The sequence below is a fragment of the Maricaulis sp. genome (assembly GCF_048270265.1).
Taxonomy (GTDB): Bacteria; Pseudomonadota; Alphaproteobacteria; order Caulobacterales; family Maricaulaceae; genus Maricaulis.
Genome location: NZ_JBLWTD010000002.1, coordinates 97539 through 155209 on the forward strand (window position 1 = coordinate 97539; position 57671 = coordinate 155209).

Below are 57671 nucleotides of genomic sequence, written 5' to 3' on the forward strand. Positions count from 1 at the left end.
GAAGCCCAGGTCGGACAGGCGGTTGAGATATTTCAGTGCCGCCGGATTGATGCGGGCACCGCCCGCGACCAGGGCCGAAACCTTGCGCTCGGCGCGGCGGCAGACGGTGCGCGACAGGTGCAGCCGCGCAGCCGCCTCGCTGCCGCCGGGCAGGATGAAGGAATTGAGCCGGGACAGCCGGGCATTGAGCGCGTCAATCTCCTGCTCGAGCCGCGTCACCTGGCCTTCGGTGATGCGCAGCGGCTCGAAGCCGAGCGGTTCATCGCTTTCGGGCACACACAGATCGGCGCCCAGATCGAACATGTCGTTCTGGATACGCTTCAGCACCGCATCGAGCTCATGGCCGCCGCCGAGGGCGGCGCGGGCCAGGCCGAGGGAGGAATTGGCCTCGTCAACATCCCCATAGGCATCGACACGGGGATCGTGTTTGACTGTGATCGACATGTCACCGAGGCGCGTTTGACCGCCATCGCCGGTGCGGGTGTAGATTTTGTTGAGCTTGACCATGGCCCGACACTAGCGCCTCAGCGGCAGCGGCGCGAGCCTCGCATCAGGGCATGACGACACAGATCCGGGAGACGAGATGATGATCCGACATTTTGCCATCGCACTGGCTGTCCTGACAGCGCCCGCCGCGCTGGCCCAGCCGACGGCCAATGATGCCGAACTCGCAGCCCTGGCGCAGCAGGCGCGCGAGGCGAGTGGATCGCCGGCCGTCGCCGTGATGCTCTGGCAGGACGGCGCGGCGCGCATCGGTGTGAGCGGTGTGCGCGCCGAGGGCAGTGATGTGACGGTCATGCCGGATGATCTCTGGCATATCGGCTCCGACACCAAGGCGATGACGGCCACGCTGGCCGCGCGTCTGGTCGAGCGGGGTGTGATCAGCTGGGATGATACCATCGGCGAACGCCTGGGCGATGTGGTCGGGGAAATGAATCCGGCCTACACCGATCTCACCTTCCGCCACCTGTTCAGCCATCGCGCCGGCCTGCCCGCCAATATCGGCATGGTCGACATGATCCGCTTCCAGATGGAAGGCACCGGCGGGCGCCCGATGCCGGAGCAGCGTCTCGATTACGCCACCCGCATCCTGCGCACCGCGCCGGCAGCCGAAGCCGGGACGGAATTCCTCTACTCCAATGCCGGCTATGTCGTCGCCGGGGCGATGATTGAACAGGCCACCGGCGAAAGCTGGGAGGCCCTGATGACCCGCGAGGTGTTCGAGCCGCTGGGGATGGAAACGGGCGGCTTCGGGCCTCCGGGCCGCAGCGATGTTCTCGACCAGCCGCGCGGCCACCGCTCAGGCATGCTCGGCGGGCTGACGGCCGTGCCGCCCGGGCCGCGCGCCGACAATCCGCCCGTGCTCGGCCCGGCGGGAACGGTGCATGTCTCACTGGGTGATCTCGGGCTCTATCTGGCTGCCCACATGGCCGGGGATCGCGGCGAGGGCGGTGACTATCTGACAGCCGAAAGCTGGCAGATCCTGCACACACCGCCCTTCGGCGGCGATTACGCCCTCGGCTGGGGGATACAGGATGGCCGTTTGCGGCATGCCGGATCGAACACGATGTGGTTCGTGCAGATCGTCATGGACCCCCAAGCTGATCGCGCCGTCGTCATCGCCTTCAATGATGGCCGTGTGGACCAGGTCGCACCGACGATGGCGCCGGTCTTCCAGGCTCTGCTGGCGGCGCCGGACTAGGCGCCAGGCTCAGCCGCCCCAGTGCTGTTTGGCGAAATAGATCAGCACGATCAGCACGATTGCGGAGAACTGCAGCACGATGCGCAGGCGCATCAGCTTGTTCGAGCGCGAGCGTGCCTCATCGCCGGAGCGGTAGAGGGTGAAAATGCCGAAGCCGAGCACGATCACCACGGCGAGCATGGCGACGTAAAGCAGTCCGGTAAGCAGATCGACAGCCATCAGCTTCTCCATCTCAGGGTGGCGGGTTTGACAGGATTGACGAAGGGCTCGCCGGTTTCGCGATGCTTCGTCCAGGCGCGTTTCAGCGCGAAATACCATTTCGCCTGCACGTCGGCATCGTGGATCAGCATCAGGTCGGGATCATAGGCGAGGCCGATCTGCTGCGCATTCACCGCCTCGCGGTCCTGGCCGACGAAGATCTCGATCCCCTTGCGGATCAGGAAATTCGGCGTGATGTGCAGGAGCGGGTGATCCCAGTAGACGACGATGGTGATGGCGGTCGAATTCTCATTGGTCGGCGTCACGGCGGTGAAGCCGGTGAAATGCTTGCCGCCGGCCTTGACGTATTCGGTGCGCAGGCCCGGGATCTCGAAACGGATTTCCGTCTGCGGCTCGCCGAGCAGGGCGTAGAGATAGGAATTCTTCGACGGCACATGCGGCAGCATGGAAAAACCGCGCCCGACCGGGCCGAACTGTTTCGCCTTGTCGTGCACGGAACTGCCCGAACGCCACCACCACTGCCGGTGGATGAAGGGGATGTGCGCCGGGTCCATCAGGCCGATCACGGCATGGTCGACATGGCAGTTGAAGACGTCATGGATCACCATGCGCGGCTTCTCGCCCTCGGGCAGATCCAGTTTCGGCGGCGCGATCGTCGGTTCGGGATTCTCGTCGGACCCGTAATAGATCCAGACCAGACCCTGGTCCTCGTGCAGCGGGAAGGTGCGGGTGCGGATCCTGGACAGATCCATCGCCTCGGCCTGGTCGGCCGTCAGTGAGGGAATCGCGGCGCAGGAGCCGTCGGTGCGGAACCGCCAGCCATGATAGGGGCATTCCACCTGGCTCTCGCCCTCATGGCACTGCATCTTGCCGCCGGAGAGGAGAATGCCGCGGTGCGGGCAGACATCCTTCATCGCAAAGGCGCGGCCCTCATGGTCGCGGCCAAACAATATCGCCTCGCCCAGCAGCTCGCGATGGAGATGCTGGCCCGGTTTGAGCTCGCTCGAAAGCGCTCCGAAATACCAAAGATCACGCAAGAACATGGGAGGCGTGATAGCGGCTCAGACGGCGCTTGCCTAGTTCGAGGGGCCTCAGCGAGCTGCGGCATGATGACGGGGCATGCCCTGGTGCCGGTTTTCAGCGCCGGAAGATCGAGCGCAGCCCCTCCGAGGTCGCGCCACTTTCCCGCATCGCCTGCAGGGTGGCCGCCTGGTCGCGCTTGGCGAAGCGTTTGCCGGTCTCATCCAGTAAAAGGCGGTGATGGCGATAGATCGGGGTGGGCAGGCCGAGCAGGGTCTGCAGCAAGACGTGCAGCGGCGTCAGCTCGAACAGGTCCTCGCCGCGGATGACATGGCTGATGCCCTGCAGCGCATCATCATGCACCACGGCGATATGATAGCTGGTGCCGACATCCTTGCGCGCCAGCACGACATCGCCGAGCGGTGAAGGGTCGGCCACCACTTCGCGCGCGCCCTGGTCTTTGACGGTGCTGACGCCCTCCTCGACAAAGCGCATGGCGCCAAAGCGCTCCCCGAGATGATCGCGGCAGCGATCCAGCGACAGCCGCCAGGCATAGGCCTCGCCCGCCGCCAGACGCGCCGCCTCTTCATCGGCAGACAGGGGCGTTACGGGCCCGCGATAGACCTCGCCGACACCGTGCGGTGCGCGGGCGATATCCTCCAGGATTTCGCTGCGCGTCTTGAAACAGCGATAGACGAGGCCCATCGCCTTGAGCCGGTCCAGCACGGCGGCGTAGTCATCGAAATGCTCGCTCTGGCGCCGCACCGGCTCTTCCCAGTCGAGCCCGAGCCAGATCAGATCGTCAAACAGCGGCGCCTCGAATTCGCGTTTGCACCGCGTGGTGTCGATATCCTCAAGGCGCAGCAGGAAACGCCCGTCATGGTCACAGGCCGCACGCCAGGCGGTCCAGGCCGAGAAGGCATGGCCGAGGTGCAGATAACCCGAAGGCGAGGGGGCGAAGCGTGTGACGAAATTCATGGCTTAGTTTCAGACAGCTGGAGGGCGAGGCAAGCCCCGATCCGCTGCAAAGTCAAAACCTTCTAGCGCAAAGGCATGGCCAAAGGCCCTGGTTCGCATTGTCCCATGCCGACGATCTCGTCCTGACTGGCGACGATGAAGCCGACGCTTGTGCGAACGCCGATCAACCCGTCACTCATCGGCGCGGCCCAATGCGGCACGCTCGGTAGGCTGGAAATCTCGGTCACATCCCAGCCCGTTCCCCCGGAGCTCACCCGATAGAGGGTGCCCTCATCGATACTGAGGTGCGCGAGCCCGGTCACGGCGATAAATGTCCGGTCGCCCAGCGGAATCAGGGCCTTGATGTTGTCCGGTATGAGGCGTTGATCGACGCCGCCTTCGCGCCAAACCAGTTCGCCACCGAACTCACCTTCGTCCGTATAGAGAAACTCACCGTTCAAGACTTCAAGCGAGGCTGGTTCCCCATAGGCCGGGCGCGTGGCCGCCGCCTGGCGTGAGATGACCCTGTCGCGAAACCGGAACGCCTCCGACGGGCAGACATCCCATCTCGGTGTCGGAAGGCGGTAAAATCCCAGCTCTGGAAGACGCCGCGCCAACCTCTCGTCCTGGGACGGGTTGTCGAGAGGAACGGAGCCTCGCTCGGAATCCGGGCTGGGATTGTATCGAAACCGGCTGGCGGCGGCCCACGCGCGAGCGCGAACTCCCGGCAGCCAGTGGCTCGCGGCGAGTTCTGACAGACGGGCAACGTCCTCAGCGCCTCCCAGCAGAGCGATGGCATCAATCGCTGCCAGAGTTTCAAACCAGTCGCCTGAATCGAGATGCTCGCGCACTTCGGGCAAGCTTTCTGTGTCGCCGAAATGACCCAAGACCCGAAGTGCTGCAGTTCGCGCGAGTAGATCCGGGTGATCAAGGAGCGGCCGGATCGCCGCAGCCGCGGCCTCACCGTCCCACCCCAGTGCGGCGAGGTCATTCATGCAGTCCTGGAAGCTGTATGAAGCCACTAGCGCCTCCGGCTCGGGTTCACTCGCGACCAGGCTGGGCAATGGTTCCGCAAAATCGCTTAGATCGTCCACATGCTTCACGCATTCCTCCGCCCAGTGCAGCAGGGCCGGCGCATCGGCGTTTGCGAGCTGCAAGTATGCGGCGGCGATCAGGCTCAGCATGTTCAGATCCTTCAGGTGAATGCGGCTTTGAAACGACTTAAGCGCGAGATAGCGCTGGTATCAAGCACGGCGTGGCCTTGGCGAGGATGCTGGAACCGGCTATCTCCGACCCGACACCCCCGCAGGAGACATGCATGACCCCGATTGATGGCCCCCGCCTTGCCCCGCGTGACGGACAGCCGCCGCGCAAGCTGGTGATTTTCCTGCATGGCTATGGCTCCAATGGCGATGACCTGATCGGGCTGGGCCAGCACTGGGCGCCCGCCCTGCCGCATGTGCAATGGGTCTCCCCGAATGCGCCTGAAGCCGTGCCGGGCGCGCCGAATGGCTATCAATGGTTCCCGATCTCCAATCTCGACCCCGAGCGCATCGAGGCCGGCGCCGCGATGGCCGGGCCGGTCATCGACCGTTTCATCGACCAGGAACTGGCGCGCTACCGTCTGACCGAAGCCGATCTGGTGCTGTGCGGCTTCTCCCAGGGCACGATGCTGTCCCTGCAGGCCGGGCTGCGCCGCGAGCGGCCGCTGGCGGGTATCCTCGGCTTTTCCGGCGCCCTGCCGGGCGGGCCGAAGTTGAAGGAAGAGATGCGCTCCAAACCACCTGTCATGCTGATCCATGGCGACCAGGACCCGGTCCTGCCGCTCGGTTTCATGTTCGATGCGCTGGAAAATCTCGCCCAGGCCGGACACGGCGCGCAATGGCATATCTCCCAGGGCCTGCCGCACTCGATCGGCCAGGACGGGCTGCAGCTCGGCGAGCATTTTCTCAAGGCCGCGTTGTCGGGTCGCTATCGCTGAGGGCCACGCGCCGCTACGCCGTGACGCACCCGCTGTGGCCTTGATGTCATAGGCGTGTCACCGAAACAGGCGTAAACTTTTCTCCAAGGACACATGTTCCGATTCGCCTTCGGGCGGACGGCCAGTCCAAGGAGGTGCGTTTTCAGGACGATCGTCCGGGATACATCCTCCCCCCGCGGCCCCCGGGCCGTGACACAAAGGGGAGGCGGCCATGCAGGTGCTTGCTAAAGCCCCGCAGGGATGGCCCTGTCTGGTGCTGAATGCGGATTTCCAGCCGCTCAGCTATTGGCCGCTCTCGACCTGGCCCTGGCAGGAAGCGGTCAAGAATGTCTTCCTCGAACGCGTCGCCATCGTCTCCAATTACGAGGACGTGGTGCACTCCCCGACTTTCGAGATGCACGTCCCCTCGGTCGTGGCCCTGCGCGATTACGTCGCCCTCGACCGCACCCCCGCCTTCACCCGCTATAATGTCTGGCTGCGCGACGGTTTCAGATGCGCCTATTGCGGCGCCGGCGGCCATGGCGGCAGCGAACCGGGCACCGAACGCCTCACCTTCGACCATGTCATCCCGCGCCGCGCCGGCGGCAAGACGAGCTGGGAAAACATCGTCGCCGCCTGCAGCCCCTGCAATCTGAAAAAGGGCGGCCGCACCCCGCGTGAAGCCCACATGCCCCTCAAACGTCCGCCCCAACGCCCGACCATGTACGAGCTCCAGGCCCAGGGCCGCCGCTTCCCGCCCAAGTTTCTGCACGAGAGCTGGCTGGATTATCTGTATTGGGATGTGGAGCTGGAGCGGTAGGGGGGCAAATCTCCGCCCTCTCCAACCCTGGCCCCGTCATCCCGACGAAAGTCGGGACCTCGATTTCACGGGCTCCGCACTTATCGCGTCGAGGTCCTGACTTTCGTCAGGATGACGACGTTGAAGGTTATTTGAGCGTCTACTCGCGCTACCCCCGCCGCAAAATCCGCAATACCCGGTCATAGACCACCTCCGTCGCCGTCCATGTATTCCCGCCGCTCGTATTGACGAACTGCACCACCACGGCGTCGATATCGGGGTGGTAGCGGGCGATGCTGGAATAGCCGGCGACGAGGCCCGTATGGCCGTATTCATAGACGGAGGAATAGATCGCCTGTTCCTCGTCGGTGAGGAGCGAGCCGTCATTGAGGGCGCGCAGGAAGATGCCGGTGTCTTCAGCGCTGGCGACCATAGTGCCGCCGGGGGCATGGTGGACGCGTGAGCGGAAATTCTCCTCCGGCCAGCCCGGATCATAGCCGCCGGGGATGCGCTCGATATCGACATCATCCACCGAGGCGAAAGTGTTGGTCAGACCGAGCGGGTCGAGGATCTCGCTGCGGATGAATTGCTGGTGCGGATAGCCCAGGGTCTGGTCGAGGATATTGCCGATCAGCAGGTAATTCGTGTTGGAGTATTGATAGCGCGTGCCGGGCTCGAACTCGGCCGGATCATCAAACACCAGCGCCAGATAGTCATTCACCTCGCCCGAGGTGATCGCCCAGCGATCGGGATCCTCAACCCAGTTGGGGATGCCGCTGCGGTGCTGCAGCAGCAAGCGCAGCGTGATCCGGTCGGCATTGGCGAGCCGGCCCGCCAGATCGGGGAAGTAGTCGGCGACGGTGTCGTCGAGATCCAGCCGGCCGTCAGCGACCAGCATCACGGTCGCCGTCGCCATATAGAGTTTGGAAATGCTGGCGATCTTGAATAGGGCGTGCGGATCGGCGGGGATGCGCGCCTCGCGGTCAAACCATCCCGCGGCATGGAATTCCGGCTCGTGACCGGCGCGGTCGACATAGACGATGATGCCGTCGAGTCCGTAATCGGGGGCGGCATCGACCTGGTCCTGGACGGTGGCCGGCAGGGGCATGAGATAGCCGATGGCGGCGCGCCAGGGGGCGAAAAGATAGAGGCTGCCGACCGTCACCAGCGCGGCGCACAGTCTGAGAAGCCAGATGATGACGGGTTTTTTCATGGCTGCAATGTCCGTATTTCCGCCGCGCCTGCTTCAGCGGGCGGGTGCCCTCAATCGTCCATATGGCGGGTGATGAGTTCGATGAGGATCACCGTCACGGCATGGGCCGTCAATGCGACCGTCCACCAGACCAGGGGCCATTTCATCACGAAACTGCCCGCGGCCAGGCAGATGGCGGTGAACAGGACCAGCCCGAGACCATAGGCAGCGCAATGGATCCACAGGATCAGGCGCGCGCCGGCTCTGACTTTGACATTCCGCCGTTGGACGATGCCCGTCGCCTCGATCTCCGGGTCGATCATCAGCGCCATCGCCTCGACATTGAAGGCCGCGGCAAGCGCGGTCAGCGAGTCCCGCGAGGCTTGTTCGCCATTCTCGATCCGCTGCACGGTGCGAAGGCCGATCCCGGCCAGTTCGGCCAGGTGTTCCTGCGACCAGTGCCGTTCCTCGCGCCAACGTCTGATCTTATCTGCGTCTGTCTTGTAAGCCATATTTTACTCCTGCCTGGCTGGGGGTTCCAATGGCTTCCCAAGACCACAGGAACCGGCCCCCGATCCACGCCATCGGCGCGCCATGGCCACGTCAGTCGCACGCCAAAGCCCCGCCACGCGCCTGCCAGAGCGCCTGTCCGGCCCCGATTAGACGGTGCACGGCGCGGCGTTTCAAATAAAAAAGGAGAGGCCGCGACGGGGCAGGCTCTCGGTCCGGTCCGGTTTTCCATGGCGCCGTGAGCTCCCGCGATTTCCGGGTTTTTGCGCGTTGCCACGCGCTTATCCCCGCCCTCTGCCAATTATCCCACGTCATCCCGGCGAAGGCCGGGACCTCGACGTGACAAGCGCGGAGCCCGGTCTATCGAGGTCCCGGCCTTCGTCGGGATGACGATATTTTGGCGATGTTATCCCCACCCCGCAAACGTGCGCGCATAATCCAGCCGTTCCGGTCGCACGGGAGGCGTGAGCTCAGTCACTTGCGGCGATCGGGAGCGTGGAGCCCATCCGCACGGAGGCGTGACAGCCCGAGTTCCGGTGGGGCCATGATCGGGGAAGTGAGGCATTAGGGCTCGACCAATCTTCCACGGTCATTTCGAGGCAGGGCCCGCGAGGGACCTGAGTAAATCTCCACGTGCGGGACGTCTCGAATGTCTCAACTATTGATTGCGCTAACCGGCATTCGCCGGCGTCCCGCACACCTCCCAACAAGGGGAGGCCACCTCAAACCTCCAGCGGCGAGCCGCGTGGAGATTTTGGTGCTTCCATCAGGGTTGCCGGGCGACACCCTCGCGGCGCGGATCGGCGCCGCCGATCAGCGTGCCATCCTCGAGCCGCCGCACGATATGGATGCCGGAGATCTCGCCGCGATTGGCGTCCAGCGTGAAACCGAGGCCCTGCAGCCCGGCGAGGATGGCCGGGTCCATGCCGTTCTCGACCCGCACCACATCGCCATTGGCGACGACATTGGGCAATTCGATCGCATCCTGCGGGGTGAGGCCCCAGTCGAGCATGCCGACCAGGGTCTTGGCGGTGTAGTCGATGATCGAGGAGCCCCCCGGCGAGCCGGTGGCCAGCACGAATTCACCCTCGGCATCGAACACGATGGTCGGCGACATCGAGGAGCGCGGCCGCTTGCCGGCGTCCGGCGCATTGGGGATCATCCGTCCTTGCGCATCGACGGGGACGCGCGAGAAATCGGTCAGCTGATTATTGAGGAAGAAACCCCCGGCCATGCGATGGCTGCCAAAGACACTTTCCACCGTGGTCGTCATCGAGACGACATCGCCATCATTGTCGACGATCACGAAATGGCTGGTGCCGGGCGAGTCCGGCGTCGCGTCGAAACCGGGCACATGGACACCCTCGGGGATGCCGGCCACGACATGGGGTGTGGCGGTGGTGCCTCTGACCAGGCTGGCGCGCTGGGTGATGTAGTCATCGGCCAGCAGACCCTCGACAGGGACGGTAACGAAATCGGGATCGGCGATATAGGCGTCGCGGTCGGCATAGGCCAGGCGCGAGGCCTCGATGAAGCGGCGCCAGCCTTCGACTGTCTCCGGTCCGGTGGCCGCCATGTCATAGGGCTCAAGCAGGCCGAGGATCTCGTTCACCGTCACACCGCCCGAGGCCGGCGGCGGCATGCCGCACACTGTCCATTGCCGGTAGGGCCGGCAGATGGCCTCGCGCCGCAGTGCCTGGTAGCCGGCCAGATCGCTGACCGTCAGGCCGCCGGGGCGTGGCTCGTCCTGGACCGCGGTGACAATCGCCTCGGCGAGCGGGCCGGAATAGAGATTGCGCCAGTCGGCCGCGATGGCGCGGGCGCTTGTCGCATAGGCCGGATTGCGCAGCGGATGGCCGACGGGCAGGGGGCTGCCATCCTCGAGGAAGAAATAGTCCCGCGAGGCGGGCCATTCATCGAGCGGGGTGCGCGGCGCGGTGCCGGCGATCAGCCCGTGCAGGCGTGGCGAGACGGCGAAACCGTTTTCGGCCAGTTCGATGGCGGCGTCGAAACCGTCCGACCAGTCCAGTTCGCCATGATCGCCATGGGCCAGGGCCAGCATCGCCACGGCGCCCGGCGCGCCGACGGAATGGCCGGAGAAGACCGCATCGTAAAAGCTCAGCGGTTGGCCGTTTTCGTCGAGGAAGAGGTCGGGCGAGGCGCTGTCCGGTGCTGTCTCGCGGCCGTCATAGGCGGTGAGAGTGCCGGTCCCGGCGTCGAAATACAGCATGAAGGCGCCGCCACCGAGGCCGGAGCTTTGTGGCTCGACCAGGCCGAGCACGCTCTGCACCGCGATCGCCGCATCCACCGCATCACCGCCGGCGCGCAGGGCCTCGAGCCCGGCTTCTACCGCGAGCGGGTTGGCGGCCGCGACCATGGCCTGGCTGGTTCGGGTTTCAGCGGGGGCGCTCGCCGGCGGGGGGGCGATCTCCGCCGCTTCGCCGCAGGCGGCCAGGCTGAGAGTCGATGCCAGTGCGCTCGCACACAGCAGAAAACGGATCATGGTACTTGCCCCCTGTCGCAGTCTGGGCACGATAGCGCGAAGCGGCACCAGATGAGAGGCCCTAAATGGCAGTTCCGGGAAAAACCAACACACTGACCGATGTCGCCGGCCTCAAGGTCGGCCAGGCTGAGGACGTTGCGGTACAGACCGGCGTCACCGTAATCCTGCCTGATGCGCGCGCCGTCTGCGCCGTCGATGTGCGCGGCGGTGGTCCGGGCACCCGCGAGACCGATGCGCTCGCCGCCCATACCCTGGTCGATGCGGTGGATGCGGTAGTGCTCTCGGGCGGGTCCTCCTACGGGCTTGCCGCGGCTGACGGCGTGGCAGCCAGTCTCGGCGCCCGGGGGCGGGGCTTTGAGCTGATGCCGGCTCCGGGCGTGCCGGTCTCGCCGGTCATCCCCTCGGCCATCCTCTATGATCTCGCCAATGGCGGCGACAAGGCCTGGGGCGAGGAACCGCCCTATCGCCAGCTCGGCAAGGCGGCGCTGGCGGCGGCTTCGGCTGATGTGCGGCTGGGCCGTGCCGGGGCCGGCTTTGGCGCCCGCGCCGGATCGCGCCCTGGCGGTACCGGTTCAGCCAGCCTGGTCACCGCGGACGGCATCACCATTGCGGCGCTGGTCTGTGTCAACAGTTTCGGCTCGGTGACCATGCCGGGCAGTGATGTCTACTGGGCCTGGCCCTGGGAGATTGATGGCGAGTTCGGCGGCGCCCGCCCGGCCGCGGACTGGTCGGCGACACCGGAAGACTGGGGCGCGGCCAAGATCAATCCCGGTGCCCGCGAGAACACCACCATCGCCTGTATCGCCACCGATGCCGTCCTGACACCGGGGCAGGCCCAGCGCCTCGCCATCATGGCCCAGGACGGGCTGTCCCGCGCGATCCGCCCGGTGCACACCCCCTTTGACGGTGATGTCGTCTTCGCCCTGTCGACGGCACAGCAGGACCTGCCGCAACCGGCCGAATTCACCCTGGCGCGGCTCGGTTCACTCGCTGCAGATTGCCTTGCCCGGGCCGTCGCACGTGGTGTTCATGCAGCCTCGCAAGCCGGTGTGGCAGAGCGGGTCTGAGGCGCTGTGCAAGACGTCTGCGTTTGCCGGTTCACGGTACTTGCTTTCGCAAAGGCTCGCGGTTAGGTTCCGCGCCTCCTCGGGGCAATAGACCTTGAGGACATGGCCTGCACCGGTAGCTCAGTTGGATAGAGCACTAGACTACGAATCTAGGGGTCGGGAGTTCGAATCTCTCCCGGTGCACCATTTTTTCCTTTAAAATCAAATGAATATATCGATCAGAAATTTCGGTCGATATCGAGATTTGTCCCGCGGAAACACAACGGAAACAGCCGAGTGTGAGCCGTTGCGGACGAATTTGGGTGTGGAAAATTGCAGGAAGTCAGATGGGCGCGAGCCTGACAGGACGAAGTCCTAGATATTTTTCGCCCAATGGACCCAGGTGGTGCCTGCACACGCGCACTTCCCCGTCATTAAAGCCATATGGGTAAGAGAAAGCCGCCCCTCGAACTATCAAGGAACGGCTTTCATGTGGCAGTCGTCAGGCCGCTTGACCTGGTCTGTTGATATGGAGCCATGCGTCGAGCTCCCTCAGCTCGTATCGGATGTGACCATTCTCCAACCGAAGGAACTCGGGTCCGCGACCGGTTGTACGCCATGTCTCCAATGTCTTGAATGAGAAGCCGACATATCGGGCGGCTTGCTTGGTTGTCAGATAACGTTTCTCAGTTTGCATCATGTCTCCTCGACTTAAGTTAATGATAGCGTCGCCTGATGACGACCTCGCAATCAAAACATGTCGTGGATGCAATGTCCTTGGGGAAATTTCTTCATTATTCGCCTACTGAATCAAACACTTAAAAAAGTCCACCCCCGAAAATTCCCCAAATAGTTGTGCGCCGCGCCGCAGTTTCGTCTTTAGCGGGAGGGGTGTGATAGGGTTTGTTAGGATGCGTCAAGCGTACACACCTCAATATCAATCTGATAAAATAAAGAAATCGGAAAATATAATGTAAGTGTGACGAAAGTGGCAAACCAGATACTCGATGATTACGGAATGGACTTCAACACACCCGTGATGCGGACAGCGGTGATTGAGTGGATCGAGGGGGAGCGTTGTGATGTCGCCATTACCTTGGCTTTCAACAAGTCGATGCACCTTGATATTGCGCTGAAACGGCTGTCGCAGTGGCTGTATCAATTCGAGCACGAAATTCGGAGGTGCCGCCCGAGCCGACTTCCCAAAGACAAGCGGCTTCTCGCGTTCGTAGTCCCTGAACACCAAGCCTCAAATATCCACTTCCATTTGGCGATCCGATTGATTGACGGCGAAGACGTGACTCCAGCCAATCTTGATCACTTCTTGGAGGTAGGGAAACGGTTATGGCGTCAGCTTCAACCGACCGGAACTTGCGATCTTAAGCGCATTTATGATGGGCGCGGCTGGGCCCGCTACATCACAAAAGATCACTACAAATGCGGGACAGAGCTGATCCTGAGTCACGATTTTCACCCTGCGGGGTAGAGACGGTCGTTTGGCGCGCGACCGGATACGCAGTTGGCCGCTGCAACCAAGCCAGACTTGCAAGCACTCGAAACACTCGAAACACTCAAAACACTCAAAACACTCAAAACACTCAAAACACTCAAAACATTTTATCAGATCCAATCCGTGAGTCTTGGTGCTTTTCGGCACCAACGACGCGGTAGCAAGTCTTCGGTCGGCCTCTTCAAAATCATCTGCCGCCCGAAGCCGTGACGAGTGCGACGCTTTTCATCCGGCTCAGAACGCAAACGCATGATCGACTTTCCAGGAAAATGGGGAGGTAGAAAGACCGACTCTTTCGTTTGTCGCCGGGTAGCGCGCCCTGGCGGCAATGGTAGAGTATTGTCCAAACGCGGCTCTTGTTCCGATTGCTCTTATCCTAAAGAACCGCAGGTCGTCCGGTGTGAAGGCCCGCCGAAGGCGGTCAGGCCGAAACTCCGGACACCTGACCGGAGCGAAGCGGAGGTTATGAGCCATCCACCAAATGCCTCTCTCAATCTCTTTCTTGGATCGTGATGGTGTGAGGCCTGGATCGCCCCGAGTGCTGATGGGTTGTCGTCACGCTCAGGAGCTTGCCCCGGATGGTTTAGACGACGCGGATCGGTCCAACGCTTTCATTTGGAGAGGGTGCACAAGCGAGCCCAGCGCACATCGCGTGATGTGTAAATATGTTGCCCCAATCTTGTCGGGAAAAAAGTCTATGGAACAAAGGGTTTTAGTAAATTGCTAATTGTTCGAAGAGGTTGTCGCTCCCAGCATAATCGATGGCGCGCGACAACCGGCGTTGCTCAACGAGAACTTATTCCGGGAATGCACTTTGTCCCCATACCTAGGTCGCCCATGGTGGGTGTCCCAACTTGGCGATGCGTCAAAACTGCGCAATGGTCACGCTAACCGCACGGGTTGCAATTGGTTTTGGATTGGCAGACGCGCAGAGTGTCTGCGGCATACGCTTCGCCCGCAGGCCGATTCATGGCCAATATTCGGGCAGAAAATGAGTTTGCGAGGGGCGCAATGATTTCATCGGTTCACGCACTGCTTGAGTCCTACCGCGACGCGGCACGGACCGAGCGCGAGAAGGGTACGTATTCGAGCGCTTCGTGCTGGCCTACCTCAAGCACGACCCCATGCAGCAACAGCAATTCTCGGATGCTTGGACCTATGCGGACTGGGCCGAAATGCAGGGGCTCGACAAGACGGACACCGGCATCGATCTGGTCGCCAAGGTTCGCGACCAAGACGGGTTCTGCGCGATCCAGTGCAAATTCTACAAGGCGGGCTATTCGGTCCAGAAGCGTGATATCGACAGCTTCTTCACCGCGTCCGGCAAGACTGGTTTTGTCCGTCGTTTGATCGTCGATACGACCGATGTGTCCTGGTCTTCGAATGCAGAGGGTGCACTGGACGGTCAGGCCATTCCGACAAACCGTATTGGCCTCACGGACCTTGCCGAAAGTCCCATCGACTGGAATATCTTCGACCGCGACAACAAGATCGAACTGGTCCGCAAAACGCTGAGGCCGCATCAGGTCGAGGCGCTAGAAGCGGTCGATGCCGGGTTGAAAGACGCGGATCGCGGCAAGATGATCATGGCTTGCGGCACCGGCAAGACCTTCACCTCCCTCAAAATCGCCGAGCATCTGGCGGGCAAGGGCGGGCGCGTTCTCTATCTCGTGCCATCCCTCGCGCTAATGTCGCAGACCGTGCGTGAATGGACGGCTGACGCGGGCGTGCCCCTGCGCTCCTTCGCGGTCTGTTCGGATGTAAAGGTCGGCAAGCGCTCGAAGAGTGACGACTACGCGGATATCGAGGTCCACGACCTCGCCTTCCCGGCGACGACCAAGGCGGACCGACTGGCCGAAAAGGCGGCTCCTGCCGATCCCGAAGTGATGACCGTCATCTTTTCCACCTATCAGTCCCTGCCGGTCATCACGCGCGCGCAGCAGGATCACGGCCTGCCCGATTTCGACCTCATAGTTTGCGATGAAGCCCATCGCACGACCGGGGCGAAGATCGATGGCGAGGACGAGTCGAATTTTATCCGCGTGCACGATCAGGCGCACGTCCGAGGCCATAAGCGGCTCTATATGACCGCGACGCCGCGTATCTATGGTAATGCCGTAAAATCGCGCGCGAGCGAGGCTTCTGTCGAGCTGTGTTCGATGGACGATGAGGCATTGTTCGGCAAGACGCTGTTCGCCCGCGGCTTCTCCTGGGCTGTCGAGAAAGGCCTGCTCACGGACTACAAAGTCATCGTGCTGGCCGTGGACGAGAGCATCATCAGCCGGACGGTTCAGTGGCGGCTGCAGGACGCTGACAGCGAGATCAAGCTCGACGACGCGACGAAGATCATCGGCTGTTACAAGGCGCTGACGAAGGCCGACTTGCAGGAAGACCTCTCCGGAGACGGTCAGCACATGCGCCGGGCGCTCGCATTCTGCCGCGACATCAAGACCTCGAAAATGGTCAAGAACGAATTCGCCAAGGTCGTCGACGAATACCTGAAGCACAATGACGACGAAGACGCCGAGCGTGTGAAGCTTCATTGCGAGATCGACCACGTCGACGGCACGTACAATGCCAAGGATCGTGGCCGCCTCCTGGAATGGCTCAAAGCCGATGCGGGAGACGAGACCTGTCGCATTCTCTCCAATGCGCGTTGTCTGTCAGAGGGTGTCGATGTGCCGGCGCTCGACGCCATCCTATTCATGCACCCCCGCAAATCTCAGATCGACGTGGTGCAGTCCGTAGGACGTGTCATGCGCAGGGCCGAAGGCAAGCGGATGGGCTACGTCATTCTTCCGGTCGGGATTCCGGCCGGGAAGGCCCCGGAAGAGGCGCTGAGTGACAACGAGAAATATCGCGTCATCTGGCAAATCCTCAATGCCCTGCGTGCGCACGATGATCGCGTGGACGGCCAAATCAACCAGATGAGCCTCGGCCAGGATGTGTCCGAGCGCATCGAAATTGTTGCTGTCGCGGATCAGCTCCCCCAGAAGGCGGCGCAGGCAGAAAATGCTGGAATCGGCTCGGGCGCGGCATCGGGCGATGATGATCGCCATCATGACCCGCTGGGTGGCCGCGGCGTCCGAGAGCCGGAGCAGATGGCGTTCGTACTGGACGAATTTACGGCAGCGATCCGCGCCAAGATCGTCAAGAAGTGCGGCACGCGGGATTATTGGGAAGATTGGGCGGTCAATATCGCCGAGATCGCCCAGAACCACATCACGCGTCTCAAGGGCATTCTGGCGACGCCAGAGACGAAAGCCCGCATCGCCTTTGATGAGTTCGTCGAGGAATTGCAGGATGACCTGAATGACAGCATCACCGAGGACGACGCGGTGGAGATGCTGGCCCAGCACATCATCACGCGTCCCGTTTTCGAAACCCTGTTCGAGGGGCACAAATTCACTCAGGAAAATCCGGTCTCACGCGCGATGCAGCGGGTCCTGGAAGTGCTCGACGAGGCAAACCTGGACAAGGAGTCCAAGGACCTCGAAAACTTCTATGCCAGCGTCCAGCGCCGGGCACAGGGCATCACCGATCCCAACGCCAAGCAGAAATTGGTGGTCGAGCTATACGACAAGTTCTTCCGCCGCGCCTTCCCGCGCACGACCGAGAAGCTGGGGATCGTCTATACGCCGGTCGAGATCGTCGACTTCATCATCCACTCGGTGAACGAGGTCCTCCAATCCGAGTTCGGCCAGACGCTGGGGTCGAAAGGCGTCCACATCATCGACCCTTTCACCGGCACCGGAACCTTCATCACGCGCCTCTTGCAATCCGGCCTGATCAAGTCGGAGGAGATGGAGCACAAGTTCCGGCATGAAATCCACGCCAACGAGATCGTGCTGCTGGCCTACTACATCGCCGCGATCAATATCGAGGCCGTCTATCACGGCATCATGGGCGGGGACGACTACGTGCCTTTTGAGGGCATCTGCCTGACCGATACCTTCCAGATGTATGAGGCCGAGGACATGGTCGCCCGGCTGATGCCGGACAATTCAGAGCGCCGGAAGAAGCAGAAGGCGCTCGATATTCGGGTGGTGATCGGAAACCCGCCCTATTCTGCGGGGCAGAAGAGTGCCAACGACGATGCGCAGAACGTAAAATACCGGAGCTTGGACGAATCTATCCGGAAGACATTCGTGAAGTTATCGAGCGGTAATCCGAGAAGCCTGTATGACAATTACTTTCGGGCTTTCCGGTGGGCTGCAAACAGAATTGAAGATGACGGAGTCGTCGCGTTTGTTTCAAACGGGGGGTGGATTACGTCAAAGGCCGCAGATGGCTTTCGAAAGACCATCGCAAACGAGTTTTCCTCGATCCATGTAGTGTATTTGGGTGGTGATATTCGTAAGAATATGGCGACCAAAGGAAGTGCCGGCGAAGGCGAGAACGTTTTCGGTTCCGGGAGCATGACCGGGATCGCAATCACTATATTGGTGAAGTGCTCGCGCGAGCCTGACGACCGTTCAGTTAAATATCATTACATAGGCAGAGATTTGAAATGTGCAGAGAAGCTCTCGACTTTGGAGCGCTTGGGTAGCCTGCAAGGGGTGAGCAATTCGGGTGGTTGGCAGGAAATTGTACCTGATGAACATGGCGATTGGTTGGGGCAGCGTGAACAGAGTTTCTCACACTTCATCGCTATGGGGGACAAAGGAAAGAATAACGAGTCCATATTTTGCGATTTCTCAAATGGGGTAAAGTCCAATAGAGATCCGTGGTGCTTCAATTTCTCTAAAAGTGGTGTGTTGGAGAACATGGGAGAGATGGTGAAATTTTATCGCGACAGTTTAACGAACCCAAACCGATCGAACCTGAACGATGCGACAAAAATTAGCTGGTCTTGGCGATTGAATGAAAATTTCAAGAGGGGGAAATTTGTTGAATTCGATCCAAAAAAGGCTGTTCGATCGATGTATCGACCGTTCAACAAAATGTGGTTGTACTACGATGCTTTTTATAATGAGAACCGTTATCGAGTCGAGCGCATTTATCCAACCGGGAATGAAAACAACCTAGCCATCTGGGTCACCGGTGTAAGTGCAGCGGTGCCATTTAGTTGTTTCATTAGTGATTGTGTGCCTTCCCGTGAGGGGCCGTCGACAAACCAATGCTTTCCACTTCATGTTTATGACTTCAATGGGGAGAATCGTGCGGACATGTTTTCTCAGTTGCCTGGGCGCGCTGAATATCAGAGCCGCGATGGCATTACAGATGCTGGGTTGAAGAGGCTCGCCGGGGCATATCCCGGTGAGATTATCTCGAAAGAAGACATTTTCTACTATGTTTACGGCCTCCTCCACTCCGAGGGCTACCGTGCGCGCTACGCTGACAATCTGTCAAAAGAGCTGCCTCGCATCCCCTGCGTTAAACGCGCCGAGGACTTCTGGGCCTTCTCCAAAGCCGGGCGCGCGCTGGGGGAGTTGCATGTCAATTACGAAGAGGTCGAGCCCTATCCGGTCCGCTATGCCAATGGTGAGGAGGGGTTGTGGCAGGTCGACGACCCGGAGGCCTTCTACCGAGTCACCAAGATGAAATTCGCGGGCAAGCGTCCGAACCTGGACAAGACCCGCGTCATTTACAATTCCAACATCACCATGGAAGGCGTTCCGCTCGAAGCCTACGATTATGTCGTCAACGGCAAACCGGCGCTGGATTGGGTGATGGAGCGGCAGGTCGTTAAAACTGACAAGGCCAGCGGCATCGTCAACGACGCCAACCGCTACGCCATCGAAACCATGAACGACCCGGCCTACCCGCTGAAACTCTTCCAGCGCGTCATCACCGTCAGCCTCGAAACGATGAAGATCGTCCGGGGTCTGCCGAAGCTGGATATTGATTAGGGCTTATTTTCGTAAGGGGAGTGAAATGGGCTCAAATTCCCTCGTGGAAAGTACGATGAGCGCACGTGCACAAGCGCTCGCGTGTCGAGATTTGGTAGACTATTGGCACGGGCCACTATTTGATCATAATGTATCCAACAAAGCGCTGTATGTATTACGGTGCTCACATAATAGGGTTTTGTGTCTTTTTGATACGGCAATACGATTGATAGATGAAAGCGCTTGGCCTGTCGCAACGTTGGCTGCAAGGGCATTGATGACGTGTGTTGCTTATAACTCGTTGATGTACTTTAAATTGCTTGATGGTGCTGGTTCTGTCGATGTTGTTGTCGATTCGTTTTTTACAAGTAATGACGTGAAGCGAAAACTGTACAAGAACGTGGCAGCCCTATCGAAGCTCCACATTGCCAAACACGCAAAGCCAAAAGTTGGCGTTGCGCGCTCCGCTAGAATATCGTCAGGCGATGCAATGAAAAGTGGTCTCGGACGCTTGTTTGAAGAGCAGAGGTGGGCGAAGAAAGAAAGTATACTCGAGCACTATGACCGTCTGTCCGAGGCTTGTCATGATTCTCAGGTGTCAATCATCTATATGTTTAGTTCTCTGGGTAAAGGAGTTGAGACCAGTGAAGGTGAGGTCGACTTCGACTTAATGATCGAGCACGATGTGTGGCAAGCGCTCGCTCATATAGCCCCTTTTCAATGGGTCCGGGTTCAAGCAGAGCCTCTTTACGCTGGATTGCGATAGGCGGTTAACGCTGCCCGGCAATTGAAGGTCAGTCGCGGGTGTCGGTTCAATTTAGGAAGTAATCCCAGCGTCGAGTCAGGTGGGGGCGAGGTTGACAGTGTCATTGGACGAGATCGGTGAGAGGGCGCTCTGTCATGAGTGCATTGGCGACGAATATCTGTCTGTCGATGTTCGTTCCAACGGCGAACGGCGGACCTGCCACTACTGCGAGAAGGCCTCTCGGTCGTTTACGGTTAAGGAGTTGGCGGAGAGGGTTGAGCAGGCCTTTGAAGATCATTTCATACGCACATCTGATCAGCCGACTGACCTTCAGTTCATGATGTTGAGAGACCGCGAGTCCTCTTATGACTGGGATAGGGATGGGGAGCCGGTGGTTTGGGCGATCACCAACTCAGCCGAATTTCCGGAAGCTGCGGCACGCGATATTCATGCCATACTAGAGGATAGGTTCGACGATTTCGAAGCCGCCAAAATGGGCGAAGAAACCGAATTTGCAGAAGATTCCTACTATGAGGAACGTGGTCCTGATATTCGGAATTGGCGGGAAACCTGGGACGCATTTGAGCATTCTCTCAAGACCAACACCAGGTTTTTCAATCAGGTATGGGCTGAGTATCTGTCCGAGCTGTTTGCTGACCTCGCGGAGCTCAATACTTCTCAGGGCGATGCAGTAATTTTCAGCGTTGGGCCCGAGGAGCCAATTTCTGAATTGTACCGGGCTCGGGTCTTTCAGGCGGAGGATGAGTTGCAGGAGGCACTCGGTCGACCGGATTTGCATCTCGGCCCCCCTCCTTCACGGTTGGCAAGGGCGGGGCGCATGAACGCGTGGGGCATTTCAATGTTTTACGGTGCCACCACTGAGGAGCTAGCGCAGACGGAAGTTAGGCCACCTGTTGGGGCCTACGTGGTGATCGGGAGATTCAAGCTCACTCGCACCTTACGCTTGTTGGACTTGACGGCCCTGAAGCGGATCGACCGGAGCGGCAGCTTTTACGATCCCGATTACGCGCACCAGGTAGAGCGGGCGGCGTTCTTTGCGGAGCTTTGCGAGCGAATGAGTCGGCCTGTGATGCCGAACGATGAGGTGCTCGACTATCTGCCAACGCAAGTGGTAGCGGATTTTCTAGCGTCGACTTCTGCCCCAGCTCTGGACGGTATCATTTATCCTTCTGCGCAGGGTGACACGGATGCCAGAAACGTGGCCCTTTTCCACAAAGCCTCTCGATGCGGTCTATGGAAAATCTCCGAAGGCGTGGAAATCGAGGTGGAGACAGGTCGTCATTATGAGGGGGGCTGGGAGCGAGAGTTCGAGGTGATTGAATGGATGCCGGAACCGCCTGACGAAACAGCGGCTGCAGCCCAAGAGAAGAAACCAGATCCATTCGCACCGTTTCAGTACGATGGACCTGCTATGACTGACGCCGATGCGCGTGAAGTTGCGCTCGAATTGCAGAAGGATTCCGTACGGGTCCACTGCATCCGTACGGTCAGTTATATCGCAGACACCTATACAGTGAGGCGTTATCAATTGGAGCGTACTAACCTACTATTTTAGAGCGGTTGGATCCTGCTGACCGTAGAGATTCATCGATCCGATATGCGAGCACTCACAGCGTTCACGACAGCGCGCACGGTGCGGTCTGTCAAATGTGCATACCGCTGCGTAGTGCGAACGTCCTTGTGTCCCAGCGCCGCGCCTATCGCTTCAAGCGACGCCCCCGAATTCACCGCGAACGAGGCGAAGGAGTGGCGAAGGTCGTGAACCCGCACATCTTCTATTCCTGCGGCTTTGCGGATGCGCTTCCAAGCATATTTGAAACAGGTGCGGTGTGAGCCAAGTTTTCGCTCGCTTGGGAAAACCCAGCGCAGAGATGGTACGGTCTGGCTCCGCTTCCAGGCGAGCAAAAGGTCGGCGACTAGCGGGTCCAGTGGGCGAACCATGTCCCGATGAACAGCGCGCTCGCCCTTCTGCCGTCCGGCCCGTAGCGTCCATTTGGCCGCCGTTGGTGCGAGGTCGAGGTCGGACCACTGCATCGTCAGGACCTCGTTTCTACGCGCGCCAGTGAGCAGCAGAACTTTGATGATCGTCGCCGCACATTGGTCCTCATCCGCGTCAAGCACCGTCCAAAGCTTCTTCGTTTCGCTATCAGTCAGGTAGCGTTCCATTTTCCGCTCCGGATAGCGCTGAACCCGGGGGCAAGGATTGTCAGACCGCCACTCATTATCCACAGCGAAGCTCATCATCTTTGACAACAACGCGAGCGCCCGGTTGGCTGATCCGGGTGTGCCTTTCATGTCCGCGTGAAACTTCCGGATCGTTGCGAGGCTGACCGCTTCGATTTTTTGATCCGCGAACCGCGGAGCGAGATGTAGACGCCACAGGCGTTCATCCTGCTCAACGCTAGACGCCTTCTTTTTGGGCCGTGCGTGTTGGTCCAGGTAGGCTTCCCAAAGGGTCTGCATGGTTGGCGTGTTCGCGCTCGTTCGCCGTTCCTCTAAGGGGTCGATGCCACGGTCCACCTTGCTTTGTATTTCGCGGGCGAGCTTGGTCGACGGTCATCGAGTTCGCGCGTCCGATTTTTGGCCAGCACAACGCGCCCCGAGAATTGCGATAACAAAAGTAGAATGTCTTCACCCCGCTGGGCGAAACACGGACATTGAGGTTTGTCGTGTGAGCGTCCCAAATTCGATAGTCCTTGCCGGTTGCTGGCAGGCGCTCGATGAGGCTGTTGGTTAGGCGTTTTGATGTCTTGCTCATAATTTCCTTCCGATAGGGTTGGCGCTCTCACGGAAACACTACGGAAACACTCCAAGTGGGGCGAGAGCGGGTTGATACGAGCAAGATGATGCACTTTGGCTCTGCAAAGCCAAGTGATTTCAGTCCCTTGTGGGGTGTGTTCGGGTTGGTTGGGGTGCGTTAGTAGGCGCTGTCCTCAGACTACGAATCTAGGGGTCGGGAGTTCGAATCTCTCCCGGTGCACCATTTTCCCGATATAAGATGACGGCCATGCGGGCCGGGCGCGTCACGAGGTGACGGCGCTGCGCGTATTCCACATTTCGCGGATCGTGTCCGACAGCGAGATCGGCTCGAAGGGTTTGACGATCACACCCAGTGCGCCCATCGCGATATATTCGTCCTGTTCATGGACCTGCGCCTTGGCGGTCATGAAGATCGCAGGCAGGCCCCGGCCTTCAGGCAATTCCCGGATCCGGCGCAGGGTTTCGGGGCCATCCATGCCGGGCATCATGACGTCGAGCAGAAGGAGTTGCGGTGCGAAGTCCGGCAGGGCATCCAGCGCGGCCTGTCCGGACAGGAAGTGTCGGACCTCGAATCCGCCGAGATCCTCAAGCACCATGACCGCGACCGTGGCGATCGAGGCGACATCCTCGACATAGAGAATTCTCTTCAGTTCATCAGTCATGGGTCAGGCCGCGTCTTCCTGGCGTGGGCAGATGGGCAGATCGAGGTGGAATACGGTGCCCTGGCCCACCTCGGTCTCGAAACTGACCGAGCCACCGAAGGCCTCGATCAGGGTCTGGGTGATATTGAGGCCAAGCCCGCTGCTGCCCTCCTGGCGCGTCGCCGAGCTGTCAGCCTGGGCGAAGCGGTCGAATACCTTGCTGCGGAAGGCTTCAGGAATGCCCGGGCCGTGATCGGCGACGGAGATCCGCACATGGTCGTCCTCACCGAGACGCGCTGAAACGGTGACTTCGCCGCCCTCCGGCGAGTATCGGATCGCGTTCGACAGCAGGTTCACCAGGGCCTGGTTGAAACGGTTCTGGTCAAGACGGACATCGGTCGCTCCTATCCCGCAGCAGCGCCGCAGCGTGATGCCGCGCGCTTCAGCCATGGAATCATTCTGTGTCACAATCTTGCAGACAAGGCCGCAGATTTCGACCGTTTCCATCCGGTATTCGATCTTGCCGGCGGCAATTTTCTCAAGGTCGAGAATGTCATTGACCAGCATGGTCAGGCGCTGGCAGCTGTCATGGGCCAGTTCGAGCAATTGCTGGCTCTTGCTGTCGAGGCTGCCCGCGGTCTTGATCTTGAGCAGGCCGAGCGCACCGTGGATCGAGGTGAGGGGCGTGCGCAATTCATGGTTCACGGTCGAGATGAACTCGTCCTTCATGATGTCCACCTGCTTGCGCTCGGTGATGTCGCGCACGATGCCGCAATAGAGCGGCCGGTTGTTGAGCAGGATTTCGCTGACTGACAGGTCCATCGGAAAGGTCGACCCGTCCTTGCGCTGACCGGTGACTTCGCGGCCGATGCCGATGATCGAGCGGATGCCGCCGGGCGCGGACAGATCCGGTTGCCAGTCGCCCGACGGGTCAGCGTGTGACGGCAGGAGCATGGCGATGCTGTGGCCCGTCAATTCGTCGGGCTGATAGCCGAAAATCCGTTCGCAGGCCGGATTGAAGCTGTCGATATTGCCGAACTCGTCGACCACGATCAGGCCATCCACAACACTGTTGATGATCGAGCGGGTCTTGACCTCATTCTCCTGCAGACCCTCGGTCATCAGCTGAAAGGCGCGGGCCAGTTCACCGATCTCGTCATCACCCGTCACGGGCAGCTGCATCGGCCGGAGGGTGGAGCGGGCGCCGGAAATCTCCCGTGTCATCTGCCGCAGCGGCTTGGTCAGCTGATTGGCGATCAGGGCGGTGATGATGCTGCTGAGCAGGATGAGGAAGGCGCCGAGGGCCAGGCCCTGGCGCTGGGTCCGAAAGACCGGGGCCATCAATTCCCGGCGCGGCACGCTGATGACAATCCCGAGCGAGGCGTGGTCGATCCTGTCGTCGATCGGCAGGTCGACAAAATACTTGATGCTGTCGGGCTCAGCCAGGACAGCCTCGCCACCGGAGAATTGCAGACGCGACAGGAAGGCCGGTGGCGGACGGGTGTAATTGCTGGCGAGCTCCAGACGGGAGATCGAGCCATCGGCCGTGTATTCCATATAGTCGCCGGCCTGGGTGATGATGAAGGTGTCTGTGTTCAGCTCGATCGTCCGGAAGGTCTCGGCGAGCACTGTCTCGTAATTGGCATTGATGACGATCATGCCGAAGATTTCGCCATCGGGTCCGAAGACGGGGACGATGCCGCGCACGGTCGGGATCAGGGATGCATCGATCTGGTTGTTTTCGCGATTATAGGTGACCGGCGAGAAGAAGACGTCACCTGGCGACAAGGCAGCGCCACGCCGGAAATAGCTCTCGCCAGCCTTCTCCTGCAGGTTTTCGGCGGACACGGTTTCGAACCGGTCGCCGATGCGATTGACCCGGACCAGCTCGCGGCCGTTGTCGGCGACGCCGATATAGCGGATCTGGTTGTAGGAGGGATGGGTCCGCATCACCGAGGTGAAGATCGTTGCCAGCCTTTGCTCCCATTCCGCGGTCAGCGAACCGTCCTCGGGGTCGACGCCGTCATTTCCACGACTGCGGATAATGCCGCCGATAGGGGGCATCTGGGCGATGATGGTCGCATCATTTCCCAGATTGCGGAACGTCTCGCGAAACTGCAGCGCGGCAAGACGGCTTTCCCCGGCAAGGCTCTCGATCGCGGTGTCGAGCGATATTTCTGTCGTGCGGAGATAGGCCAGCCCGCTCATCACCAGTGCCGTGGCAAAGGAGGCGGCGCAGGCAAGCAGGGTGATCTTGACACGCAGGGAGCTGGTGATCCGGCTCGTCCGACTGAACATTTTCACTCCATGCGATTGCATTATTTGCCGTTTTCGACTGCCAGCGGGCGCGCTTACCCCTGTCTATGACCTGAAGGCTGGTGGCCGATTAATCCGGGGATCATATTTAATGCATCGCAGGCCGGGCCAGTGCGTGGCGCCGGCTACTGTACCGGGAGTTCGGTCGTGTTCTTGATCGCCTCCATGGCAAAGCTGGCACTGACATCGGAGAGCGGCGCGATGGCGATCAGCTTCTTGTAGACCTCGTCATAGGCCCGCACATCGGGAAGGCAGAGCTTGATCAGATAGTCGACATCGCCGCTGAGCCGGTAGAATTCCACCACTTCCGGCATGCGACGGACACCCTCGGCGAATTTTCCCAGCCATTCGGCATCATGACGGCTGGTGCGGACGGTCACGAAGAGGGTTGCGCGCAGGCCGAGGCCCTCGGCGTCGAGCAGGCTGACATTGCGGCGGATAATGCCCTGCTCGGCCAGGCGTTTCATGCGCCGGGCGGTCGGTGTCGCGCTGAGACCGATGGCGTCGGCGATTTCCTGCACGGTACGGTCGGAATCGACCTGGATCAGCTTCAATATGCGGCGGTCATAGTCGTCAATCACTTCATTTTCCCCGAAACAGAGTTTTCATCTCGGCATATTGCCAGAATTTGAGGGTAATTGAGTGTTTTAAACTCAGGCGAGGATGGTTTGATAGTCGCCAGGCCTTGAGAGTTACGTTGAAATGTCGTCTTCCACTGACTGTCCCACCGCCCTGTCACGCCTGCGGGCAGGTATGATCGGGCGCGATGAAATCCTGACAACGCCGTTTGGCGAGCGCCTGATGGTCTATGCGGACTATACGGCCAGCGGCCGTGGCCTGCGGCAGGTCGAGGCGCAGATCGAGCGCCTGTCGGGCCTGTATGCCAATCCCCATACCGTCGACAGCGCCACCGGGCGGGCGTCCGGCGAGTGGCTGCACCAGGCCGAGGCGGTGATCCGCGAGGCGGTCCATGCCGGCCCGCAGGATTGTCTGATCGCCTGCGCCTCGGGCGCGACGGGGGCGATCCACAAATTGCAGGAAATCCTTGGCCTTGCGGTGGCGCCTGCCAGCCGGGACCACATGCTGTCCTCAATCGCGACAAAGCTGGGCGCTGATGGCCGCCAGATTGTCGAGGACGCGCTCGCCGCCACGCGGCCGGTGATTTTCGTCGGGCCCTATGAGCACCATTCCAACGAGTTGAGCTGGCGTGAGAGCCTTGGCGAAGTCGTGACCATTGGCCTGGACGCCGACGGCGGGATTGACCTGGCAGAGCTCGAGACGCAATTGCGTGACCCGCGCTTTCTCGGCCGGCGCCGGATCGGCGCTTTTTCCGCGGCATCCAATGTCACGGGTGTCCGCAGCGATGTGGTCGCCCTGGCACGCCTGCTCCATGCCCATGATGCCATCCTGTGTCTCGATTGCGCGGCCAGCGCGCCCTATCTGCCCATCGACATGCATCCAGCCGGCGCACCCGATGCGTCGATCGATGCGGTCTATTTCTCGCCTCACAAATTCATCGGCGGTCCGGGAGGCTGTGGCATTCTCCTGTTCGACCAGTCGCTCTACCGGCGCGACCTGCCACCAACCCAGAGCGCCGGCGGGACCGTGCGCTATGTGACCAAGACCGGGCATGACTTCATCGAGGATATCGAGGCGCGCGAACGCGCCGGCACGCCGGGTGTGCCGCAGATTGTCCGCGCGGCCCTCGCCCTGCAGGCGCAGCGGGAGGTCGGGCATGAGACCATAGCCCGGCTCGAGCATGAGGCGCTGGTGCAGGCGATGTCCCGCTGGAGCGATAATCCGCGGATTGATGTTCTCGGCCCCGCCGACCCGGCGCGCCGGATCGGGATCGTCTCGTTCAACATCCTACAGCCGCGCGGCGAGATCTTGCACCCGCGCCTGGTGACCATGCTGTTGAATGACCTGTTCGGGATCCAGTCTCGCGCCGGTTGTTCCTGCGCCGGGCCCTATGGACATGAGCTGCTCGGGATCACGCCGGAACAGTCCGAGGTCATTCGCGGTGCGGTGCTGCAGGGGCAGGCCGGCTTGCGGCCAGGCTGGTGCCGGGTGAGCCTGCACTGGGCGATGGAGCGCGAGGAGGTCGATTTCCTCATCCGCGCCGTCGAATTCATCGCCGCGCATGCGGATCGGCTGGCGAGTTTCTACAGTTTTGACAGTGCCAGCGGCCGCTGGAGCTGGCGCGGAACGGATAGCGCGCCGTCCATTGCCTTTCCGGGGCTGCTGCTCGACGCGCCGCCGGTGACGCAGGCCCGTGCACCGATTGATCGCGGGGCGTGGTTCGCAGCAGCATTCGACGCCGCGGAAGCGCTGGTCGAGGCCGAGCCGGCTCTGGCCTGACGGATCGTATCGCGCCGGCTGGCCGGGGTGCCATTGCGGCGTCAGACGCCAGCTGTGCGCAACAGGATGTCGATTTCCTCACGCTGCGCCGCACTGGCCGGGGCGCCGCGGGGATAGAGCGGTGTCGGCCAGTCCCGGTCATTGATGCGATGTCCGTCCCAGCGCTCGGTGGATTCAATGAAGTGCTGCGCCATTTCCCGCCCCCCGGTCTCGAGGCAGCCCAGCAGGCAGGTATCGATATAGGATTGCGGGATCGGGTGGTCGCTGTCGGCGTGGGCCTGTTCGCGATTGACCACGATCCACAATCGCGCGCCATCGAGGTCGATGCTGGCCGGTTGCAGCAGGCTCACCGTATCCGGCGCTACAGGCACGAAATCATAGCCGCGTTCGCGATGACGGATGTCTTCGGTGATCCGGGTCGGTACGAGGGCGGCGCTCAGCACGGCGGTCGACGAGGGGCGGACCCCGAGATAGGTCGCGGCCTCATCGCCATAGCGCGTCGTCCAGCCCCGTTGCCAGCCGGCGGCCATCACCGGGATGATCGGCGCGTGCAGGCCGGAATAGGTCTGGCGGCTATAGCCGTTGAGCAGGCTGCCATATCCGATGATGTATTCAGCTGTGTTCATGGGGGAGCATAAACGGAAACGGCGCGGGATGTCCCGCGCCGTCCGTATTCAATCCAGGCCTTCCGGCCGGAACGCCATCGCCTAGTTGCGGCGGCGCGCCGAAGAGGACCGGCTGGAGTAGGAGGCCTGGGCCACCGGCATTTCCTCGGAATAGGTCTGATCGCCCGCAGGCATGTCAGTCCCGTACAGATAGGTGCTGCTGCCTGGTGCCGGCGGCTGGTTCGCCGCGACAGCCGGGATATTGGTGCTCATCGGCGGATTGTGGCCGGGCAGATCGATGTCGTCACAATCCATCAGGCGCCATTCCCAGCGCTCTTCCGAACGCATGGTGTAGCGGGTCACCGTATCGGTGCCGGCCGGAATGACATGGCTGTCAACGCGGGCTGGCTGATCCACGACCTGGATGGAGTAGCTGTCATAGCGTGGGTCGATCGGAATTTCCTCGACACTCGCGGCCTGGACCAGGACTTCACGGGTGATCGTGGAGAACTCAGCCGGGTGGTTGATCTCGTTGATCTCGGCAGGCGTGACGATGACATTGCGGGTCACAGTCTGGTATTCGCCGGCTTCTTCGACCAGGCACCAGATCTCGCCAGTTTCCGAATCATAACGGGTCATCGAAGCGCCCGGCTCATAGCCACGGCGCCAGACCTGGCGTGGTTCACGGACCATGATCGTCTCGGTCACCGTGTCGTGCACGGCTGGACGCACCACATATTCCGAATAGGCCGGGCGAACCTGGACCGTTTCGGTGACGGTGTTGTAGACCGGCTCATGGACGATGTAGCGCACACCGGCCTCACGCGAGACATATTCGCGGGTTTCCTCGCGCAGACGCGGCGGGGCCACGTCATAGCGCTCGTAGGAATCCTGGGTGACGACCTGTTCCGTGAACGCGTCGTATTGTGGCTCGATGCGCACTCGCGCATAGCACTCACCACTCGTGGCGCTGGATGGTGGATCCGGCGGGAACCACTCGGCATCGCCGGCGAAGGCTGCCGAAGAAGCCAGAATCGCCAGGGCGCTTCCGGTGATCAAGAACTTGCTTTGCATGCTGCATCCCCCCTTCAGGACGACGCCTCGCGACGACCGCAAGGCACTCCAGTTGAAGGGATGCTAACCCAATTAGGGTGCTGCGTTAAGGAAATTTAAGTAATTATATCAAGATTCACCGGGCAGGGGAATGTTCCGGAGGGGACTCGCCTTTATGGTGCCGCGCCGCTGATCAGCCCCCGGCGACACTGCGCAGGATCTGGCCGGTCAGCCATGCGCCCCAGGTCCCGGTGATGTAACCGACAACCGCAAGCAGAACCCCGACAGGGGCCAGGGAGGGGTGAAATGCCGAGGCGACGACCGGGGCCGAGGCCGCGCCGCCGATATTGGCCTGACTGCCCACCGCCAGGAAGAAGACCGGCGCCTTGATCAGGATCGCCATCAGGATCAGCAAGGTGGCATGGACGGCGATCCAGATCGCCCCGATCAGGAAGAATTCCGGATTCCGGGCGATGGCGGTGATGTCCATATTCATGCCGATCGTGGCGACGAGAATATAGATGAAGACCGAGCCGACCTTCATCGAGCCGGCGCCGCTCATCCTGCGTGCGGGCGAGAAGGACAGGGCGACACCGATCGTCGTGGCAACGATGATCAGCCAGAAGAAGCCGGAATGCAGGCTGTAGCGCTCCAGCTCCGGATAGTTTTCCAGGAACCAGGGGGCGAGGAAATCCGCCGCCAGATGGGCGATCGCGACAGCGCCGAAACCGATCGCGGCGATATAGACCAGATCGCGCAATTCGGGGATGCGGGCGTGTTCGGATTCATAGGCCTCGGCCTTGATCCGCAGATGGTCGACGGCGCGCGCGTCGGCGCCGATGCGGCGGTCGATGGCCGCCGCCTGGCTGGCCGCGATCAGCAGCAGCGCCATCCAGACATTGGCGACAATCACATCGACCGCAATCCAGGCGGAGAAGATCTCGTCGCCGACATCGAAGATTTCATACATCGCCGCCTGGTTGGCCCCGCCGCCGATCCAGCTGCCGGCAACAGTGGTCATGCCGCGCCAGACGGCTTCCGGACCGTCCACGCCGATCAGGTCGGGCATGAAGGAGCTGGCGATCATCAGGGCAATCGGTCCGCCGATGATGACGCCGATGGTTCCGGTCAGGAACATGATCAGGGCCTTGGGGCCGAGGCGCAACGTGGCGGGCAGGTCGGCCGACATCGCCAGCAGAACCAGGGCGGCGGGCAGGAGGTAGCGCGAGGCCATGAAGTAGAGCCGCGACTGGTCCGGGTCGACAATGTTGAACGTGTTCAGAAGCGAGGGCAGGAAATAGCACAGCAGAAGCGGCGGGAAGACCAGGTAGAAGCGTTTGAATACGGGCCCGCCCGCACTCGAGGTCCAGAACACGGCGCCCAGAATCACGGCCAGCAGGCCCAGAACGACGGCATCATTGCTGATCAGCGGTGCGATTTCGGTTTGCATGCATTCCCCCGTTTGTTGCCCCGATAAGACGGTGCCCGGCCGCGCTTCGCAACCCCCCAATGCAAAACGGCCCGGCGTGATGCCGGGCCGTTTCAACATTGATGTCCGTCAGCCTACCAGACCGAGACGCGTTCCTCGGGCGGCAGGTAGAGATCATTGTCTTCGGTGACGCCGAAGGCCTCGTACCAGACGTCCATATTCCGGACCACACCATTGGTGCGGTATGGGGACGGACTGTGCGGATCGGTGGTCAGCCGCGAGACGAGACTGTCCTCGGTATAGAGGCGGCGCCAGACCTGGGCCCAGGCCATGAAGAAGCGCTGATCGCCGGTAAAGCCGTCAATCACCGGGGCTTCGCCGCCATGTTCGTCGAGATACATGTGGTAGGCGCGGTAGGCCATGGAGAGCCCGCCGATATCACCGATATTCTCGCCCAGGGTCAGGCGGCCATTCACGAACATGCCCTCGACCGGTGAGAATTCCTCATACTGGGCGACGATCTGGTCGGTGCGCGCATCGAATTGCTCGCGTGAGAAGTCGGTCCACCAGTTGCGCAGCAAGCCGTCACCATCGGACTGGCTGCCCTGGTCGTCGAAGCCGTGGCCCATTTCATGGCCGATCACGGCGCCGATACCGCCGAAATTGACGGCCGGGTCGGCATTGGGGTCGAAGAAGGGACCTTGCAGGATGGCCGCCGGGAAGACGATCTCGTTGGCGGTCGAGGAATAATAGGCGTTCACCGTTTGCGGTGACATGCCCCATTCCCAATCGCGGATCGGACCGTTCAGACGGGCGCGGCTGTCGGCGCGATACCAGGCCGAAATGCGTTCGGAGTTGCCGAACAGGTCATCGGGGCGGATTTCGATCGAGGAATAATCCGGCCACTGGTCCGGATAGGCGATCTTCGGCGTGAACTTGGCGAGCTTGTCGAGCGCTTCGGCCCGGGTCTCGTCATCCATCCATTCCAGCGTCTCGATCCGCTCGCCCAGGGCGCGGCGCAGATAGGCGACGAGGTCTTCCATCTGTTCCTTGTTCTCGGCCGGGAAATGGCGTTCGACATAGATCCGGCCGATGGCCTGGCCGAGTGGCCCGTTCACATACTGGATCGCGCGGCGATCGCGGGCCCGTGCTTCGTCCGTGCCCGAAAGTGTGCGGTTCCAGAAATCGAAGCTGCGGTCATAGAAGGCTTCGTCGAGCTCATTGCGGTTGGAGCTCATGTAGTGAAGCATCAGATAGTCCTGCCAAGTCTCGACCGGGATTTCCCGGAACAGGGCAGCGAGCGACTGGACCGCCGTGTTCTGTGACACGACGACATGATCCTGGTCGCCAAAGTCGAGGGTTGTCATGAAGCGCGCCCAGTCAAAACCGGGGGCGTAGGCCTCCAGCTCGTCAAGGGTCATCGGGTTATAGCTGGCCACCCGGTCGCGGCTCTCGGCGCGGGTCCAGTGGATCTGGGCAATCGCGGTTTCCAGGTCGAGCACGGCCTGGGCCCGCTCGGTGCCATTTTCCTCACCGATCATGCCAAGCACGTCGGCCATGTAATCGACATAGGCGGTGCGGTAACCGTCAAACCGTTCGTCATCGCGCAGATAGTAGTCACGATCCGGCATGCCCAGACCCGACTGGCGGATATAGACGATATAGGTGTCCGGGTTCCCGGCATCGCGGCCAACCCCGGCACCGAACAGCGAGGCGAACCCGCTGGCGCCGAACAGGTCAATGATGTCGTCATGGTCTTGCGCGGCGGCAATCCGGTCGAGACCGGGCCGGGCCGGGCTGAGGCCGAGCTCGTTGAGGTGGTCGGTATTCATGTAGCTGGCGTAGAGATCGCCGACCTGCTGCTCGACCGAACCGACCGGGTTTTCCGTCGCCGAAACGTCGGCAATGATCGCATCGATCCGCTCTTCCGCGGTCAGGGCGAGCTCGGAGAAGGAGCCGAAATTCGAGAAGCCGGGCGGGATTTCCGTTGTGTCGAGCCAGCCTTCATTCACATAGCGGAAGAAGTCATCGCCGGGAGCGACGGTCTCGCTGATATGCTGCGTCTCGATACCCCAGGCGCCGAGGGACGGTGTGCCTGTTTCGACGGCAGTGGCGCTGACGTCCGCGGCATCGTCAGCCGGTGGTTCTGCTGCGGGATTGCAGGCCGCAAGCAGGACGAGGCAGGCGCTGCCAAGAAGTAATTTTTTCACGGGACATCTCTCCGTCATGATCGAAATTGATTGGGGGCAAGACTAGGGCGTGATTGTCAGGACGCAAGTGCCGCGCGGATAATCCGCCTGCCGTGCGGTTGGGTGCATGCCGGTAACAAAAAAGGCGGCCCGGCATCGCCGGACCGCCTGATCTGTCATTCGATCACGTTACCAGATCGAAACCCGCTCTTCGGGTGGCAGGTAGAGGTCATTGTCTTCGCTGATGTCGAAGGCGTCATACCAGGCGTCGATATTGCGCACGACGCCGTTGACCCGGTATTGCGCCGGGCTGTGCGGATCGGAACGCAGACGGCCGATAAGGGCGTCTTCGGTCAGCTTGGAACGCCAGACCTGGGCCCAGGACATGAAGAAGCGCTGGTCGCCGGTCAGGCCGTCGAGCACGGGTGCTTCACCGCCGGTGTGGTCGGCGAGGTAGGCATGATAGGCTTGGTAGGCGATGGAGAGGCCGCCAAGATCGCCGATATTCTCGCCGAGCGTCAGCTGACCATTCACATTCTCGCCCTCGACCGGGGAGAAGGCATCATACTGGGCGACCAGCGTACCGGTCCGCTCCTGGAAGTGCTCGCGGGAGAAGTCGGTCCACCAGTTGCGCAGCACGCCATCGCCGTCCTGTTCGGCACCCTGATCGTCGAAGCCATGGCCCATTTCATGGCCGATGACACCGCCGATAGCGGCGAAATTGACCGCAGGATCCGCGAAGGGGTCGAAGAAGGGAGCCTGCAGGATGGCAGCCGGGAAGACGATCTCGTTGCTGTCCGGATTGTAGTAGGCATTGACCGTCTGCGGGCTCATATACCACATCCAGTCGCGCTTGGATTCGTTCAGCTGGGCGCGTTGATCGTCCCAGTTCCAGGCGCTGATGGCGCGCACATTGCCGATCAGGTCGTCGCTGCTGACCTCAATGGTTGAATAATCACGCCAGACATCCGGATAGCCGATCTTGGGCAGGAAGCTTTCCAGCTTGTCCTGGGCTTCCGCACGCGTGGCGTCATCCATCCAGTCGAGGGTTTCGATGCGGGCTGCGAAGGCCGCACGAAGATAGCCGACAAGGTCTTCCATCTGCGCCTTGTACTCTGGCGGGAAGTAACGCTCGACATAGACCTGGCCGATATTCTCGCCAAAGCGGCGATTGACGAACTGGATCGCGCGCAGATCGCGTGAACGCTGCTCATCGACGCCGCTCAGTGTGCGGGAATAGAAATCGAAGCTCGCTTCGTCGAACCGGGCCGGCAGCTGGCCGGTCTGGTTGTCGACGAAATGGAAGGCCAGGTAGGAGGCCAGCACATCGACCGGTGTCTCGGCGAAGAGCTGGGCGCTGGCCTGGACCGCGGTATCGGTATTGACGACGACCTCGGTGATGTCGGCGATGCCGAGCGCTTCGAGGAACGGCGTCCATTCAAAGCCCGGTGCATAGGCTTCCAGCTCGGCCAGCGTCATCAGATGGTAGTTCGGCACGGATTCACGGGCCAGTTCGGCGGGCCACTGAACCTGGGCAAGCGAGGTTTCCAGCGCCATGATGTCGGCGGCACGTCCTTCGGGATTGTCGACGCCGGCCATGGTCAGAATGTTGGTGATATAGGCGACATAGGCCGCGCGGTAGGCGACATAGCGCTCGCCGTCATCAAGATAGTAATCCCGGTTCGGAAGGCCGAGACCCGCTTGCGAGATGTGGGTCAGGTAGCGCTGCGGATTGCCTGAATCCTGGCTGATATAGATCCCGATCATCGAATTGTGCACGGGAAGGCCGAACCAGCGGGCAATTTCCGCGTGGGTGGTCGACGCCAGCACGGCATCAAGCTCGTCCTGGATCGGCGTGAGGCCGAGCGCCTCGATCCGGTCGGTATCCATATAGCTGCGATAGAGATCACCGATCTGCTGTTCCGGCGTGCCGGCGGCGGAATCGGTTGCTGCGGCTTCCGCGATGATCGCGTTCACGCGCTCTTCGGAGGTCATGTAGAGGTCGAGGAAGGCGCCGGCAGAGCTGAAGCCGGCCGGGATTTCAGCGGTGTCGAGCCAGCCCTGGTTGACGTAGGTGAAGAAGTCGTCGCCGGGATTGACGGTTTCGCTGACATAATCGGTCTCGATACCCCAGTCGCCAAGGGTCGCTTCGCCGGTGATGGCGGGCGTTTCGGTGGCCGGGCTCTCGATGGCTGCAGTGTCGACGGCAGGCGCCTCGGCGGGCGGGTTGCAGGCGGCGAGCATGGCAATGCAGACGCCGCTGAGCAGGTATTTTTTCATACTTCAATTCCCCAAAAAAATGGCATTAACCGCCAAGTCTAGAGGGGGCGGTGCAGGAAGCAACTGACGGTTCTGTTAGTTTCGCGGGACCCCGACGGCAAAACGGCCCGGATTGCTCCGGGCCGCTCTGTTGCGTGCAGGTCTGTGATGGCTGTCTAGCGCATCACCAGATCGAGACGCGCTCTTCCGGTGGCAGGTAGAGCGCATCGCCTTCCTGGATATCGAAAGCGGCGTACCAGGCATCGAGATTGCGGACGATGCCGTTGGTCCGGTATTGCGACGGGCTGTGCGGATCGGTGGTCAGACGTGCGACCAGATTGTCCTCACGGTACAGGCGGCGCCAGACCTGGGCCCAGGCGAGGAAGAAGCGCTGATCGCCGGTATAGCCGTCAATCACCGGCGCTTCGCCGCCGCAGCAAGAGTCCAGATACTGGTGATAGGCGGTGTAGGCCATCTGCATGCCGCCCAGATCACCGATGTTCTCACCCATCGTGAAGGTGCCATTCACGTTCATGCCCTCGATCGGGGAATAGGTATCGTACTGGGCACCAAGGCGGGCGGCGCGTTCCTCGAAACCGGCATTGGTCTCTGCCGACCACCAGTCGCGGATCGAACCATCATAATCGAAACGGCGGCCCTGATCGTCAAAACCATGACCGATTTCATGCCCGATCACCGCGCCAATCGCGCCGTAATTGATGGCGGCGTCGGCATTGGGATCAAAGAAGGGGGCCTGCAGGATGCCGGCCGGGAAGGTGATCTGGTTCATCAACGGATTGTAGGACGCGTTGATGGTCTGTGGCGGATAGGGCCACTGGCTCCGGTCGACCGGGCCGGCGAGGTCGGCGACCTGCTCATTCCAGTTGAAGGCATTGATGCGCATCACATTGCCAAACAGGTCGTCGGGCTCGATTGCCAGCGCCGAGTAGTCCTGCCACTCATCGGGATAGCCAATGCGCGGTTCGAAGGTCGAGAGTTTGCGCAGGGCATTGGCGCGCGTTTCCTCGTCCATCCATTCCAGCCGGCTCAAACGGCCTTCGAAAGCTGTCACCAGATTGGCGACCAGTTCCTCCATCGCCGCCTTGGACGAGGGCGGGAAATGCCGGTCAACATAGATCTGACCGACCGCTTCGCCCAGTTGCCCGCCGACCAGGTTGACGCCGCGGCGGTCACGGGGGCGTTGCTCTTGGGTGCCATTGAGCGTGCGGCCGTAGAAATCGAAATTGGCCTGGTCAAAGGCCGAGGACAGATTGCCCGCATTGTTCTGCAGGAAATGGAAGGTCAGGTAGTCCTGCCAGACATTGACCGGCGTTTCCTCGAAAATCCGGCCCGTCGCCTCGATCGCGCTGGGTTGGGCGACGAGATAGGTCGCGACACCGTCGAGGCCCATCTGGGTCATGCCATTGGCAAAATCGAGCTGGGGCGCGAGTGCCGCAAGCTGGTCGAGCGGCATTGGATTGTAGATTTCCGAGATATTGCGCGAGCGCTCCTGGGTCCAGTGAACCTCGGCGAGTTGCGTTTCGAGTGCCATGATGGCGGCGGCCCGGCTTGCGCCGTCCTCGATACCGGCCAGATCGAACATCCGGGCGATGAAGGCCGTATAGGCCTCGCGATAGCGGGCGTAATTCTCGTTCTCGAGATCGACATAGTAATCGCGATCGGGAAGGCCCAGCCCGCCCTGACCGACATAGACGGTATGGCGCGTCGTGTCGGCGGGGTCGGGGATGATGCCGATATCAAGCGGGGCCGGCTGACCGACCGTCGCGAACAGGTTGAGGATCGCTTCAGGGGTGTCTGCGGCCGCGATCGCGTCGAGATAGGGTTGTGCCGGGGCCAGGCCCAGGGTTTCGATGGTTTCGGTATCCATCCAGCTGCCATAGAGGTCGCCGACCTTCTGCTCGATTGTGCCGGGGGCAGGATGCGCGGCGGCCAGGTCGAGAATGATCTCCTGGACCTGTTCTTCCGCTTCCAGCGCCAGCTCGGTGAACATGCCGAAATTCGACAGGTCCGACGGGATCTCTGTCGTTTCCAGCCAATGCCCGTTTGCATAACGGTAGAAATCGTCACCGGGCGCATAGGCCAGGTCCATACCGGTCTGGTCGAAACCCCAATCGCCGATCCGGGCGGGTGCTTCGATCGCGCTGTTGGCCGTGAGTTCCGTCGTATCGCCGGAAAGCCCGGCCTGGCCGCAGGCGGCGAGGAGGGCGAAGGCCGCCGAACTCAGCAAAAGTCTCTTCATGGAATTATCCCCTGTGCGATTGGATATGATTGGGCAGGCCCCGCGCAAATTAGTGCGCGGGGCCTGAATTGGCTACTCCTGCGGGGAGTGATCGAGATGTCCGGCCATTTCGCCATGGGCGAAATCGGTGTCGGTATAGTCTGCACCCAGGGCGGGCTGCGACTTCCCGGTCCAGAGCCACCGGAACAGCCGCCCGATGTCGACGCCGATGGCGTAGAGCGACGGGATCAACAGCAAGGTCAGGAACAGCGCAAACAGGACCGCGAAGCCGAGGGCCACGACCATTGGCTTGAGGAACTGCGCCTGGGTCGAACGGGCCGCGATCATCGGCAGGATGCCGAGGAAGGTGGTGACCGAGGTCAGCAGGATCGGCCGGAAGCGCTGGACGCCGGCATCGACGAGTGCCTGGAAGGCGCCCACGCCATTGGCCCGCAAGCGGTTGACGAAGTCCATCAGGACTAGGTTGTCGTTGATAACGACCCCCGCCGCCGCACCGACCCCGAAATAGGAGAAGAGGGCGATCGGCATGTCGAACATCAGGTGGCCGAAAATGGCTCCCGTCAGCGCAAAGGGGATGGCGACCATGATCAGGATGGGCTGGCTATAGCTGCGGAAGGCAACCGCCAGCAGGATGTACATCGACACCAGTGCCATGCCGAACAGGCCGAACAATTCCTGCATGAACTCCCGCTCACCTTCGGACTGGCCGATTTCGTCACGGCTGATGCCCGGGAAGCGATGCTCCCAGCCCTCCCAGAACTCCGCGTCGAGGCTCTGGTTGATATCGCCGCGAGCGGACGGATCCGACAGTTCGGCATTCACCGTGACGGTGCGCATGCCATTGCGGCGGTTGATCCGGTTCAGTCCCGGCGCGAAATTCACATCGGCAACTGCCGACAGTGGCACTTCGTCTCCGTCACGGGTGCGGATGCGCAGATCGCGGAGCGTATCCAGCGACCGCCTTGCATCGCGATCAAGGCGGACCATGACCCGCACATCCTGGCCGTCACGTGGCAGGCGCTGTGCTTCCTCACCATAGAAGGCCTGGCGGACCTGGCGCGTCACATCGCCCAATGTCAGGCCGAGTGAGCGGGCATCGGGACGCAGGCTGAACTGAAGCTCCTCGGTCGAGGTCTGCAGCGAGTCGACGACATCATAGAGCGTGTCATAGCTGCGCAGCTGGGTTTTCAGGTCGTCGGCGGCCGCGCGCAACACGTCGAGGTCCTGGTGCGAGATCGCAAAGGTGATGGAACTGCCGCCATCATTCATCGTCGAATCCAGCGTGACTTCCTCCGCGTCCGGGATTGGCCCGAGGAATTCGCGGATTTTCAGGGCGACCTCCGAGGTGGCCAGCAAGCCGGGCCGGAATTCCGGGTCGGCGAGCGTGATCCAGGCACGGATCCGGCCATCGGTGGCCAGGGTCGAGCGGCTTTCGATCATGTCGACGTCACCGGGGAACTGCTCGCGGTAATAGTGCAGGGCCTCGTCCTGGGCGTTGTCGAGCTGTTCGCGAACCTGCTCGGTCCGGGTCCAGGGCGCGCCTTCGGCGAGCTGGATATTCACCTGGATGGTTTCATTCTCGATTTGCGGCATGAAGACCGAGCCGACACGGTTGGTCATCATCAGCACGATGGAGATCAGGAAGATGCCGATGAATGTGATCAGCGTCGCATAGCGATTGCGGATCGCGAATTTGACCATCGGGCGATAAACACCGCGAGCGAACCAGACCATGGTCTCGGCGATGGCGCGTTGCACCTTGATCAGCGGGCCGAAAAAGCCCGTGGTCTTCTGCGGCTTCATATGAGCCAGGTGGGCCGGCAGGATCAGCAGCGACTCGATCAGGGAGAAGGTCAGGCACGCGATCACGACGAGTGAAATCTGCTTGGTGAACTGCACCGTCGGCCCGGTGATGAGCATGAATGGCATGAACATCATCACCGTGGTGATGACCGCGAAAATGACGGGCTTGATCACCATCTGGGTGCCGATGATGGACGCGGTCAGTCCGTTCTCGCCACGTTCGACACGGTCGTGAATATTCTCGCCGACGACGATGGCGTCGTCGACCACGATGCCGATCACCAGCAGGAATGCGAACAGCGACAGCATGTTAAGCGTGACGCCGAGCATGGGCAGCAACATGAATGCGCCGCCAAAGGCCACGAAAATGCCGGCCGTCACCCAGAATGCGACCAGCGGGCGCAGGAAGAGGAAGAGGACAATCAGGACCAGGAAGCCGCCGAACAGAGCCGAGTTCAGGATCGTCGCCATCCGGGCTTCATACATTTCCGAATTGTCCCACCACAGTGAGAGGGTGACACCGTCGGGCAGTTCAAGCTGTTTGCGCTCGATATAGCCACGCACACTGGCGGAGACATCGACAACATCGATATTCGGGGTCGTCAGCACGACGATCAGCGCCATCGGCTCGCCATTGTAGGTCGCAGCCAGATTGGCATCGACAAAGCCGTCAGTGACGCTGGCGACATCGCCGACCCGGACGGTGCCGCCGGCGGAGGTCTGGCGAATGATGAGGTTCTCGAATTCCGCACGCGTATCGGCCAGCTGGCGTGAGGTGAGGCTGAGTTCGCCCAGCTCGGTACGGACGCTGCCGGCAGAGGCATTGAGCGAACTGGCGCGGATGGCGGCCACGATCTCGTCGAAGCTGAGATTGTAGCGTTGCAGGTCATCCTCGGCCAGCTCGATCGAAACCTCCTCGCCGAGCACCGCCCAGGTATTGACCAGGGATGAGCCGGGCAGCTGGGCGACTTCGTCACGAATTTCGCGGGCGATATGCTGCAAATCGCGGCGGTCGATGAAACCGTGCACCGCAAAGCCGATGACCTGGTCCTGGGCGCGCCACGGGTTCACGACGGGGCGGTAGGCCGATTGCGGCAGATTGTTCACCGAGTCGACTTCGAGTTTGATGTTGTCGATGAACTCGCCGACATCAACGGAGGGCAGGCCCTCGACATTGATGGAGCCACTGCCTTCGCGGGCGGTCGAGGTGATGGTGTCGACCCCGTCGAGATCGGCCAGGGCCTCCTCGATCCGGACAATGATTTGCTCTTCAACTTCCTGCGGCGAGGCGCCGGGCCAGGCCACCGAGATGGTGGCACCGTTGACCGCGACCGTCGGAAACACTTCCCGGTTCAGCTGGAAATATCCGAAAATCCCGCCCACCAGGGCGACGATCATCAAGAGGTTGGCGGCGACTGAGTTTCGGGCCCACCAGCCAACAATACCGCGGGGTGCCTCGTCATGTGTCGTGTTCGGGTCGGTCATGGCCGTCTCCTGATCGCAGTGTCGAATTAACCGGCGCTGGCGACGGCTTCACCATCGCTCGGCTCGGATTCGGTGTCGGTGGTGTCTTCGTCGGCTTCGGATTCGAGGCTGGCCGAATAATCCGGCAGCACCTCACCCGAGGAATCCAGCGAACGCAGGCGCATGCCGACGCTCGCGCCGCGGATTGGCGAGACGACGATCATTTCTCCGCCAGCGACGCCGGACGACACGACAACGCGGTCGGTGCTGGAGGTCACGACGGTGACGGTGCGGATATCCAGGGTGCCGCCTTCATTGACGACGAAGACCGTGTTTTCACCGCGCAGGGCCGAGCGGGGCAGAACCACCGCATCCTGGACATTGCGGCCCTGGATTTCGGCATCGACGAACAGGCCGACAGCCAGGGGTGCGCCGGCAGCTGCGGCAGCGCCATAGGGGTCTTCGACTTCCGCAGTGGCGTAGAGAACGCGGGTCTGCGGATCAATCGCGCTTTCGGTGCGGTTGATATAGCCGGTCCATTCGCGGGGTTCGCCAGCGAGAACGGCGGTCAACTTGACGGGAATGCCTTCGCTGTCCGGGCCGGAGTTATAGGCGATCGGGATGCCGAGCAGGCCCAGATCATTGTCCGTGAGCGGCAGGCGAACCAGGATGGTGTCGGTCGAGAAGACCTCGCCCAGTGGCGTTCCAGCCGTTACGAACTGGCCCAGATCGGCGCTCTTCACCAGCACGCGGCCGTCGAAGGGGGCGGAAACGCGGGTGCGTTCAAGGTCGAGACGGGCAGCCTGCAGGCTCGCCTGTGCCGAGGCCAGCTGGGCACGTGCGTCGGCCAGTTGCGGCTCGCGCAGGGTCAGGGGTGAGGCCTCGCCTTCGCCGAGATCGGCCCATTCGCGGGCGGCCAGTTCGGCTTCGGCCTGTTCGCGCGCCAGGGCTTGCTGCGCCTGGGCGACGAGCGCCGCGGCACGGGTGGCCGCCAGGTGATAGTCGGCGTCATCAATGCGTACGAGGGTTTCGCCGGCTTCGAAGAAACCACCTTCGATGAAGTTCGGATTGACGTAGACGATACGTCCGGTGACTTGCGGCACCAGATTGATCTGGGTGCGTGGCCGTGCCTGGCCCTGGGAATGAACCGTCAGGGCGACGGTTTCCTGCCGGGCCTGTTCGACGAAAACGGCAACCGGCTGCGGTGCCGAATTGGCGCGCTGCGGCTCCGGCTTGCTGGCGACCAAGGCGATGATGATCGCCAGGACGATCCCGCCGGCAATGCCGAAAATTACGAAGCGTCCGATAAGGTTTCCCATAACTATTCTCCTGTCTGCGCGGCCGGGTCTGCGGAAGATGCCGCGGAGAAATCGCCGGCGATGGCGAGGTAAAGATCGACCCGGTTCGTCGCGCGATCGCGACGAGCCGAGATGTATTGGCTTTCGGCGCTGATGCGCCGGCTTTGGGCGTTCAGCAGGTCGAAAATGGTCGAGACACCGCTGGAATACTGGCGGGTCACCAGAGATTCGGCCTCGGCGGCCTCATTGAAGGCCTGTTCCAGGCTGGCGACGCGCCGGGCGAGGATGTCGTCGGCATAGATGGCGTTTTCGGCTTCCTGCCAGGCCGTCAGCACGGTCGACACATAGGAGGCGACCTGCAGCCGGGCATTGGCCTCGGCCTGGTCACGCTGGGCCCGCAGGCGGCCACCGGCAAAGATCGGTGCGGCCAGGGAAGCTGTGAGGCTGGAGACCAGCGTGTCGATGTCGAACATGTCGGCGACGTCCGTGCCGCCGGTTCCGGAAGTGCCGGTCAGCGACAGGCTCGGCAGCAAGGCCTTGCCGGCCGCATCGGCCCGCAGTCCGGCCGCCGCCAGGCGGCGTTCGGCGGCCCGCACGTCCGGGCGGCGCAGGAGGAGGTCGGCTGGCGAGCCGATCCCGGCCAGCGTATCGATTTCGGGGAAGTCACCGGCACGGGCGATCTGTCCGGCTGGATAGCGACCGAGCAGGGTCTCCAGGCTGCGCGCGGCGGAGGCTTCGGCCCGCTCGCGCGATGCCAGGGCAGCCTGCGAGGACGCCATCGCACTGCGTGCCGTGCGAACATCCGAGCTGCGCACCAGTCCGCGGGCAAATCGACGTTCCGTCAGATCGAGAGCGTTCTGGCTGCGCTGGACATCGCGTTGGGCGAGTTCGGTTTGCTGGCGCGCCTCGATCAGGGCCAGCCAGTTCTTGGCGACCAGTCCGGCGACCGACAGCCGGGCAGCGACAAGATCGTCGGCGGCGGCCTCGGCGTCGAGCGTGCCGGCATTGGCGCCGTCGCGAACCCGTCCCCAAAGATCGGCTTCCCAGGAGGAGCTCAGTCCCAGTGAGAGGCTGTCCGACCCGCTGCCCTGATAGGCTTCGGTGCGTGTATAGCCGGAGGAGAGGCTCAGGGATGGCAGCCGGCTGGAGCCGGCGATGCGGGCGGCAGCGCGGGCGGCGTCATAACGCGCCAGCGATTGCGCCAGCCCGGGATTGGCCGCGAGGGCCTCATCGACGAGCGCTGCCAGGCGTGGCGCGCCGAGTGATTGCACCCAGTCCTGTGCCGCGATCTCCCCGGAAGCATCAGCCGCAGCCGACCAGCTGTCCGGGGTGGCGGGCAGGTGATTGTCCGGCTGAAAGGCCGGCATGCTCGCACAGGAGGCCGTGGTCAGGGCGGTTGCGATGATCAATAGGCTTTTCTGCATGCGATGTTCCAACGCGTGACGATTGCTTGAGTTTCGCCAAACTAGGCGGCCCATAGCGAATGTCAACAGATTTTTATCGAAAAACACTAAAACATTAGCGAATGACATGAAAAGCCTCTCGATTTTCGAGATGTAAAAACAGGCGAAATCGCCCCCCTTGCGTGCCGCTTCTTCCCGGCTGAAGAATGTGCGATAGGGCAGTGTACGGCGCCCGAGTCCGAGCAGATGCGGGTGCCGCTGTATGCCGAACTGCCAGGCACAAGGCGAATGAAACTTGAGAAAGGTCGACGTGGACAATCAGCCCTCAATACGCATCCGCCGCCGGGATACCGCGATCGTCGCGACCATGGGCTCACTGGTGCTCGTGCTCTTCTGGCTGTTCGGTGAGCTCGGCTTCGTCGAGACCTTTGTCGCTATCGCGACCTTCGCCGGGTTGTCGACCTTCTACTATCTGACGGTCAGCACCACGCTGAATCCGTCCCGGGCGGCCAGCCCGGCCGGGGATGTCCAGGATCAGCCTGGCGGTCCGGCGACGGCCGATCTGATGCTGCGTCAGCTGCCCATTCCCGTCCTGCTGATCGGACCGGAAGGGCGCATCGAGATGGCCAATCCCGCTGCGCGTGAATTTCTCGGGCTCGGTTCACTGACCGGGCATCTGTCCTCGGTGCTCCGCCAGCCGCGTGTGCTGGAAGCGGTGAGCCAGGCGCTGCAGGGCAATTCGGGGGAGCCGGTCGAGTACTCGACCATGGCACCGGTCGAGAGCCATGTCCGTGCCTTTGTGGCGCCGATGCGCGCGCCAGACGACACCGTCATGCCCTGGCGTGCCATGCTGGTGCTGTCCGATCAAACCTCGATCAAGCGCGCCGACCGCATGCGGGCGGATTTCCTGGCCAATGCCAGCCATGAATTGCGCACGCCGCTCGCCTCACTGGCCGGCTTCATCGAAACTCTCCGCGGTCACGCCAAGGACGATCCTGAGGCCCGCGAGAAGTTTCTGGCCATCATGTTCGACCAGACCGAGCGGATGAGCCGGCTGATCAATGATCTCCTGTCGCTCTCTCGCGTCGAGATGGACGAGCATGTGCCGCCGAGCGGCCGCGCCGATCTGGTCGTGATTGCCGGGGAGGTGATTGATTTTCTGAGGCCGCAGATCGAGGACAAGCAGATTGCGCTGACACTCGAGGCCCCGGACTCGGTGATCGCTGTGGGTGATCGCGATCAATTGACCGAGGTCTTCCAGAACCTGATCGAAAACGCGGTCAAATACTCGCCGGCCAATTCCAGCGTTCTGGTGCGTGTCGAGCCGGAACAGCCGCGTGACCAGGCGGAGCGCCCGTCGAGCATGCTGGGCGAGGGCGCCAGCCGCCTGACGCTGGCGGCCCCGAAATCGGTTGTTGCCGAAGGCTATGTCACCATGAGAGTGCGCGACCACGGACGCGGTATCGACCGGCGCGACCTGCCGCGGCTGTCGGAGCGATTCTACCGGGTTGGCGGGCAGAAAAGCGGCCCCAATGAAGGTACCGGACTCGGCCTCGCCATCGTCAAGCACATCGTGAATCGCCATCGCGGCGGGTTTACAGTCGAAAGCGCGCCGGGCGGCGGCTCGGTATTTTCAACCTTTATTCCGGCCGCGCCCGGGCCTGCCGTGGCTGATGAATCCGGCCAGACGACGCAACAGGATGGACAGGGCGGCGCAGTCTGATCCCGCCACTGTCACAAAACCGTTGCTCATCTGTCATAAAGGGACGGTCGGCAGCCGATACGAGTTTGGCGACCATTGATTCCAAGCGGCAAAGTGCCGTGTGACTGAAGGGCTGGCCCGCATGTCGATCATTTCCATCGTCGCTCTCGCACTGCTCGTCATGATCGCCGGCGGCTTTTATGTCGGCCGTTCGCGCGCCATTGCCTCGGTCGATGGCGTGACGGCGGGCTTGCACTCGCTGCCCAATTATCACGGCTATTATGTTGCGATCTGGACTGGCGTGCCCGCCTTCTTCCTGCTGGCACTGTATGCGATTTTCGGCGGGCAGCTGGTTGAGCGCCTGGCGATCAGCGAGCTGCAGTCCGAGGCGGTTTCCATCAATCGCGTCCTCGATGAAACACTCATTGCCGACCCGGAATTCATCGAACTGAACCAGGTCGCGGACAATCTGCGTGAGCGGGTCGAGGGGCTGAATGCCGACATCCAGGCCCTGCGAAATGCCCGCGGCGAGGACCGCAATCCCGAGGAGCTCAATCAGCTTCGCGCGGCGCAGATCGAGGCGCTGAACCTGTCGACGACAGCCGAGGATGCCGTGAGGGCGCGCCGGCAGGCCGTGGTCGCGACTGTCGAGGCAACCGCCGTCGCGGACGGCGCCGGCGACCGGGCGCTGGCCGGTTACGAACTTGCCCAGTCACCACGGGAGCGCCGGCAACTCTTCCTGTCCGACAGCCGCCGCATCGCGCGGGGTGAGCTGGCCAGTCGTGATTCACCGGCCCTGCGCGCAGCAGCCAGCACGATCGCGCGGCACCAGACGGTAATCCGCTTCGCAGCGGCCTTGCTCGCGCTGGTACTCGGCGCGGCCGGTTTCGTGGTGACGCGGGCGCAGGTCTCGGGCCAGTTCCGTGCGCGCAACAATGTCGAGCGCCTGGTGACGGCGGCGCTGCTGATTTCCTCGGTTATCGCCATTCTGACCACGGTCGGCATCGTGCTTTCGCTCCTGTTCGAGAGCCTGCGTTTCTTCTCTTCTGTGCCGGTGCTGGATTTCCTGTTCGGCTTGCAGTGGAGCCCGCAGATCGCGATCCGCGCCGACCAGGTTGGCCAGTCGGGCGCTTTCGGTGCTGTGCCCCTGTTTGCAGGCACCGCGATGATCACGGTGATCGCGATGGTGGTTGCCGTCCCGATCGGACTGTTCTCGGCGATCTATCTGTCGGAATATGCGGGGCCGAACTTCCGGCAGGTCGCCAAGCCGGTCCTGGAAATCCTCGCGGGCATCCCGACGGTGGTTTACGGCTTCTTCGCATTGCTCGCCGTCGGGCCGGCGATCCGCGCGCTGTTCACGGCCCTGGGGTTTGAGAGCGTCGTGACCCAGAGCGCGCTGTCGGCCGGACTGGTGATGGGCGTGATGATCATCCCCTTTATCTCCTCGCTGAGCGATGATGTTATCAATGCGGTGCCGCAATCGCTGCGCGACGGCTCGTTCGCCATGGGGGCGACGCGGTCGGAAACCATCACCCAGATCGTGATGCCGGCAGCCTTGCCGGGGATTGTCGGCGCGGTCCTGCTGGCCGTCAGCCGCGCAGTCGGTGAGACGATGATTGTCGTCATGGCTGCGGGACAGGGCGCCAACCTGACCGCCAACCCGCTGGAATCGGTGACAACCATTACCGTGCAGATCGTGATGCTGCTGACCGGTGACCAGGAATTCGACAGTCCGAAAACCCTGTCCGCCTTTGCGCTCGGGCTGGTGCTGTTCGTGCTGACCTTGCTGATGAATATCGTCGCCCTGCGGGTGGTCCAGAAATATCGGGAAAAATATGACTGATTCAACCCGAACCTTTGCTGTCCGCGAGGATGTGGAGCGCCGTCTGGCCAAGCGGTATCGCTCGGAACTGCGCTTTCGTTCGGCCGGGCTGGCGGCCATTGGTATCGCCGTCATGATCCTGTGCATCCTGATCGGATCGATTGCCAGCGAGGGCATTCCTGCCTTCAGCGCCAATCAGCTCGTCCTGCCGGTGACCCTGGAGCGCGACCGTGTCGATCCCGAGGGGGACGGCTCGGAGGCCTCGCTGCGCCGTGGCTCGTATAATCGCGTCCTGCAGGATGCCCTGCGCGCCGAGTTCCCCGGCGTCACGGCGCGCAATGATGTGCGCAACCTGTTCAGACTCTATACGCCGTTGAACGCGACGCGGCTGATGGACACCGTGCTTCGCGACCCGTCTCTGGTGGGCACAACCCATGTCTTCACCATGCCGCTCGCCGATGATCTCGATCTCTATCTCAAGGGCCGGCTTGTGGAGGACCGCACCCTGCCTGTGTCCGGCCATCTGACGGCGACAGCTGATGGCGACGATCTGGTCCTGCATTCGACGGTGGCGGACTTTGCCACACTGGCGAGCGAGATCCAGCTGTCGCTGGGGGCCGAGGCGCGGACGCTGGAAATGCGCGCCGAGCAGGTGCTTGTCGCGGCCGGCGAGGTCCCCGACGAAGACGTCGCCCGCTTGCAGGCCGAGGCTGACCGGCATGCTGCAAATGCTGTGGCCTTGCGGGAACTGGCCCTGGCGAGCGACGGATTTCTGCCGCTGACCGGCGATATGCCGAGTGTGATCATCGAAACCGGTGGCCAGGCCCTGCGCCTGACGCAACTGGCCACTGATGGCTCGAGCGCGCGCGCAACGGCCGTGCTGGGCGATGGCGAGATGGCGGGCACCGACACCTGGACACTCTATGTGATCGACACACCGGAGGCGCGGCGGCGCGTGTCGGACCAGTTGATCATCTGGACCCGTTCCCTGGTCGAGCGCGACCTGATCAAGACCGGCTTCAACACCTATCTCTTCAGCAATGCCGATTCCCGCGAACCGGAACTCGCCGGGGTGAAGGGCGCGCTGTACGGCTCGATCCTGACCATGATCATCACCATGTTCCTGTCGGTGCCGATCGGGGTGTTCACGGCCGTCTATCTTGAGGAATACGCTCCGAAGAACCGCTTCACGGATTTCATCGAGGTCAATATCAACAATCTGGCGGCGGTGCCCTCGATCGTGTTTGGCCTGTTGGGGCTGGCGGTTTTCATCAACGCCTTTGGCCTGCCGCGTTCGGCGCCCCTCGTCGGTGGTCTGGTGTTGTCGCTGATGACCTTGCCGACGGTGATTATTGCCACGCGGGCGGCACTGAAGGCTGTGCCGCCCTCGATCCGCCAGGCGGCGCTCGGTATTGGCGCCTCCAAGACCCAGGCGGTGTTTCACCATGTATTGCCGCTGGCCGCGCCGGGCATCCTGACCGGGTCGATTATCGGCCTGGCCCAGGCGCTGGGCGAAACCGCACCCTTGCTGATGATCGGCATGGTCGCCTTTATCGCCGATGCGCCGAGCCTTGGGCTGGCGGGTTTCACCGAGCCGGCGACGGTCATGCCGGTGCAGATTTTCCTGTGGTCGGACGGTGCCGAGCGGGCTTTTGAAGCCCGCACGGCCGCGGCCATTCTCATTCTCCTGGCGCTGATGATCGGCTTCAATGCCGTTGCGATCTATCTGCGCCGCCGCTTCGAACGAAGGTGGTAACGTCATGAGTGACGCTGAAGTCCAACCAACCGTCTACCACAAGAACTCGCTTGGCGGTTCCGCCGTGAAGGTGGAAGTGCGCGATGTCAGTGTGTCCTACGGTGAAAAGCAGGCGCTGTTCAATGTGTCGCTCGATATCCCCGACAAGAGCGTCACCGCCTTTATCGGGCCATCGGGCTGCGGCAAGTCGACCTTTCTGCGCTGCATGAACCGGATGAATGACACGATTGATGGTGCGCGCGTCTCAGGTTCGCTGAAAATCGATGGTGCGGAGGTCAATGATCGTGCCGTGGATCCGGTGGTGCTGCGCGCCAGTGTCGGCATGGTGTTCCAGAAGCCCAACCCGTTTCCCAAGTCGATCTACGACAATGTCGCCTACGGGCCGCGCATTCATGGCCTGGCCTCAGGCCGGGACGAGCTCGATGCAATCGTCGAGCAAAGCCTGCGCAAGGCCGGGCTGTGGGCCGAGGTCTCTGACCGGTTGCAGGACCCCGGCACGGGCTTGTCGGGCGGCCAGCAGCAGCGCCTCGTCATCGCGCGCGCGATCGCGGTCAATCCGGAGGTGATCCTGATGGATGAGCCGTGTTCGGCCCTTGATCCGATCGCGACCGCGAAGATCGAGGAGCTGATCGACGAGCTGCGCGAGAATTATTGCATCATCATGGTGACCCACTCGATGCAGCAGGCGGCACGCGTGTCGCAGATGACCGCCTTCTTCCACATGGGTTCGCTCATCGAAGTCGGGCCGACCGAGGAGATCTTCACCAATCCTCTCGAGCCGCGGACGCAGGACTACATTACCGGACGCTTCGGCTGACGAAGCGATTGCCCGAGGAGGGCCAAATGGCGCTATCCAAGCATACACACATTGTGACGGCATACGGCGAGGAACTGGACAAGCTCGCCGACGAACTGGCGCGCATGGGCGGGCTCGTCGAGTTGCAGCTCGAGGCCGCGGTCGCCGCCGTTGTGCGGCGTGACTCGTCTGTGGTCCCCGACGTGCGCCAGCGCGAGGTCCAGGTCAATGCGATGCAGGCCGATATCGAGAAGCGGGTGATCCGGCTTTTCGCCCTGCGTCAGCCGCTCGCCACAGACCTGAGAATGACGATCTCCGCGCTCAAGATAGCGGCCGATCTCGAGCGGGTTGGCGATCTTGCGAAGAACATTGCCTACCGCTCCAGGGACCTCAATGATTTCGCGCCGCTTGCGGTGCTCAACCGCGTCGAGCGGCTGGGCGAGATTGTCGCCAAGCAATTGCATGAGGTGCTCGATGCGCTGTCATCCTTCGATGTCGAGCCGGCGATCCGCGTCTGGCGCAATGATGACGAGGTGGACGAGCACTATAACAGCCTGATCCGCGAGATGTTGCTGAGCATGGCTGATGATCCGGCCCTGGTCGGACCGGGCGCGCACATCCTGTTTGTCGCCAAGAATCTCGAGCGGGTCGGCGATCACGCGACGAATGTCGCCGAGGCGATCCATTACATGGTGACTGCGGAAGCGCTGGAATCAGCCGACCAGCCGCGACGCTGATGCATTGAACAGGAAGCGATGATGAAACCCCAGGTACTTGTGGTTGAGGACGAGGACGCGCTCGCGACCCTGCTTCAGTATAATCTCGAAAAGGAAGGTTATCAGGTCACCCTGGCCGGCGACGGCGAGGAAGCCCTGATGCTGACCGGAGAGGCCATTCCTGACCTTGTCCTGGTCGACTGGATGTTGCCCAAGGTCTCGGGCATCGAGGTCTGCCGCCGCCTGCGCGGCCGGCACGAGACCAGCAATGTGCCGATCATCATGCTCACCGCGCGCGGCGAGGAGACGGACCGGGTCCGCGGTCTCGATACGGGGGCTGACGACTATATCGTCAAACCCTTCTCCATGACCGAATTGTTCGCGCGGATCCGCGCTGTGCTGCGCCGTATCCGTCCCGGCCTTGCCGAGGACCTGATCACTGCCGGCGACATCGCGATTGACCGCGTGGCCCACCGCGTCAGGCGCGCGGATCGCGAGATCCATCTCGGGCCGACCGAGTTCCGTCTGCTCGACTATCTCATGCAGCACCCGGGCCGGGTGTTCTCGCGCGAGCAATTGCTCGATGCGGTCTGGGGCTCGGACGTCTATGTCGAGGCGCGCACTGTCGATGTGCATGTCGGCCGTCTGCGCAAGGCGATCAACAATGCCGCAGAGACCGACCCGATCCGCACGGTCCGCTCGGCGGGCTATTCCTTCGACATCAGCGGCAGCTGAGCCGGGCCAGACGCAAAACGGCCGCCCCGTGGGGCGGCCGCTGCATGATATGTCCGGCTGGTTGGTCTGCTGCGATCAGAAGTTATACCGGCGCGTCGCTGTAATCGAATTCAGCGCGGCGGTGGCTTCGCCACTGCGGCGGCGTTTCTGGCTGGGTTGATAGGCCATGTTGGCGTGGGCATCGCAATAGGCATGGCTCGCGCCGGTCTTGCGACCGCAAAAGCGGAAGTTCGACAGGGACGGGTCACCGATCGGCCATTTGCACATGCTGTCCTTGAGGGTCAGCACAGTGGCAAACTCGCCCGATGGCAGCACAGCTGGCTCCATGGGAGCCGACACGGGGGTCGCCGGTGCCGAAGGGGCCGGGCGCGCTGTGCGGACCGGTTCAATCGACGGCGTGGTCGTGCGTGGCCGCGACGGTTTCGCTGGCCGGCGGGCCGGACGCGACGGGGTCGCTCGACCTGACAGACCAAGCCTGTGTACCTTGCCAATCACGGCATTCCGGGTGACACCACCCAGCTGTTTGGCAATTTGACTCGCGCTCAGGCCTTCCGACCAGAGCTTCTTGAGTTCTTCGACACGTTCGTCAGTCCAGGCCATCGCAGACTTCTCCCGGTTGGGGTGCGCTAGCCACCTTGATGATGGTAAACAGAGCGCATCTCAATTCATGATTAATTACACTATATATTGTAGCCGGCGAACCAAAAACCACAAGATCAGGCAGGCACGAATCCTGTGGAAAGCGCACTTGCCTGCTAAATCGTTAACGTTGATGGTTACTGAAAGCTTAAGGGTAATCCGTTATGAGTAATGCTTCTTCAAGACCTGTGGCGGCGCCGCGGAGCTTCGGTGCCATTAACGGTCTCGGCCTGTGGACACTCTACAAGAAGGAGGTCCGGCGCTTCCTCAAGGTCGTGACCCAGACCGTCCTCGCGCCGGTCGCGACCACGCTGCTTTACATGACAGTTTTCGCGGTTGCCCTCGGTTCCGGGCGCGCTGCAGTTCACGGTGTGTCCTTCGTCGAATTCCTCGCCCCGGGCCTCATTCTGATGGGATTGCTGAACAACGCCTTCGCCAATACCTCGTCGTCCATCCTGGTCAGCAAGGTGCAGGGCAATGCGGTCGACTTCCTGATGCCGCCGCTTTCGGCGCTCGAGCTGGAAATCGCCTTTATCGGCGGTGCGGTGACACGGGGCGTGCTGGTCGCTGCGGTGACCGCCCTGACCCTGATGCCCTTCGTCAATGTGATGCCGGTGCATTTCTGGGCCGTGGCCTATTTCGGCATCGGTGCAGCAGCAATGCTTGGCATGATCGGCATTCTCGGCGGGCTGTGGGCTGAAAAGTTCGACCACATGGCCGCTGTCACCACTTTCGTGATCACGCCGCTGACCTTTCTGTCCGGCACATTCTACTCGATCAGCCGCTTGCCTGAACCGGTCCGCCTGATCAGCCAGTTCAACCCGTTCTTCTACATGATTGACGGCTTTCGCTATGGTTTCACGGGGTTTGCCGATGGCTCGCTGACGATCGGTGTCGTCCTGGTCGGCGTGATCAATCTGGTCCTCGCCATCGTCTGCTATCGCCTGCTACGTGCAGGCTGGCGCTTGAAGACCTGAACGGACGGGCCTAGACCGTAGACAACCAAAAGGGGCGCCGGTGGCGGCGCCTTAACAAGCTCCGGAGAGACCCGATGCCTGCGCCAATGATGGATACCTACGCTCCACCCGAACTCATTTTCGATCACGGCAAGGGCGTTCGTCTGATCACCGACAAGGGTGACAGCTATCTCGATTTCATTTCCGGGATTGCCGTCAATTGCCTGGGGCATGCCCATCCGAAGGCGGTCGCCGCCCTGACCGAACAGGCCGGGAAGCTCTGGCACCTGTCCAACATGTTCAAGGTCCCGGCCGGGATCGAACTGGCCGACAAGCTGACGGCAGCGACCTTTGCTGACCGTGTCTTCTTCACCAATTCCGGTGCCGAGGCGATGGAATGCGCGCTGAAAACCGCGCGTCGCTACCAGTATGTCACCGGCAATCCCCAGCGCTATCGCATCATCACCTTTACCGGTGCCTTCCATGGCCGCACCTATGGCGCGATCAATGCTGGCGGCAATCCCAAATATCTCGAGGGTTTCGGCCCGGCGATGGAAGGGTTCGACCATGTCGAATTCGGCAATCTCGACGCCGTCCGCGCCGTCTTGTCAGAAGAGACAGCGGCCATCTGCGTCGAGCCGGTCCAGGGTGAGGGCGGTGTACGCGCCGGCGATGATGCCTTCCTGCGCGGCCTGCGCCAGATCTGCGATGAAAACGGCCTGATGCTCATCTATGATGAAGTCCAGTGCGGCGCCGGCCGGACCGGCAAGCTCTTCGCCCACCAGTGGGTCGAGGGCGCCGAGCCCGATATCATGGCCTCGGCCAAGGGCATTGGCGGCGGCTTTCCGATGGGGGCCTGCCTCGCCACTGAAGCGGCTGCCCAGGGCATGGTCGTCGGCACCCACGGCTCGACCTATGGCGGTGGTCCCCTGGCCATGGCCGTCGGCAATGTCGTGTTCGACGAGCTGACCTCGGACGGTTTCCTCGACCATGTCGTGGAGATGGCCAATTTCATGCAGCAGCAATTGCACGGTCTCGCCGACCGTCATTCCGACAAGATTGAGGAAGTGCGCGGCAAGGGTCTGCTGCTCGGACTGAAGCTGAAAGAGGGTTTTGATCCCAAGCAGCTTGTGGTGAAGGCCCGCGATCGCCATCTGTTGATCGGCGCCGCGGGTGACAATGTCGCGCGGATGGCGCCGCCATTGATCATCACGCGTGATGACGCCAGCGAGGCAATAGCCATCCTCGACGAGGCTCTCAGCGCACTTTAGGCGAACTGACATGACCGATATGACGCCCGCCATTCCCGGCGAGCCGGACGATTTCATTGCGGGCTTCCAGGTCGAGGGCCGTGCGGTGCGGGGGCGTGTCCTCCGCTCCGCCGGCGTCCTCGACCAGATCCTGTCGGCGCATGACTATCCCGAGCCGGTGGCGCGTCTGCTCGGCGAGGCCGTCATCCTGGCCGGTCTGGTCGGCCCGGCCCTCAAATTCGACGGCCGGCTCATCGTCCAGGCCAATGGCACCGGTCCGGTCTCCTTCATAGTGGCCGAATATGTCGCCGGCGAGGGTGTGCGTGGATTTGCCAAGGTGGACCGCGATGCACTGGCCACGGCGCTTGCCGCGGCCGATGCGGATACGCCGATGATCCGCACCCTGCTGGGTGAGGGTTATTTCGCCATGACCATCGATCAGGGTCCGGACATGGACCAGTACCAGGGTGTGGTCCCGCTGGAGGGCGGCAGCCTGGCCGTGATCGCCGAACACTATTTCGCCCAGTCGGAGCAGACCCCGACACGCCTGCGCATGGCAGTCGGCGAAGTGTGGACCCAGGATGGTGGCAAGAGCTGGCGTGGCGGCGGATCCCTGATCCAGGCTGTTGCAGGCGATGAGAGCCGTGGTTCCGCAACGGACGACTGGGACCATGTCCGCGCCCTGTTCGAAACCATCAGCGATGAAGAATTGCTCGACCCTGAACTGACGTCCGGCTCGCTGCTCTACCGCCTGTTCCATGAGGATGGCGTGCGGGTCTTCGAGCCTGCAGCCCTGTTGCGCCGTTGTTCATGCGAGCATCAACGTCTGTTGCGCATCATCGCCAGCTTCCCGGCCGATGACCGGGAGCACATGACGACGGACGGCAAGATCGTCATGACCTGCGAATACTGCAATCGCGACTGGAAATTCCTTCCCGGCGAGGTCGATGCCGTCGAGCGTTGATCCGGCTTTCGCCGCGCGGCAGGTTCTCAGGAGCGCCAGAAGCGCGGCATGACCACCACCAGCACGGCGAGCACTTCGAGCCGGCCGATCAGCATGTTGGCGGTGAGTATCCATTTGGCCGCATCGGGCAGGGACTGGAATGTGCCGGCCGGGCCGATGATGTCCCCCAGCCCCGGCCCGACATTGGCCAGCGAGGTTGCTGCCCCCGAGAGGGCCGTTGTCAGATCAAGCCCGATCGCCGACAGGGCGGCGGCGCTGATCGCGTAAACTGCGAAAAAGACAAAGAAGAATCCGAGCACGGAATGCAGGGCGCTGTCGGCAACCGGCCGGCCATTATAGCGCATCTGGAAAATGGCGTTCGGCCGCAGCAGTTGTGCCAGATAGCGCCGGATCGCGGTGCCGGCGATCTGGTAGCGGAAAATCTTGATGCTGCAACTGGTCGAACCGGCGCAGCCGCCAATGAACATGAAGACGAAAAAGGTCGATTCCGCCGCCGCACCCCAGGCACCGTAATCCGTTGTGGCATAGCCGGTACCGGTAATGATCGAGACCGCATTGAAACTGGCCATGCGCCAGGCGGGGTCATCGCCGTGCACGCCGGTGGTGATGAGCACGCCAGCCAGGATTGCCGAGGCGAGCAGGATGACGAACAGGAAGCCGCGCGACTGGGCGTCCTTCAGGATCACCTGTGGCTTGCCCCGCAATGCCAGCACCAGAAGCGTGAAGGGCAGGGCTGCGGCGATCATGAAGACCAGCGTGATCATGTCGGCGCCGGTATGCATGAACTTGCCCATCGACTGGTCGGAGGTCGAAAACCCGCCGGTCGAAAGCGTCGACATGGCGTGCGCTGTCGCGTCGAGCAGATTCATCCCCGACATCAGATAGGCGACGGCGCAGATCAGCGTCAGCATGGCGTAGACGGCCGAGATATTGGCGGCGATCTGGGTCGCCTTCGGCAGCACCTTGTCGGTCTTGTCGCCGGTTTCCAGCAGGAAGAGCTGCATGCCGCCAACGCCCAGCATCGGCCAGAAGGCCATGGCCGTGACGATAATGCCGATCCCGCCCAGCCATTGCAGGATGGCGCGCCAGAGCAAAAAGCCCGGCGGGCGGAAATCCAGCCCGGTCAGCACGGTCGCGCCGGTCGTGGTCAGCCCCGAGACGGCTTCGAACAGGGCATCGGTCCAGTTCATGCCCTGGTCGGCGAGGCGCATCGGCAGGGCGGCGGTGATCGACAGCGCGATCCAGGCCCCGACCATCAGCAGGAAGACGCCGCGCGGTGTGATGAAATCGACCGGGCCGCGATTGGCCAGGGAGATCGAGCCGCCGAAAAACAGTCCCAGCACCGAGGCGAGGAAGAAGGCGCGGGCGCTGACGAGCTCCTGCGCGACCAGGTCGACGATCGCTGGCACCAGCATGCCTGCCGAGAGGAACGTCACCATGATGCCGATCATGAAGACGACGGGGCGGAGGGACATATTCAAGGCGTCAGGCTCCGCCAGCGCGGACAGGCCGATGGTGCAGTGCAGCTGGTGCTAGTGGAGGCTGAGGCGGTCATAGGGCCGGTCCAGCGGAAAATCGGGGATGATGGCGGCAAAGCTGTCGCCACCCTCGCGGCGCATCTCATAGCTGCCGCTCATGAAGCCGGACGGCGTCGAGAGCGGTGCGCCACTGGTGTAGCGGAAGCGCTCGCCAGGCCGGATCACTGGCTGTTCGCCGACCACGCCGGGACCCTGGACGTGTTCGCTGCGCCCCATCGAATCGGTGATGATCCACTGGCGCGAGATCAGCTGCACGGGCTGGGTCGAGGTGTTCTCGATCTCAACGGTGTAGGCCCAGACATAGCGACTCTCATCAGGCTCGGACTCATCTTCGAGATAGTCCGGGCTGACACAGATCTTCACGCCGTCGGTCTCCTGCTCATACATGCTGTCTTGTCCGCCCATGGCCATTGGCTCACATCGCCGCTGGTTTCAATCCGCCATCATCTGCCCGCTCGCGATCTCGCTCAACCCCCTACGGTCAGCATGGGTGGACAGAAGGCGACGGATATCGGACATCTTTCGGCCATCCGCAACAGAACCGATCCCGTCATGTCCGTTTCCGGTATTCTCCCAGACCACGAACTCAGAGCCCTGTTTGACCAGGGTGTCATCGATGCGGACACGCCGCCCGATGCGACCCAGATCCAGCCGGCCAGTATCGATTTGCGCCTCGGGGCCAAGGCCTTCCGGCTGCGCGCCAGCTTCCTGCCCGGCCGCGGTCTCACGGTTGCCGAGCGGCTGGCTGACGATCTGGTCATGCATACGGTGGATCTGCGTGACGGCGCCGTGCTGGAGACGGGTTGCGTCTATCTGGCGCCGCTGCAGGAGCGGCTGAAACTCCCCGCCGGGCTGAGCGCAGCGATGAACCCCAAGAGTTCGACCGGCCGGATCGATGTCTTCACCCGCGTCATCACGGACCAGGGCATCGCATTCGACCAGGC

Annotated in this window: 43 protein-coding genes, 1 tRNA gene and 1 pseudogene (1 of these 45 only partly in view); 20 read left to right on the forward strand and 25 right to left on the reverse strand. The window is 61.9% G+C overall.

What is annotated here, in order from left to right; genetic code table 11:
- A partial coding sequence (locus ACN0YF_RS02140; protein ID WP_417493149.1) for a cob(I)yrinic acid a,c-diamide adenosyltransferase occupies nucleotides 1-507 on the reverse strand: 507 nt, incomplete at its 3' end.
- A gap of 79 nt (nucleotides 508-586) precedes the next feature.
- Between ACN0YF_RS02140 and ACN0YF_RS02145 the strand changes: the two genes are divergently transcribed.
- Nucleotides 587-1702, forward strand: coding sequence for a serine hydrolase domain-containing protein (locus ACN0YF_RS02145; RefSeq protein WP_417493150.1), 1116 nt, complete (start codon nucleotides 587-589; stop codon nucleotides 1700-1702).
- A gap of 9 nt (nucleotides 1703-1711) precedes the next feature.
- Here the strand turns inward: ACN0YF_RS02145 and ACN0YF_RS02150 are convergent, their stop codons facing one another.
- The 4 genes from ACN0YF_RS02150 to ACN0YF_RS02165 all read right to left on the reverse strand — a co-directional run bounded on the left by ACN0YF_RS02150 (nucleotide 1712) and on the right by ACN0YF_RS02165 (nucleotide 5082).
- On the reverse strand, nucleotides 1712-1921 hold the full coding sequence (locus ACN0YF_RS02150; RefSeq protein WP_417482916.1) for a twin transmembrane helix small protein: 210 nt from the start codon (nucleotides 1919-1921) through the stop codon (nucleotides 1712-1714).
- Nucleotides 1921-2964, reverse strand: a complete 1044-nt coding sequence (locus ACN0YF_RS02155; protein WP_417493151.1) for a Rieske 2Fe-2S domain-containing protein — start codon at nucleotides 2962-2964, stop codon at nucleotides 1921-1923. Before ACN0YF_RS02155 ends, ACN0YF_RS02150 begins: the two co-directional genes overlap by 1 nt.
- 94 nt (nucleotides 2965-3058) lie before the next feature.
- A complete protein-coding gene (gluQRS, locus tag ACN0YF_RS02160; RefSeq protein ID WP_417493152.1) occupies nucleotides 3059-3919 on the reverse strand; it encodes a tRNA glutamyl-Q(34) synthetase GluQRS in 861 nt (286 codons plus the stop codon).
- A 62-nt stretch (nucleotides 3920-3981) separates the two neighbouring features.
- The gene (locus ACN0YF_RS02165; protein ID WP_417493153.1) at nucleotides 3982-5082 is read right to left on the reverse strand and encodes a HEAT repeat domain-containing protein; all 1101 of its coding nucleotides are present in this window, start codon (nucleotides 5080-5082) and stop codon (nucleotides 3982-3984) included.
- Between the two features lie 134 nt (nucleotides 5083-5216).
- Here ACN0YF_RS02165 and ACN0YF_RS02170 point away from each other — a divergent pair, with 134 nt between their 5' ends.
- The gene (locus ACN0YF_RS02170) at nucleotides 5217-5879 is read left to right on the forward strand and encodes an alpha/beta hydrolase (protein WP_417493154.1); all 663 of its coding nucleotides are present in this window, start codon (nucleotides 5217-5219) and stop codon (nucleotides 5877-5879) included.
- A gap of 211 nt (nucleotides 5880-6090) precedes the next feature.
- Nucleotides 6091-6678, forward strand: coding sequence for an HNH endonuclease (locus ACN0YF_RS02175; protein ID WP_417493155.1), 588 nt, complete (start codon nucleotides 6091-6093; stop codon nucleotides 6676-6678).
- Between the two features lie 148 nt (nucleotides 6679-6826).
- On the opposite strand, the gene ACN0YF_RS02180 is transcribed toward ACN0YF_RS02175, so the two are convergent.
- From ACN0YF_RS02180 to ACN0YF_RS02190, 3 genes are all read right to left on the reverse strand, one after another.
- Entirely contained in the window at nucleotides 6827-7870 is a 1044-nt protein-coding gene (locus ACN0YF_RS02180) for a serine hydrolase domain-containing protein (RefSeq protein ID WP_417493156.1), read from the reverse strand.
- Between the two features lie 50 nt (nucleotides 7871-7920).
- Nucleotides 7921-8361: a helix-turn-helix domain-containing protein gene (locus ACN0YF_RS02185; protein WP_417493157.1), complete on the reverse strand. Its 441-nt coding sequence runs from the start codon at nucleotides 8359-8361 to the stop codon at nucleotides 7921-7923.
- Nucleotides 8362-9125: 764 nt separating this feature from the next.
- A complete protein-coding gene (locus ACN0YF_RS02190; RefSeq protein ID WP_417493158.1) occupies nucleotides 9126-10862 on the reverse strand; it encodes a gamma-glutamyltransferase family protein in 1737 nt (578 codons plus the stop codon).
- 65 nt (nucleotides 10863-10927) lie between these two features.
- Between ACN0YF_RS02190 and ACN0YF_RS02195 the strand changes: the two genes are divergently transcribed.
- Entirely contained in the window at nucleotides 10928-11929 is a 1002-nt protein-coding gene (locus ACN0YF_RS02195) for a P1 family peptidase (protein WP_417493159.1), read from the forward strand.
- Nucleotides 11930-12038: 109 nt separating this feature from the next.
- A tRNA-Arg gene (locus tag ACN0YF_RS02200) sits at nucleotides 12039-12115 on the forward strand.
- Nucleotides 12116-12410: 295 nt separating this feature from the next.
- Here the strand turns inward: ACN0YF_RS02200 and ACN0YF_RS02205 are convergent.
- Nucleotides 12411-12608, reverse strand: a complete 198-nt coding sequence (locus ACN0YF_RS02205; protein WP_417493161.1) for a helix-turn-helix transcriptional regulator — start codon at nucleotides 12606-12608, stop codon at nucleotides 12411-12413.
- Between the two features lie 288 nt (nucleotides 12609-12896).
- Here ACN0YF_RS02205 and ACN0YF_RS02210 point away from each other — a divergent pair, with 288 nt between their 5' ends.
- The 4 genes and pseudogenes from ACN0YF_RS02210 to ACN0YF_RS02225 all read left to right on the forward strand — a co-directional run bounded on the left by ACN0YF_RS02210 (nucleotide 12897) and on the right by ACN0YF_RS02225 (nucleotide 21570).
- Complete coding sequence (locus ACN0YF_RS02210; RefSeq protein ID WP_417493163.1) at nucleotides 12897-13394, forward strand: hypothetical protein; 498 nt, start codon at nucleotides 12897-12899, stop codon at nucleotides 13392-13394.
- Nucleotides 13395-14429: 1035 nt separating this feature from the next.
- Nucleotides 14430-19270, forward strand: a pseudogene (locus ACN0YF_RS02215) (DEAD/DEAH box helicase).
- Nucleotides 19271-19325: 55 nt separating this feature from the next.
- The gene (locus ACN0YF_RS02220) at nucleotides 19326-20015 is read left to right on the forward strand and encodes a hypothetical protein (protein ID WP_417493164.1); all 690 of its coding nucleotides are present in this window, start codon (nucleotides 19326-19328) and stop codon (nucleotides 20013-20015) included.
- Between the two features lie 103 nt (nucleotides 20016-20118).
- Nucleotides 20119-21570 (forward strand): RES family NAD+ phosphorylase, encoded by a 1452-nt coding sequence (locus tag ACN0YF_RS02225; RefSeq protein WP_417493165.1) that lies wholly within the window; start codon nucleotides 20119-20121, stop codon nucleotides 21568-21570.
- A gap of 29 nt (nucleotides 21571-21599) precedes the next feature.
- On the opposite strand, the gene ACN0YF_RS02230 is transcribed toward ACN0YF_RS02225, so the two are convergent.
- The 4 genes from ACN0YF_RS02230 to ACN0YF_RS02245 all read right to left on the reverse strand — a co-directional run bounded on the left by ACN0YF_RS02230 (nucleotide 21600) and on the right by ACN0YF_RS02245 (nucleotide 26310).
- A complete protein-coding gene (locus ACN0YF_RS02230) occupies nucleotides 21600-22478 on the reverse strand; it encodes a tyrosine-type recombinase/integrase (protein ID WP_417493166.1) in 879 nt (292 codons plus the stop codon).
- 560 nt (nucleotides 22479-23038) lie between these two features.
- Nucleotides 23039-23437: a response regulator gene (locus tag ACN0YF_RS02235; protein WP_417493167.1), complete on the reverse strand. Its 399-nt coding sequence runs from the start codon at nucleotides 23435-23437 to the stop codon at nucleotides 23039-23041.
- 3 nt (nucleotides 23438-23440) lie between these two features.
- Nucleotides 23441-25714, reverse strand: a complete 2274-nt coding sequence (locus ACN0YF_RS02240; protein ID WP_417493168.1) for an ATP-binding protein — start codon at nucleotides 25712-25714, stop codon at nucleotides 23441-23443.
- 143 nt (nucleotides 25715-25857) lie between these two features.
- Nucleotides 25858-26310: an Lrp/AsnC family transcriptional regulator gene (locus ACN0YF_RS02245; protein WP_417493192.1), complete on the reverse strand. Its 453-nt coding sequence runs from the start codon at nucleotides 26308-26310 to the stop codon at nucleotides 25858-25860.
- A 124-nt stretch (nucleotides 26311-26434) separates the two neighbouring features.
- Between ACN0YF_RS02245 and ACN0YF_RS02250 the strand changes: the two genes are divergently transcribed.
- The gene (locus ACN0YF_RS02250) at nucleotides 26435-28090 is read left to right on the forward strand and encodes an aminotransferase class V-fold PLP-dependent enzyme (protein ID WP_417493169.1); all 1656 of its coding nucleotides are present in this window, start codon (nucleotides 26435-26437) and stop codon (nucleotides 28088-28090) included.
- Between the two features lie 41 nt (nucleotides 28091-28131).
- On the opposite strand, the gene ACN0YF_RS02255 is transcribed toward ACN0YF_RS02250, so the two are convergent.
- From ACN0YF_RS02255 to ACN0YF_RS02295, 9 genes are all read right to left on the reverse strand, one after another.
- The gene (locus tag ACN0YF_RS02255) at nucleotides 28132-28716 is read right to left on the reverse strand and encodes a gamma-glutamylcyclotransferase (protein ID WP_417493170.1); all 585 of its coding nucleotides are present in this window, start codon (nucleotides 28714-28716) and stop codon (nucleotides 28132-28134) included.
- Nucleotides 28717-28797: 81 nt separating this feature from the next.
- Nucleotides 28798-29769, reverse strand: a complete 972-nt coding sequence (locus tag ACN0YF_RS02260) for a hypothetical protein (RefSeq protein ID WP_417480911.1) — start codon at nucleotides 29767-29769, stop codon at nucleotides 28798-28800.
- A gap of 172 nt (nucleotides 29770-29941) precedes the next feature.
- Nucleotides 29942-31198 (reverse strand): DUF819 domain-containing protein, encoded by a 1257-nt coding sequence (locus ACN0YF_RS02265; RefSeq protein WP_417493171.1) that lies wholly within the window; start codon nucleotides 31196-31198, stop codon nucleotides 29942-29944.
- Nucleotides 31199-31311: 113 nt separating this feature from the next.
- The gene (locus ACN0YF_RS02270) at nucleotides 31312-33387 is read right to left on the reverse strand and encodes a M13 family metallopeptidase (RefSeq protein ID WP_417493172.1); all 2076 of its coding nucleotides are present in this window, start codon (nucleotides 33385-33387) and stop codon (nucleotides 31312-31314) included.
- Nucleotides 33388-33555: 168 nt separating this feature from the next.
- On the reverse strand, nucleotides 33556-35646 hold the full coding sequence (locus ACN0YF_RS02275; protein ID WP_417493173.1) for a M13 family metallopeptidase: 2091 nt from the start codon (nucleotides 35644-35646) through the stop codon (nucleotides 33556-33558).
- Nucleotides 35647-35809: 163 nt separating this feature from the next.
- The gene (locus ACN0YF_RS02280; RefSeq protein WP_417493174.1) at nucleotides 35810-37885 is read right to left on the reverse strand and encodes a M13 family metallopeptidase; all 2076 of its coding nucleotides are present in this window, start codon (nucleotides 37883-37885) and stop codon (nucleotides 35810-35812) included.
- A 72-nt stretch (nucleotides 37886-37957) separates the two neighbouring features.
- A complete protein-coding gene (locus tag ACN0YF_RS02285) occupies nucleotides 37958-41173 on the reverse strand; it encodes an efflux RND transporter permease subunit (RefSeq protein ID WP_417493175.1) in 3216 nt (1071 codons plus the stop codon).
- Between the two features lie 26 nt (nucleotides 41174-41199).
- The gene (locus ACN0YF_RS02290) at nucleotides 41200-42471 is read right to left on the reverse strand and encodes an efflux RND transporter periplasmic adaptor subunit (RefSeq protein ID WP_417480917.1); all 1272 of its coding nucleotides are present in this window, start codon (nucleotides 42469-42471) and stop codon (nucleotides 41200-41202) included.
- Between the two features lie 2 nt (nucleotides 42472-42473).
- Nucleotides 42474-43874, reverse strand: coding sequence for an efflux transporter outer membrane subunit (locus tag ACN0YF_RS02295; protein WP_417480918.1), 1401 nt, complete (start codon nucleotides 43872-43874; stop codon nucleotides 42474-42476).
- A 289-nt stretch (nucleotides 43875-44163) separates the two neighbouring features.
- On the opposite strand from ACN0YF_RS02295, the gene ACN0YF_RS02300 reads away from it, so the two are divergent.
- The 6 genes from ACN0YF_RS02300 to phoB all read left to right on the forward strand — a co-directional run bounded on the left by ACN0YF_RS02300 (nucleotide 44164) and on the right by phoB (nucleotide 51380).
- A complete protein-coding gene (locus ACN0YF_RS02300) occupies nucleotides 44164-45576 on the forward strand; it encodes a sensor histidine kinase (protein ID WP_417493176.1) in 1413 nt (470 codons plus the stop codon).
- Nucleotides 45577-45697: 121 nt separating this feature from the next.
- On the forward strand, nucleotides 45698-47398 hold the full coding sequence (gene pstC / locus ACN0YF_RS02305; protein ID WP_417493177.1) for a phosphate ABC transporter permease subunit PstC: 1701 nt from the start codon (nucleotides 45698-45700) through the stop codon (nucleotides 47396-47398).
- Complete coding sequence (gene pstA, locus ACN0YF_RS02310) at nucleotides 47391-49133, forward strand: phosphate ABC transporter permease PstA (protein WP_417493179.1); 1743 nt, start codon at nucleotides 47391-47393, stop codon at nucleotides 49131-49133. Before pstC ends, pstA begins: the two co-directional genes overlap by 8 nt.
- 4 nt (nucleotides 49134-49137) lie before the next feature.
- Nucleotides 49138-49950, forward strand: a complete 813-nt coding sequence (gene pstB, locus ACN0YF_RS02315; protein ID WP_417480922.1) for a phosphate ABC transporter ATP-binding protein PstB — start codon at nucleotides 49138-49140, stop codon at nucleotides 49948-49950.
- 26 nt (nucleotides 49951-49976) lie between these two features.
- Nucleotides 49977-50666, forward strand: coding sequence for a phosphate signaling complex protein PhoU (gene phoU, locus ACN0YF_RS02320; protein ID WP_417480923.1), 690 nt, complete (start codon nucleotides 49977-49979; stop codon nucleotides 50664-50666).
- 21 nt (nucleotides 50667-50687) lie between these two features.
- Nucleotides 50688-51380: a phosphate regulon transcriptional regulator PhoB gene (gene phoB / locus ACN0YF_RS02325; RefSeq protein ID WP_417481072.1), complete on the forward strand. Its 693-nt coding sequence runs from the start codon at nucleotides 50688-50690 to the stop codon at nucleotides 51378-51380.
- Nucleotides 51381-51455: 75 nt separating this feature from the next.
- On the opposite strand, the gene ACN0YF_RS02330 is transcribed toward phoB, so the two are convergent.
- Nucleotides 51456-51980: a GcrA family cell cycle regulator gene (locus ACN0YF_RS02330; protein WP_417480924.1), complete on the reverse strand. Its 525-nt coding sequence runs from the start codon at nucleotides 51978-51980 to the stop codon at nucleotides 51456-51458.
- A 203-nt stretch (nucleotides 51981-52183) separates the two neighbouring features.
- On the opposite strand from ACN0YF_RS02330, the gene ACN0YF_RS02335 reads away from it, so the two are divergent.
- From ACN0YF_RS02335 to ACN0YF_RS02345, 3 genes are all read left to right on the forward strand, one after another.
- Nucleotides 52184-52996, forward strand: a complete 813-nt coding sequence (locus ACN0YF_RS02335; RefSeq protein ID WP_417480925.1) for an ABC transporter permease — start codon at nucleotides 52184-52186, stop codon at nucleotides 52994-52996.
- Between the two features lie 74 nt (nucleotides 52997-53070).
- Nucleotides 53071-54246 (forward strand): aspartate aminotransferase family protein, encoded by a 1176-nt coding sequence (locus ACN0YF_RS02340; RefSeq protein WP_417480926.1) that lies wholly within the window; start codon nucleotides 53071-53073, stop codon nucleotides 54244-54246.
- A gap of 10 nt (nucleotides 54247-54256) precedes the next feature.
- Nucleotides 54257-55189 (forward strand): Hsp33 family molecular chaperone, encoded by a 933-nt coding sequence (locus tag ACN0YF_RS02345; protein WP_417493180.1) that lies wholly within the window; start codon nucleotides 54257-54259, stop codon nucleotides 55187-55189.
- A gap of 26 nt (nucleotides 55190-55215) precedes the next feature.
- Here ACN0YF_RS02345 and ACN0YF_RS02350 read toward each other — a convergent pair whose 3' ends face one another.
- Nucleotides 55216-56664 (reverse strand): TrkH family potassium uptake protein, encoded by a 1449-nt coding sequence (locus tag ACN0YF_RS02350; protein ID WP_417481073.1) that lies wholly within the window; start codon nucleotides 56662-56664, stop codon nucleotides 55216-55218.
- 57 nt (nucleotides 56665-56721) lie between these two features.
- Complete coding sequence (gene apaG, locus ACN0YF_RS02355; RefSeq protein ID WP_417481074.1) at nucleotides 56722-57114, reverse strand: Co2+/Mg2+ efflux protein ApaG; 393 nt, start codon at nucleotides 57112-57114, stop codon at nucleotides 56722-56724.
- Nucleotides 57115-57279: 165 nt separating this feature from the next.
- Here apaG and ACN0YF_RS02360 point away from each other — a divergent pair, with 165 nt between their 5' ends.
- Nucleotides 57280-57671 carry the 5' end (the start) of a 2'-deoxycytidine 5'-triphosphate deaminase gene (locus ACN0YF_RS02360; RefSeq protein WP_417493193.1) on the forward strand. It continues 625 nt past the right edge of the window, so 392 of the gene's 1017 nt are visible here — the first part of the coding sequence; its start codon is at nucleotides 57280-57282; its stop codon lies off the right edge, out of view.

Excerpts from the sequence above, each read along its gene's own strand:
- ACN0YF_RS02145 (WP_417493150.1), top strand. The coding sequence starts at position 587 with ATGATCCGACATTTTGCCATCGCACTGGCTGTCCTGACAGCGCCCGCC.
- ACN0YF_RS02150 (WP_417482916.1), bottom strand. The coding sequence starts at position 1,921 with ATGGCTGTCGATCTGCTTACCGGACTGCTTTACGTCGCCATGCTCGCC.
- ACN0YF_RS02155 (WP_417493151.1), bottom strand. The coding sequence starts at position 2,964 with ATGTTCTTGCGTGATCTTTGGTATTTCGGAGCGCTTTCGAGCGAGCTC.
- gluQRS (WP_417493152.1), bottom strand. The coding sequence starts at position 3,919 with ATGAATTTCGTCACACGCTTCGCCCCCTCGCCTTCGGGTTATCTGCAC.
- ACN0YF_RS02165 (WP_417493153.1), bottom strand. The coding sequence starts at position 5,082 with ATGCTGAGCCTGATCGCCGCCGCATACTTGCAGCTCGCAAACGCCGAT.
- ACN0YF_RS02170 (WP_417493154.1), top strand. The coding sequence starts at position 5,217 with ATGACCCCGATTGATGGCCCCCGCCTTGCCCCGCGTGACGGACAGCCG.
- ACN0YF_RS02175 (WP_417493155.1), top strand. The coding sequence starts at position 6,091 with ATGCAGGTGCTTGCTAAAGCCCCGCAGGGATGGCCCTGTCTGGTGCTG.
- ACN0YF_RS02180 (WP_417493156.1), bottom strand. The coding sequence starts at position 7,870 with ATGAAAAAACCCGTCATCATCTGGCTTCTCAGACTGTGCGCCGCGCTG.
- ACN0YF_RS02185 (WP_417493157.1), bottom strand. The coding sequence starts at position 8,361 with ATGGCTTACAAGACAGACGCAGATAAGATCAGACGTTGGCGCGAGGAA.
- ACN0YF_RS02190 (WP_417493158.1), bottom strand. The coding sequence starts at position 10,862 with ATGATCCGTTTTCTGCTGTGTGCGAGCGCACTGGCATCGACTCTCAGC.
- ACN0YF_RS02195 (WP_417493159.1), top strand. The coding sequence starts at position 10,928 with ATGGCAGTTCCGGGAAAAACCAACACACTGACCGATGTCGCCGGCCTC.
- ACN0YF_RS02205 (WP_417493161.1), bottom strand. The coding sequence starts at position 12,608 with ATGATGCAAACTGAGAAACGTTATCTGACAACCAAGCAAGCCGCCCGA.
- ACN0YF_RS02220 (WP_417493164.1), top strand. The coding sequence starts at position 19,326 with ATGAGCGCACGTGCACAAGCGCTCGCGTGTCGAGATTTGGTAGACTAT.
- ACN0YF_RS02230 (WP_417493166.1), bottom strand. The coding sequence starts at position 22,478 with ATGCAGACCCTTTGGGAAGCCTACCTGGACCAACACGCACGGCCCAAA.
- ACN0YF_RS02235 (WP_417493167.1), bottom strand. The coding sequence starts at position 23,437 with ATGACTGATGAACTGAAGAGAATTCTCTATGTCGAGGATGTCGCCTCG.
- ACN0YF_RS02240 (WP_417493168.1), bottom strand. The coding sequence starts at position 25,714 with ATGTTCAGTCGGACGAGCCGGATCACCAGCTCCCTGCGTGTCAAGATC.
- ACN0YF_RS02250 (WP_417493169.1), top strand. The coding sequence starts at position 26,435 with ATGTCGTCTTCCACTGACTGTCCCACCGCCCTGTCACGCCTGCGGGCA.
- ACN0YF_RS02255 (WP_417493170.1), bottom strand. The coding sequence starts at position 28,716 with ATGAACACAGCTGAATACATCATCGGATATGGCAGCCTGCTCAACGGC.
- ACN0YF_RS02260 (WP_417480911.1), bottom strand. The coding sequence starts at position 29,769 with ATGCAAAGCAAGTTCTTGATCACCGGAAGCGCCCTGGCGATTCTGGCT.
- ACN0YF_RS02265 (WP_417493171.1), bottom strand. The coding sequence starts at position 31,198 with ATGCAAACCGAAATCGCACCGCTGATCAGCAATGATGCCGTCGTTCTG.
- ACN0YF_RS02275 (WP_417493173.1), bottom strand. The coding sequence starts at position 35,646 with ATGAAAAAATACCTGCTCAGCGGCGTCTGCATTGCCATGCTCGCCGCC.
- ACN0YF_RS02280 (WP_417493174.1), bottom strand. The coding sequence starts at position 37,885 with ATGAAGAGACTTTTGCTGAGTTCGGCGGCCTTCGCCCTCCTCGCCGCC.
- ACN0YF_RS02285 (WP_417493175.1), bottom strand. The coding sequence starts at position 41,173 with ATGACCGACCCGAACACGACACATGACGAGGCACCCCGCGGTATTGTT.
- ACN0YF_RS02290 (WP_417480917.1), bottom strand. The coding sequence starts at position 42,471 with ATGGGAAACCTTATCGGACGCTTCGTAATTTTCGGCATTGCCGGCGGG.
- ACN0YF_RS02295 (WP_417480918.1), bottom strand. The coding sequence starts at position 43,874 with ATGCAGAAAAGCCTATTGATCATCGCAACCGCCCTGACCACGGCCTCC.
- pstC (WP_417493177.1), top strand. The coding sequence starts at position 45,698 with ATGTCGATCATTTCCATCGTCGCTCTCGCACTGCTCGTCATGATCGCC.
- pstA (WP_417493179.1), top strand. The coding sequence starts at position 47,391 with ATGACTGATTCAACCCGAACCTTTGCTGTCCGCGAGGATGTGGAGCGC.
- pstB (WP_417480922.1), top strand. The coding sequence starts at position 49,138 with ATGAGTGACGCTGAAGTCCAACCAACCGTCTACCACAAGAACTCGCTT.
- phoU (WP_417480923.1), top strand. The coding sequence starts at position 49,977 with ATGGCGCTATCCAAGCATACACACATTGTGACGGCATACGGCGAGGAA.
- phoB (WP_417481072.1), top strand. The coding sequence starts at position 50,688 with ATGAAACCCCAGGTACTTGTGGTTGAGGACGAGGACGCGCTCGCGACC.
- ACN0YF_RS02330 (WP_417480924.1), bottom strand. The coding sequence starts at position 51,980 with ATGGCCTGGACTGACGAACGTGTCGAAGAACTCAAGAAGCTCTGGTCG.
- ACN0YF_RS02335 (WP_417480925.1), top strand. The coding sequence starts at position 52,184 with ATGAGTAATGCTTCTTCAAGACCTGTGGCGGCGCCGCGGAGCTTCGGT.
- ACN0YF_RS02340 (WP_417480926.1), top strand. The coding sequence starts at position 53,071 with ATGCCTGCGCCAATGATGGATACCTACGCTCCACCCGAACTCATTTTC.
- ACN0YF_RS02345 (WP_417493180.1), top strand. The coding sequence starts at position 54,257 with ATGACCGATATGACGCCCGCCATTCCCGGCGAGCCGGACGATTTCATT.
- ACN0YF_RS02350 (WP_417481073.1), bottom strand. The coding sequence starts at position 56,664 with ATGTCCCTCCGCCCCGTCGTCTTCATGATCGGCATCATGGTGACGTTC.
- apaG (WP_417481074.1), bottom strand. The coding sequence starts at position 57,114 with ATGTATGAGCAGGAGACCGACGGCGTGAAGATCTGTGTCAGCCCGGAC.